Genomic DNA, 55842 nt, shown 5'->3' on the forward strand with positions numbered 1-55842 from the left:
CCCAGCGTCTCCTTGTTCTTGGCGGTGTCGTAGACGCAGTGACCCGCGGTCGCCACCAGGTTCTTGTAGTACCCCTGAACCGAGGTGGCCGAGCACCAGTGCGGCCTGCCGTCGCCACCGGTGAAGAACACCTTGCCCACGGTCCGGGGCAGGTTGACGTTCTTCGTCTTGGCGGTGGCCGCCTTCTGGTCGCCGCTGGACCCGACGGTGCCGGGCTTGTCGCTGGCGCTGGTCACCGCGCCGTGTTTGACGCCCCTGGTGGAGAGCGTCGTCTCCACGGCGTACGGCGTCGCGTTGATGAGGTTGGCCTTGGCCTCGGCGATCCAGTACTGCACAACCTGCTGGGCGGCGAAGTTGGTCTTCGCCAGGTTGACTGCCGGAGGCGCGTCGGCGGCGTGAGCCGGCGCCGCGATGGCGGCGGTGGCCAGCATGCCGGCCACAGCTCCGCCGAGAGCGAGAGTCCGCTTCATTACTTTCTCCCTGGTCTGTCGTGGAGCGTCACTTTCGCCCCATTCGTCAGTAAAGGAATGCTCAAAACGCTAACCCAAAGACCAAGGAGTGGGCGCATCTTTATCGATCGACTTTTAGGGTGACCGAAACTGACATACCCGGTGTTCCTTCTGCCGTTCGCGAGACCTCCTCGTGTCTTTCCTGATCACGGGGATGGCGGCGGACAGCACCTCACGCAGCGTGATGCGGCCCCCCCGCCCTCAATGTGAGCTAAATCACACAGAAAAGGCGGCACGGACAGACCCGGTCAGTACGTCCGATTAGGGACCCACTCCCTCAAGTCCCGCCTGTCGCCCGGAGGAGACCCCGAGGAAGCCCCGAGGGGAGCGTCAGGCGCGGCCCATGGGCGGGTGGTGGGCTCCCGCGTTCTCGGCGGAGGCGTCGAAGGGGACGAGCAGCGTACGCAGCAGCCCCGCGAGGGCCTGCCGCTCATGCTGTCCGAGACCGGCCAGGAGTTCGCGCTCCCGGCGCAGCAGGTCGGTGAAGGCGGCGTCGACCCGGGCGAGACCGGCCGCGGTCAGCCGCACCAGCACACCCCGCCGATCTTCCGGGTCGGGATTCCGGGTGACCAGACCGGCGGCGGCCAGTCGGTCGATGCGGTTCGTCATCGTCCCGGAGGTGACGAGCGTGGCCCGCAGCAGCGCCCCGGGGCTGAGCTCGTACGGCTTGCCCGCGCGGCGCAGCGCCGTCAGCACGTCGAACTCCCATGACTCCATGTCGTGCGCGGAGAAGGCGGCCCGGCGCTCGCGTTCGAGATGCCGGCTCAGCCGGGACACCCGGCTCAGCACTTCGAGCGGGGAGACGTCCAGATCGGGACGCTCCTGCCGCCATGCCGCGACCAGCCGGTCGACCTCGTCCTCGGCGGGCCTCGGAAAGCTCATGCGCCCGATTCTAGCTGTCTTGACATCGAGATATCCCGGGAAATACCTGATATCTTGACGTCAAGATATCAGGGAGGACATCCATGACGACCAGCGATATCTGGGACCCGGAGGTCTACGGGTGCTACGCGGACGAGCGGGCCCGGCCGTTCTTCGAACTCCTCAGTCGGGTGAACGCCGACAAACCCGCATGTGTAGTCGACCTCGGCTGCGGGACCGGCGAGCTCACCACTACTTTGTGCCGCCGCTGGCCCGAGGCCGAGATCCACGGCGTCGACTCGTCCCAGTCGATGATCGGCAAGGCGACGAGCGGCAAGGCGACGAGCGGCAAGGCGTCGACCGGACCGACGTTCGAGGTGGCGGACGTCCGTGACTGGTGGCCCGCCCGGCCGGTGGATGTGATCGTCTCGAACGCGGTCCTGCAGTGGATCCCCGAGCACCGTGACCTGCTGGCCCGCTGGGTCGGACAGCTGGCCGAGGACGGCACGCTCGCCTTCCAGGTGCCCGGCAACTTCGACGCGCCGAGCCACCGGGTCATCCGCGAGCTGTGCCGTACGGCCGCGTGGCGGGAGGAGCTGAGCGACATCTCGAGGACATCACCGGTGGGCGAGCCTGGCGAATACCTGGACCTGCTCGCCGGGCTCGGCTGCGAGGTGGACGCCTGGGAGACGACGTACGTCCACGTGCTGCCGGGGGATGACGCCGTGCTGAACTGGGTGAAGGGTACGGCGCTGCGGCCGATGCTCGATCGTCTGCCGCCCGGGCGTCACGCCGGCTTCCTCGCCGACTGCGCCCGCGTCCTGGGCGCCGCCTATCCGCGGCGGCCGTACGGCACGCCGTTTCCGTTCCGGCGGATCTTCGTCGTCGCGCGGGGTCCGGCAGGGTCTAGCGGGGTCTAGCGGGTTTCGCGCTCGCGCTGCCTGGCCAGCTCCCGCTGCTCGCGTTCACGCTGCTTCTCCTGCTCGCGCAGGGCCTTCTGCTGCCCCTTGAGCTCGCGCTCGCGCTGCTTCTCCTGCTCGCGGCGGAGCTTCTCCTGCTTCTTGAGCTTCCGCTCCCGGGCCTTCTCCAGCTCCTTGGATTCCCGTTCGTTCGGCCGGGCCGTACGCACCTCCGGCATGGGAGCGAGCACGAGGCCACGCGACCCGGGGGTGAGGGCGGGAGCGGGATCGAGACCGGTGAGGCCGTGCCAGGAGAGGTTGACCAGGTGGGCCGCGACATCCTCCCGGCGCGGCTTGCGCACGTCGAGCCACCACTGGCCCGTCAGCGCGGTCATGCCCACGAGCATCTGGGCATACATCGGAGCGAGATCGGGATCGTAGCCGCGCTCCTTGAACTCGTCGGCCAGCACGTCTTCGACCTGGCTCGCGATGTCACTGATCAGGCTCGCGAAGGTGCCGGTCCCGGAGGCGGCGTGCGAGTCGCGCACCAGGATGCGGAACCCCTCACTGCTCTCCTCGATGTACTGCAGCAGGGCGAGCGCGGCGCGCTCCAGCTTCACCAGCGCGTGCGACGCGGACAGGGCCTGGGTGACCAGGCTGAGCAGCCGCTGCATCTCGCGGTCGATGACCACCGCGTAGATGCCTTCCTTGCCGCCGAAGTGCTCGTAGACGACGGGCTTGGAGACCTTGGCGCTGGCCGCGATCTCCTCGACCGAGGTGCCGTCGAAACCCTTCTCCGCGAACAGGGTCCGGCCGATCTGGATCAACTGCTCGCGTCGCTCCGCGCCGGTCATGCGTTTTCGCGAGGACTGACTCACGGTTTCCATAATGGCGGGTCCTCCTGGCCCGGACCGGGCGGCGGGTCGCCGTAGGGGAGCCGCAGCCGCATTACGCTCCGCTCCCCCCTGCGATGCCGAGGTCGGCCGTTGGTCAGTTGAGCCGTTTCGCCGCCAGACGCTCCGGGCTCGGCCAGCGCACGTCGTGCACCCAGCCGGCCTTCTCGAACCAGCGGATCAGGCCGGCGCTCAGGTCGATCTGGCCCTTGAGCACGCCGTGGCGAGCGCAGGTCGGGTCGGAGTGGTGCAGGTTGTGCCAGGACTCGCCGAACGACGGGATCGCCAGCCACCACACGTTGCGCGACTTGTCGCGCACCTCGAACGTCTCCTCGCCGAAGACGTGGCAGATCGAGTTGATCGACCAGGTGACGTGGTGCAGCAGCCCGATCCGGATCACCGTGCCCCAGAAGAACGCGGTGACCATGCCCTGCCAGGACCAGGTCAACAGCCCGCCCAGCAGGGCGGGAAGCACGAGAGAGGTGATCGCCAGCTTCGGGAACCACCTGTGCAGCTTCATCACGTCCGGGTCCTTCATCAGGTCCGGCGCGTACTTCGCCCGGTTGGTGCGCTCGGACTCGAACAGCCAGCCGCAGTGCGCGTACAGCAGGCCCTTGCACAGCGATTTGAAGCCCGGGCCGAAGCGCCACGGGGAGTGCGGGTCGCCGTCCTTGTCGGAGAACTTGTGGTGCTTGCGGTGGGTGGCGACCCAGTCGAGCACGGACATCTCGAGCGAGAGGCTGCCGGCGATGCCCAGGACGAGCTTCATGGGCCGCTTCGCCTTGAACGAGCTGTGCGTGAAGTAGCGGTGGAATCCGACCGTGACGCCCAGCCCGGAGATGACGTAGAACGTGAGGGCGATCGCCACATCGGTCCAGCCCAGGCCCCAGCCCCAGGCGAACGGCACGGCGGCGATCACCGCGAGGATGGGGGCCCCGACGACGACGCCGAAAATGATCAGCTCGGCTTTCGTCTTCTTCTCCGGCTCGAATTCCGGCTTCGGCTGTGGTCCTGGGCGTTCGGTCAGAACGGTCATGGGCTACTACCTCACGGTTTGTCGCGACGCATGTCGTGGCTACGCAACCGTAACCTACGCCATCGTAAGTTACGGAGAGCCAAGGGCGAATGTCGGGAAGGTGACGCTCCCGCCTGGATCTGGTGGTGACTCCGTGTCTTGCATCACGGTCACCCCATCTGCTAAAGCGGCCCCTTATCCTCCCGGCGGCCTGTGCGGGGCCGCCCCGCCGCCTCCCGACCTCGGTAATCAGCCGGAAACTGTCAGTGACCCGAATTAGAGTTCGAGCATGTCCAGGACCTCCCAGCGGGCCGACAGGTTCGAAGCCCTCCGCGCGGAGGCGGCGGCCCTCCGCGCGGCCGGCAAGTCCCGCATGCAGATCAAAGAGACCCTCGGCATCCGCAGCAACGGAACCCTCGACGAACTCTTGAAGGGCACCGTCCCGCCGGAGTCGCTGCTCCGGCCGCGAGCCAAGGACGACTTGCGGCAGCGCGCTCGCGAGCTGCGTGCCCAGGGGTGGACCTATCGGGAGATCGGTGCGGAACTCGGAGTGTCCAAGTCCTCGATCTCCCTGTGGGTCAGGGATCTTCCTCGGGAGGGGCGGCTCAGCTATGAGGAGTTCCGTAAGCGGAACGACGAGGGGCGACGCCGTTACTGGGACCAGGAGCGCCGCACTCGCGAGGCCGCTCGCGGTGCCATAAGTGACGCCGCCGCGGATGAGATCGGCTTGTTGACCGACCGGGAGATCCTGATGCTCGGTGCGATCGCCTACTGGTGCGAGGGGGCGAAGAACAAGCCGCACCACCGTTACGATCGCTTGACATTCGTCAACAGCGACGCCGGCTTGATCAAGCTCTTTCTGCGGTTCCTCGACGTGGCCGGTGTCGATCGCGGGGATCTCATTTTTCGCCTCATGATCCATGAGAGTGCTGACGTGGTCGCCGCGCAGGAGTACTGGCGGGAGATCACGGGCGCGTCCGCCGAGCTGTTCAAAGAGCCGAGTCTGAAGCGCCACAACCCCAAGACCGTTCGGCGTAACGTGGGTGACGGCTACCGTGGCTGCCTGCGGATAGACGTGCGTCGATCGATGTGGCTGTATCGGAAGATCGAGGGATGGGTGAGGGGCGTGGTGCACGAAATCGAGGCTCCGGTCTCCGCACCTTCGTAGACTGGACGCCACGTGCACCGATCATCGCGAGACTGGAGCGTTTGCCGGTAAGGTGGAGGGGGTCAAGGCGACGATCATATAGGTGAGCTCGTAGTTTTGATCTTTCCGGCGTGGGGTAATTGGCAGCCCGCGGTCTTTTGGTGTCCGTTGTTCAGGTTCGAGTCCTGACGCCGGAGCTGCTCGTTTGGCGAAGTTTCAGGGGTAGGGTCTGGATCGGGTCCGGGAGGGCGGAAGGTAAGCTCTGACCTTGTCGGGCGGATGACCGTGTGACGCCCCGAACGGGTGCGCGGGAGGCGCTTCGACTCGTGTCAGCCGCGATGCCGAGGGAGCTCAGTCCGTGAGTGTGCCGGGTCCGGCCGCCGTCATCGTCCTCGCAGCGGGCGAGGGCACGCGGATGAAGTCGAAAACCCCCAAGGTCCTCCACGAGATCTGTGGTCGCGCGCTCGTGGACCACATGCTCGCAGCCTCACGCGGGCTCGCCCCGCAACGGCTGATCGTGGTCGTCGGCCATGCCAGGCAGCAGGTGACGGCCCATCTGGCGGCCACGTCGCCGGACGCGCTGCCGGTCGTCCAGGAGAAACAGAACGGCACCGGCCATGCCGTACGGACCGTCCTGGAAGCGGTGGGCCCGATCACCGGGACCGTCCTCGTGACGTACGGCGACACGCCGCTGCTGCGTACCGAGACGCTCGCCGCCCTGCTCGACCGGCATGGCAGTGAGGGCAACGCGGTCACGGTCCTCACCGCCGAGGTGCCCGATCCGACCGGATACGGCCGGATCATCCGCGACGCGGGCGGCGCCGTACTCGAGATCGTCGAGGACCGGGACGCCACTCCGGAGCAGCGGGTGATCCGGGAGATGAACTCCGGCGTCTACGCGTTCGACGGAGCGCTGCTGGCGGACGCCGTCCGCCGCGTCGGGGCCGCCAACGCCCAGGGCGAGGAGTACCTCACCGACGTGCTGTCCATCCTGAGGGAGGACGGGCACCGGGTCGGCGCCCACATCGCGGCGGACCACGTCGAGGTCGAGGGCGTCAACGACCGTGTGCAGCTCGCCTTCGCCCGTCGCGTGCTCGGCGAGCGCATCCTGCGAGCGCACATGCTGGCCGGGGTGACCATCGTCGACCCCGCCGCCACCTGGATCGACGCGGACGTGACGATCGAGCCCGACGCGGTGATCCATCCCGGCACGCACCTCAGGGGCGTGACGAGGGTCGCGTCCGGCGCCCAGGTCGGCCCGGACTGCACGCTCACCGACACCGTCGTCGGGGCCGACGCGGTGGTGCGCAACGCGGTCTGCGAGAGCGCCGAGATCGGGCCGGAGTCGTCCGTCGGACCCTTCGCCTACCTTCGCCCGGGCACCGTGCTCGGCCGCAAGGGCAAGATCGGCACATATGTCGAGACCAAGAACGCGACGATCGGCGACGGATCGAAGGTCCCGCACCTGACCTATGTCGGGGACGCCACCATCGGCACCGGTTCCAACATCGGGGCGGCCTGCGTCTTCGTGAACTACGACGGCATCGCCAAGCATCACACCGTGGTGGGCGATCACGTGCGGGTGGGCAGCGACAACATGCTCATCGCGCCCGTGACGATCGGCGACGGCGCCTACACCGCGGCCGGTTCGGTGATCACCGCGAATGTCCCGCCAGGGGCGATGGCGGTGGCACGCGGCCGGCAGCGCAATATTGAAGGGTGGGTGGCCAGCCGGCGGGCCGGCACCGCCTCCGCGGCGGCCGCCCAGCGTGCCATCGCCGCCGAAAACGCGGCCGCCGAAAGTGCGGCCGCCGAGAATGACGCGATCGCCGCCGAGGACGTGGAGGGCACGGCCGAGTAGGGGAAACACGCCCTGGCACAGGAGACCCGTACGGTGGCTCGGCCGGTCGGCCGCGGGTGCCGTACGTAAGCGGGAAAAGCGAAGAAGAGAACGAAAGATCGATGCGCGGACCCGAGCGCGCAGCCTCCGAACCCGGGGGCGGGAGGACACCGTGAACTACCAGCGGGACCGGGCATGTGACCAGGCATGCGGCCGGCCATGGAGGCAGGGTCGAAAGGTGAGGAGCACGGCATGAGCGGCAAGAAGACCACGGGAGAGCGGAACCTGATGTTCTTCTCCGGCCGTGCGTACCCGGAGTTGGCCGAGGAGATCGCGAACAATCTCGATATCGAGATCACGCCCACCGCGTTGCGGGATTTCGCCAACGGCGAGATCTACGTCCGCTATCTGGAGTCGGTTCGCGGATGCGACGCGTTCGTGTTGCAGAGCCACACGGCGCCGATCAACCAGTGGATCATGGAACAGTTGATCATGGTGGACGCCCTCAAACGGGCGTCGGCCAAGCGGATCACTGTGATCATGCCGTTCTACGGCTACGCGCGGCAGGACAAGAAGGGCCGCGGCCGTGAGCCGATCACGGCCCGCCTGATCGCGGACCTTTTCAAGGAGGCGGGCGCCGACCGGCTGATGTCGATCGACCTGCACACCTCCCAGATCCAGGGGTTCTTCGACGGTCCGGTCGACCACCTTTTCGCCCTTCCGGTGCTGCTCAAATATCTCCAGGGCAAGCTCGACCCGGCGACCACGACGATCGTCTCGCCCGACACCGGCCGCGTGCGGCTGGCCGAGCGCTGGTCCGACACGCTGGGCACCCCGGTGGCGTTCATCCACAAGCGACGCGACCTCGACGTGGCCAACCAGGTGAAGGTGCACGAGGTGGTCGGCAAGGTCCGGGGCCGGACCTGCGTGCTGATCGACGACATGATCGACACCGGTGGCTCGATCTGCAAGGCGGCGGACGCGCTCTATGAGCACGGCGCGACCGATGTGATCGCCGCGGCGACGCACGCGGTGTTCTCCGACCCCGCCGTGGACCGTCTGAAGAATTCGCGGATCTCCGAGGTGGTCGTCACCAACACGCTGCCGATCCCCGAGGAGAAGAGGTTCGACAGCCTCACGGTCCTGTCGATCGCACCGCTGATCGCCCGAGCCATCGAGCAGGTGTTCACCGACGGCTCGGTCACCAGCCTGTTCGAGGGCGACAGCTGACCGGCGCGGCCGCGGTAAGGTAGTGGGGTTGCGCTCGTAACGCCTTCCGCTAGGGCGGGTGAGGGGGAGCGCTCATCCATCCGTCGAGTTCATCCCTAGGAGATGTGCTGTGGCTGACGTCGTCATTTCCGTCGAACCGCGCAACGAGTTCGGCAAGGGCGCCGCGCGCAAGATCCGTCGCGCCCACAAGGTTCCCGCTGTGCTGTACGGCCACGGCACCGAGCCGCGGCACCTGACCCTGCCGGGTCACGAGCTGCTGCTCGCGCTGCGCACGCCGAACGTGCTGATCCACCTCCAGGGCGAGGGCGTCGACGAGATCGCGCTGCCCAAGGGCGTCCAGCGCGACCCGATCAAGGGCTTCCTCGAGCACATCGACCTGCTCCTGGTCAAGCGGGGCGAGAAGGTCACCGTCGAGATCCCGGTCACGGTCACGGGCGACCCGATCGGCAGTGCGATCGTCGACCAGCAGCTCGTCACGCTCGCCGTCGAGGCCGAGGCGACCGACATCCCGACCGGTGTCGAGGTGGACGTCGCCGGCAAGGACGTCGGCTTCGTCGTCAACGCGGGCGACATCACGCTGCCGCAGGGCGCCACGCTGGTCGACGACCCCGAGGCGCTGGTGCTGCACGTGATCGCCGCGCCGGCCGCCGCCCTGCCGGAGGCCGCCGAGGGCGAGGCCGCGGCCGCCGAGTAACGGCCGAGCAACGTACGAATCGACCGCCGCCATGACGGTCGAGTGAGAGAGTCCTCCACGGGATCGCCTGTGGAGGACTTCTCTGTTGTGATGACCACACCTGTCTGAGGAGACGGCGATGTTTTCCCGCGGCAATGGAGTCGCCGAACGGCGGTGGTTGATCGTCGGCCTGGGCAATCCGGGGCCGGAGTACGCCGGAAACCGGCACAACGTGGGTTTCATGGTGCTGGACGAGCTCGCCTCCCGGGTCGGCGGGCGGTTCAAGGCGCACCGGTCGCGAGCGGAGATCGTCGAGGGCAGGCTGGCGGGCACGCCGGTCGTCCTGGTGAAGCCGCTGTCGTTCATGAACCTCTCCGGCGGCCCGGTCAAGGCGCTCGCCGACTTCTTCAAGGTCGCGCCGGACAGCGTGATCGTGGTGCACGACGAGCTGGACATTCCGTACGGCGCGTTGCGCACGAAGGCGGGCGGCGGCGACAACGGCCACAACGGGCTGAAGTCGATCACCAAGACCCTGGGCACCCGCGACTACCTGCGGATCCGCTTCGGCATCGGACGGCCTCCCGGGCGGATGGACCCGGCGACCTTCGTGCTGCGGGACTTCGCCACGGTGGAGCGCAAGGATCTGCCGTTCCTGGTCGACCGCACGGCCGACATGGCGGAGTCGCTGCTCACCGCCGGTGTCGAGGCCACCCAGAACAAGTTCCACGCGGCGGACCTCAACCCGGCGAAGCCGCCGCGCTGAAGCCGCACCCGCCGGACAGAACCGTCCGCTGAATGAGCGGCTGAATACACGCCGGAGCTGTCATCCGCAATGACGACCTTGGGTGTTTCTATAATCACCCTTGGTAGTCGAGTTGCGATCAGCAGCCTGGAGGCACGCGTGCTGGACGGTGAGATGCCCCCGGCGAGCACCGGCAGTGAGTCGTTCACCGGCGGGCCGCCGCCCTCCATGCGGCCATCCGAGGTTCGACCGGCCGGGGCTTCACCATCCGGGCCGACGCGTGCGCGACGCCTCGGCAAGGCCTGCTTCGACCGGATGGTCGCCGCCGTCGCGCTGATCTTCCTGGGTCCGGTCATGGTCGCGATCGCCGTGGCCGTACGGCTCACCAGTCGCGGGCCGGCGCTGGTCGGCCGGCGGCGGATCGGCAGAGACGGCGCGGAGTTCACGCTCCTGAGATTCCGTACGACGCGGCAGGGCGCGCAGGACCGGAGGGTCGAGCTCCTCGGAGACCTCGTCAGCGACCGGCACGGCCCACTTCTCAAGATCGGGCGGGATCCGAGGGTGACGCCGCTCGGCGTCCGGCTGAGACGGCGTTCGCTCGACGAGCTCCCCCAACTGATCAACGTGCTGCGCGGTGACATGTCCCTGGTCGGCCCGCGCCCCATGCCGCCGGAGGAGGTCGAGCGGTACGGTGACCACGCGCGCGGGCGGCTGGTGGTCCGGCCGGGGATGACCGGGCCGTGGCAGGTTGACGGCGGCGCCGACCTGTCGTGGGAGGAATCGGTACGGTTGGACCTGCGTTATGTCGAGAACTGGTCTGTGATGTTGGATCTGCGGATCCTGTGGAAGACATGGTCCACGGTGGCCCGCCGGGCGGGAGCGTAGCTGATGACGATCCGGGACGACCATTCCCTCGCCGGTGACCTGGCCACCGAGGCGGGGGAGCGGCTCCTCGAGCTCCGCGCCCGTCACGGGTTCGAGGATCAGCGGGCCCTGCGGGACGCCGGCGATCGCGCCGCGCACGTCTTCCTCACCGAGGCCCTGGCGCGTCTGCGGCCCGGCGACGCGGTGCTGTCGGAGGAGGCGACCCGCGAGGAGCGGGCCGATCCCCGGCGGCTGTCCGCCCGGCGGGTGTGGATCGTCGATCCTCTCGACGGCACCCGCGAGTTCGGCGAGGCCGGCCGGTCCGACTGGGCCGTGCACGTCGCCCTGTGGGAGGACGGGAGGCTGGCAGCGGGCGCCGTCGCGCTCCCGGCTCAGGGCCGTACGCTCACGACGGCGAAACCACCCGTCCTGCCGGAGCCGGCGGGACGGTTCCGCATCGCGGTCAGCCGCAGCCGTCCTGCCGAGTTTCTCCCGGAGCTGGCCGATCAGGTGGGCGCGGAGCTCGTACCGATCGGATCCGCCGGAGGCAAGATCGCCGCAGTGCTGAGCGGCGAGGCCGAGGCGTACGTCCACGCCGGCGGGCAGTACGAGTGGGACTCGGCGGCTCCGGTGGCGGTGGCGCTCGCGGCGGGAGCCCACGCGAGCAGGATCGATGGCGCAACGCTGACCTACAACCGGGCAGACCCGTGGCTCCCGGATATCCTGGTCTCCCTACCGGATCTGGCGACAACCCTGCTCGCCGGAATCCGTGACCTGCAGTCTCCCCTAAGGAAGCCCAATGCTTCAGCGTGACTACACGACGTCGCAGCTCGACGTGCTCGAAGCCGAGGCGATCCACATCATGCGTGAGGTCGCGGCGGAGTTCGAACGGCCGTGTCTGCTCTTCTCGGGCGGCAAGGACTCGATCGTGATGCTGCGGGTCGCGGAGAAGGCGTTCTGGCCCGCCCCCATTCCGTTCCCCCTCATGCATGTGGACACCGGCCACAACTTCCCCGAAGTGATCGAGTTCAGGGACCGGCGGGTGGCCGAGCTGGGCGTGCGGCTCGTCGTCGCCTCGGTCCAGGCGTCCATCGACACGGGCCGGGTGGTCGAGCAGACCGGGCGGCGGGCCTCCCGCAACCGGCTGCAGACCACCACGCTGCTCGACGGGATCGAGGACAACCGGTTCGACGCGGTGTTCGGCGGCGGCAGGCGCGACGAGGAGAAGGCCCGGGCCAAGGAGCGGGTGTTCTCCTTCCGCGACGAGTTCGGCCAGTGGGACCCCAAGAACCAGCGGCCCGAGCTGTGGAACCTCTACAACACCCGGATCCGCACGGGTGAGCACATCAGGGTGTTCCCGCTGTCCAACTGGACCGAGCTGGACGTGTGGCACTACATCCGGCGGGAGGGCGTGGAGATCCCGTCGATCTACTACGCGCACACCCGGAAGGTCTTCGAGCGCGACGGCATGCTGCTCGCCGACGCGACCGTGGTCCAGCGGGGCGACGACGAGCCCGTCTTCGAGGCCATGGTCCGCTATCGCACGGTGGGCGACATGACCTGCACCGGAGCCGTGGAGTCCACCGCCACGACGGTGGACCAGATCATCGACGAGATCGCCGCCACCCGGATCACCGAGCGCGGCGCCACCCGGGCCGACGACCGGGCCTCCGAGGCCGCGATGGAAGACCGCAAGAAGGAAGGCTACTTCTGATGCGCCTTCCCATGGCCCGCGGCGCTTTCGCACGCGCGGGTGATCTTCCGGGTGCGAGCCGTACGACCTTCGCCAAAGCTGGAGTAGCGGGAGAGTAATGGACATCCTTCGTTTCGCGACGGCGGGAAGTGTCGACGACGGCAAGTCCACGCTGATCGGACGGCTGCTCTTCGACTCCAAGGCGATCTTCGAGGACCAGTTGGAGGCCGTGGAGCGCACCTCGCGCGACCGCGGCACCGAATACACCGATCTGTCCTTGCTGACCGACGGCCTGCGTGCCGAGCGGGAGCAGGGCATCACGATCGACGTCGCCTACCGCTACTTCGCCACCCCCAGGCGGAAGTTCATCATCGCCGACACCCCGGGTCATATCCAGTACACCCGGAACATGGTGACCGGCGCCTCGACGGCCGACCTGGCGATCATCCTGATCGACGCGCGCAAGGGCGTGCTGGAGCAGTCGCGGCGGCACGCGTTCCTCGCGACGCTGCTGCGGGTGCCGCACCTCGTGCTCGCGGTGAACAAGATGGACCTGGTCGACTACTCCGAGGAGCGGTTCGAGGAGATCCGTGAGGAGTTCACCGCGTTCGCGTCGAAGCTGAACGCGACGGACCTCACGTTCGTTCCGATCTCCGCGCTGCACGGCGACAACGTGGTCGCCCGTTCGGAGAACATGCCGTGGTACGGCGGCTCCTCGCTGCTCCACCACCTGGAGAACGTGCACATCGCCTCCGACCGCAACCTGGTCGACGTACGGTTCCCGGTGCAGTACGTCATCCGGCCGCACAGCGCCACCAGCCAGGAACTGCACGACTACCGCGGGTACGCCGGGCAGGTCGCCGGGGGGGTGCTCAAGGCCGGCGACGAGGTCATGCACCTGCCCTCGGGGCTCACCACCACGATCAAGGCGATCGACACGTTCGAGGGCCGGGTGGAGGAGGCGTTCTCCCCCATGTCGGTCACGCTCCGGCTGGACGACGACATCGACATCTCGCGCGGCGACATGATCTGCCGGCCGAACAACCAGCCGAAGGCCGCCCAGGAGATCGAGGCGATGATCTGCTGGATGGCCGACGGCCTCAAGCTGCAGCCCCGGACCAAGCTCGTGATCAAGCACACCACGCGTACGGCCCGGGCCCTGGTCAGGGACCTGCACTACCGGCTCGACGTCAACACCCTGCACCGGGACGAGACGGCGACCTCGCTCGGCCTCAACGAGATCGGCCGGGTGTCGCTGCGCACGACCCAGCCGCTTTTCGTGGACGAGTACGCGCGCAACCGCCTCACCGGCGGGTTCATCCTGATCGACGAGGCCACCAACGGCACGGTCGGCGCCGGAATGATCATCGACTCGCACTGAGGTTCTCGAAGGGGGACGGGCGGGAACGCCGGAGCACCCGCCCACCCCCATGTTCACGTCTCGAATGACAAACCTGAAATTACACGTGCGACGTCTGGGTACGGAGATCCCCAGAGCCGAGTAGATCATCGGAGCATCCCCGATCCGGCGGTAACACCCCGCGTTAGGTTCATCGCGTTTCGTATCGATAACGTGGAGGACCAGTGGCCGAGGCCGATCCGGTGATCTTCATAGGGGGGCTCGGGCGTAGCGGCAGCATGCTGCTGGAACGCCTGCTCGGTGAGCTGCCCGGGGTCGCGCCGCTCGGAGAGGTCGCCCACCTGTGGCGGCACGGCGTACAGGCGGGCGAACCCTGTGGTTGCGGGCAGCCGTTCGAGCATTGCCCGTTCTGGCGGAAGGTGGGCGCCCGAGGCTTCGGCCAGTGGCGGGAGAGCCAGATCGGATGGCTGAGGCGGCTGTGTGTGCGGGTCGACCGTACCCGCCGCATCCCGGCGTACGCCCTCGGGTTCGTGTCGCGAGAGGCGGAGTTGGTCGAGTACGTCCGCTCGTACACCCGGATCTACGCCGCGGCCGCCGAGATCGCCGACGCCCACACCGTCGTGGACTCGAGCAGGCACGCCTCCCTGGCGTACTGTCTATCCGCGATCATGGATCTGCGGATCGTCCATCTGGTGCGCGACCCGCGGGCGGTGGCTGCTTCCAGGCGCGGAAAGGCGCGGCACAGGAAGCCGCGCCTGCCGGAGGACGGTCGGCCGACGACCCGGCCGGAGGCCCGGTGGACGCCGGTCAGGACGGCCGTCGACTGGTTCGTGCAGAACCTCGCCTTCGAGTTCCTCCGGGGCAAGGGCGTGGACGTCGTCCGCGTCCGCTACGAGGACCTGCTGGCCCGGCCGGCGGAGACGCTGGACGCGTTGACCACCCGGCTCGGCCTGCCGCACGCGACGGAGTCCTTCGCGTTCCTCGGCGATCGGCAGGCGCGGATCGGCGTCGCGCACACCGTCGCAGGCAATCCGCTGCGGTTCGGCGTCGGCCGGATCGGGTTCCGTGACCGTCCGGTGAAGCTGCCGGCCACCCACCGGTGGCTGGTCACCGCGCTGACGTGGCCGTTGCTCCTCCTGTACGGCTACCGCCTCGGCGGCCTGACGCCACGGCGACGGGCGACCGCGTCGCGGGTCCGACGGCCGCATATCATCGACGGCGCATCGTCCTCCGAGCCTGCGAGAGTCCATGTTCCGCACACTGATGAAGTCGAAGATCCACCGTGCCACCGTCACCCAGGCCGACCTGCACTACGTCGGATCAGTCACCATCAGCGCTGACCTCATGGCCGCGGCCGATCTCGTGGCGGGCGAGAAGGTCGACATCGTCGACATAGACAACGGCAACCGCCTGTCGACGTACGTCATCGAGGGTCCGGCGGGTTCCGGGGTGATCGGGATCAACGGCGCCGCGGCCCGGCTCGTCGGCGTGGGCGACCTCGTGATCATCATCGCGTACGCGCTGGTGGCCGAGGAGGAGCTGGGCTCCCTCAAGCCGAGCGTGGTCTTCGTCGACCGGGACAACAAGATCGTCCAAGTCGGCGCCGACCCCGCCGACGCCCCCGACGGAACCGGCCTGACCCGCGGCGACACAGTCAACCCCACCGGTTGACGGCAGCGCTGGGCGCTCCACGCGACGGTGTATGTACTTCGGAATACGTTTCGAAGTGAAGGTGCTCAGGTCACTGGAGGGTCGAATCGCGGCGATCCGCATCGAGTACGTCCTGCCGGATTGTCGGTGGCGGTTGTGATGATGCGGTCATGACATCGACTCCTTCCATCGCCGAATACTGGGACGCCGAGGCCGGGCGCTTCGACGAGGAAACCGATCACGGGCTCAGGGACGCCTCGGTGCGGGCTGCCTGGGCAGAGCGGCTGCGGGCGTGGTTGCCCGACAGCCCGTCAAACGTGCTGGATCTGGGCTGCGGGACCGGATCGCTGAGCCTTCTTCTGGCCGAGCAGGGGCACCGGCCGGTGGGAGTCGATCTCTCGCGGAGGATGGTCGAGCAGGCCCGAACCAAGCTGACCGGAACCGGAGTCTGTGCCGAGGTGATGGTTGGTGATGCGGGAGATCCGCCGGTGGGAGAGCGACGGTTCGATGTGGTTCTGGCCCGGCACCTGCTGTGGACGCTGCCCGATCCGCAGGCCGCGCTGCGCCGCTGGATCGGGCTGCTGCGGCCGGGCGGCCGCCTCGTGCTGGTCGAGGGTCGGTGGAACACTCCGTCGGATGGCCTCTCGTACGCCCAGGGGGCCGAGTCCATGCCCTGGATGGGCGGCGTGAGCGCCGCCACGCTCGTGGACTCGCTCGAAGGGTTGGTGGCCGATCAGAGGGTCGAGCCGCTGACCGATCCGACGCTGTGGGGTCGTGAGATCGACGACGAACGGTACGCCCTCATCGCCATGACCTGACCGTGCTCCCCTGGGAACCGTGCCGTAATGCCACCTCCCGGCGTTTGGGGGCTCCAGCGCTCATAGAGCGTGTCTTTCGCAGGCCGTTGAGTTACAGTTATTTCAGATGTGGTTCCGTCTGTGGAGGTGGTCATGTCGCGCACCGGCATCCTGGCTCGTGCCACATGTGTTGAGCCGATCGACAGCGATCGTGAGTTGCTTGCTGAACTCCGGTCTGCCGATCCACCATGCGCGCGGTTGGTGCTGCGCGGATCCGACGGCCGAGACACCGTGCTGCCGGAGGGGCTCGTGCGCCTGGTACTAGCCGCAGCCCAGGATTTGGCGAAGGGTAACTCCATAGTGGCTCTGCCAGTAGAGACCCGACTGACTCCGAGTGAGGCCGCCCAACTGCTCGGCCTGTCACGGCCCTTCATTGTGCGCTTGCTCGACGAAGGTGAGATCCCGTCTCAGCACCTGCCTGGCAGCCGTCATCGTCTCGTCCGGCTCACAGACATCTTGGAGTTCCAGGCGAGACGGGAGCGGCGTGCAGAAGGCCGTAGCAGGATCATTGAAGCCGCAGAGGAGGCAGAGCTGCCCTACTGACATTTCTCTGGGGGTATCAACTGATGGCGAGGGTGTTCATCGACACCAACGTGTTGTTTCCGTTCTCGCTCATGGATCTGATGCTCGCCCTGACGGAAGACTCGGTTCACACGATGGTTTGGACCGATCATCTGCTGGAGGAATGGGAACGAGTCATCGTGCGGGAGCAGAGACGCTCGACGCCGTCGGCGTCCCGCATATGTGCGGCCATCCGGGAGTTTTTCGAAGATACCCGTATACCCGAAGAAGAGTACAAGTGTCTGATTGATCAGATGGAGGGCCCTGATCTCGATGATTGCCACCATATGGCCGCTGCCATAGTCGGGCGCGCTCAGGTGTTAGTCACGTGGAATCTTGGCGACTTCCCCGCTGGCTTTCTCGGCCGATATGGTGTGAACGTCGCGGATCCCGACGCTTACCTCTGCTCGCTGCTGGCCCAGTTTCCCAACGAAGTAGCTGCGGTCCTCATCAGGATGGCGGCAGGCAAGAGGCGACCACCTATGACAGCTTCGGACGTCGCCGATGCGCTTGATCGGGCGGGAGTTCGTACGTTTGCCCAGCGCGTCCGCTCGCTCTTGCCCGCTCAGTCGATATAGAAATCAGCGGATATCGCACGAATCGCTTGTCATGTTCCGCATGGCTTTAGGGGCAGGGCTGAGCACGAGTCGCGGGACTGGCCGTAAAGCTCCCGCTAGATCATTGGAGGGCGCGGGATGACCTTGGACTGGTTAGAGTCGTAGCCGACCGCGTCCCCCACCGTCGGAGAACGGATGTCTGCCCCACATCCCCCAGAGCCAGGTGATCCGACTCAACTCGGCCCCTACCGGATCAGGGGACGGATCGGGGAGGGCGGCCAGGGCGCCGTCTATCTGGGCGAGACGGAGGCCGGGAAGCCGGTGGCCGTCAAGCTCTTCCACGCCCGGTTCGACCTGGACTCGGCCGCCCGCGACGACTTCATCCGCGAACTGGAGGTGGCCAAGCGGGTCGCCCGCTTCTGTACGGCCCAGGTCCTGGACTTCGGCATCGCGGGCAACCGGCCGTACATCGTCAGTGAATATGTTCCCGGGCCCTCGCTGCACCAGGTGGTCAACGCGGAGGGACCGCGCTCGGGCAGCGCTCTCGAACGGCTCGCCGTCGCCACGGCCACGGCCCTGATCGCCCTGCACGACGCCGGGATCGTCCACCGGGACCTCAAGCCGCAGAACGTGCTGCTCGGCCCGGACGGCCCCAGGGTCATCGACTTCGGCATCGCCAGGGCTCTGGTCGGCGACAGCATGACGACCAGCCAGGTCGTCGGCACACCCGCCTACATGGCGCCCGAGCAGCTCACCGCGGGGCCGCTCGGCCTCGCCGTGGACGTGTTCGCCTGGGCGTCCACGATCGCTTTCGCGGCGTCGGGCCGCCCACCGTTCGGCAACGACGCGATCCCCGCCGTCATCACCAGGATCCTGAACGAGGAGCCGCGGCTTGACGGCATCGAGCAGCCGCTTCGCGACCTGCTCGCCGGCTGCCTCGCCAAGGATCCCCAGCGTCGCCCGTCGGCCCGGGAGATCCTCGACCGGCTGGTGGGCAGCGCCGCTTCGCCTTCAGTTCCGACTTCGGTCCCGTTCCCCGTTTCGACTTCCGGCCCGCCTACGGGTCCTATGACCGAACCGGGGACCGCGGTGGGCCAGGTGCCACGCCGGGCCAGGTGGATCGCCGCCATGTCCGCCACGGGGGCCGTGGTCGTCACGGGTGTCGCCCTGGCCGTCGCCCTGCTGCCCGGCGGCGACGTGACGCCGTCTCAGCCGGTCGGCGCGGAGGTCCCGGTGCGGACGCCGGTGGTGAGTGCGGCCGTCCCGGAGACCGCGGTCCCGGTGGCCCTGGAGACCGGTATGCCTGCCGACCTGGTCACGCCGAGTCCCCGCGTCAGGGTCACACGTCGCCCCACCACGAAACCGACGGCGGCGCCGAGGCCGACGACCCCCGCCACGGCCACGCAACGCCCCACGGCGAAGCCGACACCCCGGGCAACGGCTACACATCGGCCCCCAGCGAAGCCGACAACCGAGCCCAAGCCGACAACCTCGTCGCGCCCCCCGGCGCAGACGGAGCCCCCTCGACCGTCACCGGCGCCGACACGGCTGGTCGAGCTCGGTCCGGGGCACTTCACCGAATACTGCGTGTCGATCGGCTGGGAGTGGGTGGAGTATCGGGAGACGCCCCAGCCGGGCGCCTACTGTGTGAAGAACAAGGACAAGGCCGCCACGTACCTGACGCAGAGCCAACGTGACGCGGGCTGCCGTTGGCGCTTCAACGACCCGCACGCCTTCCACCGGTTCAAGGGCAAGTCCAACTACTGCTACGCCTATCGTTGATCGTCGGAGTCCGCGGAACTGTAGTTCACGGAACTATACTTCTGTAATTCGCCGGACGAGTGGGGCAGGTAAAGCAGATGGTGACCAAGCCGGAGCGGATCTTCGATCGGGTGCGCGAGTGGCAAGGGCTGGTCGCTTTCGCCACGGGTGTGCGGCAGGGACCGGGAGGCGCCGGCCTCGGAGTCGTCAGCGGGCGACGCCGTCAGGGGAAGAGCTTCCTGTTGCAGGCATTGACGGAGGCGACCGGCGGGCTGTACTTCGCGGCGACCGAGGCGACGGAGGCGGAGTCCCTCCGGCTCTTCACCGAGGCACTCACCCGATACAGCCGGGAGATCGTGAGCATCCCCTTCCGGGACTGGAACGACGCCATCGCCTACCTCTTCCGGGCCTTCCGCGGTCGGCCGGTTCCCGTGGTCATCGATGAGTTTCCCTTCCTGTCCAAGGTGTCGCCGTCTCTACCGTCGATCATCCAGCGGGAGCTCGGTCCCGGCGGCAGCGGAGGGGAGAGCGACGCGCGCCTGGTGCTCTGCGGATCGGCCATGTCCGTGATGGGAGGGCTCCTGTCGGGGAACGCCCCGCTGCGGGGCCGAGCCGGTCTCGAACTCGTGGTCCAGCCGTTCCGCTATCGGGACGCCGCGCAGTTCTGGGGGATCGACGACCCCCGGCTGGCGGTCCTCGTCCATGCGATCGTCGGTGGAACCCCGGCATACCGCTATGAGTTCACCCAGGGTGACGCGCCGGAGGGGATCGCCGACTTCGATCCCTGGGTGATCAGGACGGTGCTGAATCCGCAGAAGCCGCTCTTCCGGGAGGCGCGTTATCTCCTGGCGGAGGAGACGGACATCCGCGACCCGGCGCTCTATCATTCGGTGCTCGCCGCCATCGCGAGCGGCAACACCACCAACGGCGGCATCGCCAATTACATCGGTCGTAAGTCCGACCAGATCACTCATCCGCTCAACGTTCTGGAAGACAGCGCTCTGATCGCTCGGGAGCCTGACCTTTTCCGGGCGGGCCGCGTCCGGTACCGCATCGTGGAGCCGCTGATCACCTTCTATCAGGCCGTAATGCGGCGGCGCTGGGCGGAGCTTGAGATCCACCGGGCGGAGAGAGCCTGGTCCTCGTTGCGGCAGACGTTCCTCGCCCAGGTGGTGGGGCCGCATTTCGAGGCGCTGTGCCGGAGCTTCGCCGTTGAGTCCGGGGAGGCGCTGTACGGCGATTTTCCCGCAGAGGTCGGCTCAGGAGTGGTGAACGATCCGGCGGGCCGCTGCCAGATCGAGATCGACGTGGCCGTTCTCGACGCGGAAGATCATGGAAGGCCGCGCCGGATCCTCTCGTTGGGTGAGGTCAAGTGGGGCGAGACGATGGGTCATCACCACGTGGAGCGCCTGGCGAGAGCACGTGATCTTCTCGCGCTGAAGGGGTATGACACCCGGGAGACGGTCCTTGCCTGTTATGGCGGGTCCGGTTTCACCGAAGAGCTTCGGGCTTCCGCGGCCGACGACCGCCGCATCCTCCTGGTCGATCCGGAACGCCTCTATCGGCCCGACTGACGGCCGCCCTGCGAGGTCAGCGCGTCCGGCAGCTCTCATCGGCGAGAACCTGACGCGCAGGGCCCGAACCGGGTGATGGGGACCGTCCGACGGCGGTGGGTTTCGCCGGTGTCTGGCCGAGCAGGGTGCCGCCGAGGGCGATGGCCATGCCCAGCAGTTGGAGCGGGGTGAGGGCCTGGCCGAGGGCCGCCCAGCCGATGGCCGCCGCGGACAGCGGACTGATCAGGGTGAGGAACGCGACCGAGGTCGCGGGGAGGCGGGAGAGGCCGCGGAACCAGAGCCAGTACGCGATGGCGGTGCCGACGATGCCGAGATAGGCGTAGCCGAGAACGTTCTCGCCGGTGAGGGCGGGCGGTGGGCCCTCGATGAGCAGTGCGACGGGGACGAGCAGCAGCCCGCCGGCGGTGAGCTGCCAGCCGGTGAGGGTGAGCGCGCTGACACCGTCGGGGCGGCCCCAGCGCTTGGTGAGCACCGTACCGGCCGCCATGGACGCCGCCCCGGCCAGGCCGGCGAGCACCCCGACGGTGTCCAGCCCCGCGTTGGCGCGCAGGACGACCAGGCCGACCCCCAGCACTCCGGCGAGGCCGGCCAGCAGCCTGCGCGGCGTCGGCCGTTCGGCGAGCAGCGCGGCGGCGAAGCCGAGCGTGAACAGCGGACCCACCGCGCCCAGTACGGCCGCGACGCCGCCGGGCAGCCGGTACGCCGCCAGGAACAGCATCGGGAAGAACGCGCCGATGTTCAGCGCGCCGAGCACGGCCGCCCGCCAGATCCACTGCCCGCGCGGCGGCGTCCGGGTGATGGCGAGCAGCACCAGCCCGGCCGGCAGCGCCCTCGTCAACGCGGTGAAAAGCGGACGGTCGGGCGGCAGGAACTCCGTGGTGACGGCGTAGGTCGAGCCCCACACCAGCGGCGTGAACGTGGTGAGAGCGAGAGTCCCCGCGTGCGGCAGGGCCCCGGCAATGCGCGTGCCGGCGATGACGCCCATCCTGATCGCTCCTCATTGATAAACTCAACGTTGAGATAACAGCATGGCACTCGTCTCTACGTCAAGTAGATCAACGTTCATAATCTCTCCGGTGAGAGGAGTTCGATGGGCGACGCGGTGGATGTGGTGCTGGCCCAGTGGCGACGGGAGCGTCCCGACCTGGACGCGTGGCCGATGGGCGTCATCGGGCGGATCTCCCGGCTTTCGCGGCTGCTCGACCGCGAGCTGAAGGACTTCTTCGCCGGGCACGGGCTGGAGATCTGGGAGTTCGACGTGCTGGCCACGCTGCGCCGATCCGGCCCGCCGTACGAACTCACGGCGAGCGACCTGTACCGGGCGGCGATGGTGACCTCCGGGGCGATCACCAACCGGGTCGACCGGATGGCGGTCAAGGGGCTCGTCGAGCGGATCCCGGACGAGGAGGACCGGCGGTCGGTGCGCGTCCGCCTGACTGAGCAGGGGCTGGCCAAGGTCGAGGAGCTCGTCGGGCTGCACGTGGCGAACGAGGTCCGCCTCCTGGCGGCGCTGGCCCCGGAACAGCGTGATCAGCTGTCGGGTGCGCTGCGCACCCTGCTGGAGTCGTTGGGCGACACACCGCCGGAGTGAGGCGTTCCCCGCACGCGCACTCAGCCGGGCCGGCTCACCGCTGGTCGGGTCGGCCGCGTCTGCGGGTGCTCTGATGCCAGTTCGACCGGGCCTGCTTGGAGACCCGGTTGGGGTCCGCCTGCGCCGTGTCGATGTACTCGTCGAACTCCTTGGCCTGCAGGGCCAGCTCGTCGGCGTTCGGGGCCCAGGACAGCGCGTCCTCGATCTGGGCTCTGCCGCTGCTCAGCAGCGTCATCGCCCGGGTGACGTCGCCTTCGAGGAGAGCGTCGGAGGCCTGTCGCTTGGTGTCCTGTACGTCCTGGAAGAGGCGTTCGGCGCGCACGACGGGGTTGGGCAGCCGCTTGGCGGCCTCGTCACCCGGGACCACATTCACGCTGATCGGCACCGTCGTCGTGTACGAGGTCAGCGTCTCGGTGTCGACATAGGTGAGAGCGAGCTCGGCCACGGTGGCGGGGCCCAGGGCGGCGATCCCCGGTACGGCCAGCTTTATCAGGACCTTCCGCTGCTCCGCGGCGTAGAAGTCACCCAGTTCGACGAGTACCGCACTGTCCGCGAGCGGAGACGCGGGCAGCCCGCCGTACAGAAGCACCGACGTCACCGATGATCGCGGGGTGATGGTGAGCGAGGTGGCCTGGGTGACCTTCGACAGCAGGCCCTCGGCCTCGGCGGCGATCAGCCGGCCCGCGGCGTCGGGGTCCTCGGCGTGCAGCGCGCTCCCGGCGCCGCCGTCCGCGATGGCGGTCATCAACCGCTCGTCGTAGACGAGGCCATAACCGAGGGTGGTGGTGGAAACGCCGTGATGACGTGCGTCCGCCGCGATGCGGGCGAGCTTGTCGTGATCGACGATCCCGGTGTTGGTATGGCCGTCGGAGATCACAAGCAGGGTGGCGCCGGAGTCGCCGCCGGCCCGCCGGGCCTCCTGCACACCGCGGAGCAGACCGCTGGACAGGTCGGTCATGCCGCCCGCTGTGAGTGCGGCGATCGCACGCTTGGCCGCGGTCTTGTCGGTCAGCGGCGCGGCGGGGATCTCCACCCGGGCCACGTCGTCGAACGTGACCAGGCCGAAGTTGTCGGCGGGGTCGAGCCTGTCGACCAGGGCGAGCAGCGCCCGCTGGGCGCCGGGCAACCGGTCGCGCCCCATCGAACCGCTGCGGTCGAGGACGATCTGGAGGGTCGCGGGCGGCCGGTCTCGCGGGCCGTCGGGGGTCGGAGCGGCGATCTCCAGCAGGATGGTGATCTCATCGTCGGTGTCGAGCGGGACCACCGTCAGGTCGAGATGAGCGTCTATATGCATATGAGGCTCTCTGAGGGAGTGTGGTGGAGGGGGTGGCGTCGCTCTTCTCAGCGCAAATGAAGACGCCGGAGCGCATGCCCCGCCATCGTAGTCCAAATCCCAGCATTATGCTAGTGAAGTCAATACACATCCATTGTGTGCTCGATTGCGTGGTTCTTTCAGGGCGGGGACGGCTGCGGGTCCTGGCCGGCCGGACCGCGCACGTCTGGGCTCGCGGCCAAACGCCCCCCAAGGACGGCCGGCTCAAGAGTGTTCGGCGTCGAACGACGCCGTCCCGCTGCCGTCAGGCGCAGGCCTTGCCGTGCAGTTCGTTCATCTCCTCGGAGAACTTGAGCAGGGCGTCCGGGCCGTCCATCGGCGTGCCTTGAGCGAACTCCTTCAGAGCCTTCGCCAGTTCGGTGTCACCGGCCTGATCGGCGAGATCGCTGAACTTGGTCCGCATGCCGTCGACCGCTGCCTGCAGGGCCTTCGCGTCGGGCGTGCCCTTCGTCAGGGTCTTGGTGACCCCGTCGAGGGCCTTGGTGACTTCGCTGCAGATCGGTGACTTCTCCGCCGTGTTCCCGGCGGCCGCCGTGCCCTCGTCGGCTGCCGCGCAGCCCGCAAGCGGGAGTGCCGCGACGAAGGCGACGGCGATCAGCCGGGTAAGTGAAATGGACATTTCTTCCCATTCTGTTGGTGAAACGAGCGCCAGGAGCCTAGCGCCGGATCTCATGCTGTTACTGCTGTTTCATCAAAAAATCACCACTTCAGCGCCCCAAGTGGTGTATGGACCGATTGAAGCGGACTTCTCGCCGGGTGACTATCGGGGAGACGGCAGAGCCCGTCGTCGCCGTCCTCCCGCGATGCCCGCTTGCCACGGGGTCGTCCTCAGGCGTCCAGCACCGCCTGCAGGAATTCTCGGGTGCGCTGGTGCGCCGGCTCGCTGAAGATCTGCTCGGGTGGGCCGTCCTCCACGATCCGTCCCTGGTCGAACATGAGGACCCGGTGGGAGATGTCCTTGGCGAATCGCATCTCGTGGGTGACGCAGAGGAGTGTCAGGTCGCCCCGGTGCGCGATGTCGCGCAGCAGGTCCTGTACGCCCGAGACGAGTTCCGGGTCGAGCGCGGAGGTGACCTCGTCGAGCAGCAGCACCTCGGGTTCCATCGCGAGTGCCCGCGCGATGGCGACCCGCTGCTGCTGACCGCCGGACAGCCGTGAGGGGTGTTCGAGCGCCTTGTCGGCCAGGCCGACCATCTCCAGTAGTTCGCGGGCCTTCTCCTCGGCCTGCTCACGGGGGACGCCGAGCGACCGCACCGGCGCCTCGGTGATGTTGCGCAGCACGTTCATGTTCGGGAACAGGTTGAACTGCTGGAACACCATGCCGATCTTCTTGCGGATCCTGCGCAGGTGCCGCTCGTCGGCGGGTACGAGTCTGTCGCCGCGCTTCATATGGGACAGGCACTGCCCGTCGACGTCGATCGTGCCGGAGGTGACGCGTTCGAGGGTCATCAGCAGGCGCAGGATGGTGGTCTTTCCGGACCCGCTCGGCCCGATCAGCGTTACCCGCTCGCCGGGCCGTACGTGGAAGTCCAGCTCACGCAGGACCGTGAGGTCGCCGAACCGCTTGACGACCTTGTCGAACCGGATCATCCACGGCTGCTCGGTCCCGACGGGCGAATCGTGATGGGATGGGACTTCAGTTGCCAAGGCGGCGCTCCAGACGACGGACGAAGATCGATGCCGGGATCGCCACGAGAAGGAAGAACAGCCCGGCGACGGTCATCGGCTCGAGATAGCGGAACCGCTCCGAGCCGAGCTCCCGGGCGAGGCCCACCACGTCGACGACGGTGATGATGGACAGCTGGGGCGACTCTTTGAAGATCGCGATGAGGTAGTTGCCCAGGGCGGGCAGCGATCGGCGTACGGCCTGCGGCAGGACGACGCTGATCCAGATCCAGTGGCGGGGGAGGTTGAGGGCGATCGCCGCTTCCCACTGCCCCTTCGGCACCCCGTCGATGCCGGCCCGGTACACCTCGGAGGTGTAGGAGGCGTAATGCAGGCCGAGCCCGATGATCCCCGTCATCAGCGCGGTCATCTTGACGCCGAAGTCGGGCAGCACGTAGTAGACGACGAACAGTTGCACCAGCAGCGGCGTGCTGCGGATGAACTCCATGACGGCGCCCACCGGGCGGCTCACGAACGGGTTGCGTGAGCGGCGCAGCAGTGCCACGAAGAGGCCCAGGACGAACGCGAGCACCGCGCCGCCCAGCGTCGCCTGGACGGTGACGAGCAACCCCTGGGTGAGCAGCTCGGGGAGAATCTCACGTGTCCAGTCCCAGTCCCAGATCATCGGGCTCCCTCCACGGACGGGGTCTCCGCCGATGGGATCTCCACTGACGGGATCTCCACCGAGGGAACGGGCCGGCGCGGCCGCGGGGAGCGCCACGCTCTGCGCGGCCTGCCCTGAGGTCCGTCACGGCCGACCATGCGTGCGGCCCGTCCCTCGACGAACCGCATGATCAGCGTGATCAGGTAGGAGAACAGGAAGTAGATCAGCAGCAGGAGCGCGAAGACGATCAGCTGGTCACTGCCGGAGTTCACCAGCAGCCTGCCCTGGTACGTCAGGTCCGCCACGGTGATGACCGACAGCAGCGACGTGGCCTTGAGCAGTTCGATGAGCAGGTTGTTCATCGGCGGGATCATTCCGATGAACGCCTGCGGCAGGATGACGTACCGCATCCGGTGGTATGGCGAGAAGTTCAACGCGATCGCCGCCTCTCGCTGACCCCGGGACACGGACCGCACCGCGCCGCGCACCACCTCCGAGCCGTACGCGCCGAGGTTGAGGCCGAGCGCCAGGATGCCGGCGAAGCTCTTGTCCAGTTGGAAGCCGGTGAGGATGGGCATCGCGTAGTAGAGCCAGAACAGCTGCACCAGGACCGAGGTGCCGCGGAAGAACTCCATGTAGACGCGGGCGACCGCCCGTACGGCGCCGCGGTGCGACATCGCCATCAGCCCCACGGGCAGGGCGATGGCGATGGCGAGCACGGAGCCGCCCAGGGTGGCCTGCAGAGTGATCACCGCTCCCTTGCACAGGAACGGCATCGCCTCGCCGAAGGTCCCGGGCAGCTCCGCGCTGCATGGACTGATCGTCATCAGGTTCGTCCGGATCGTCAGGTGGCGCTGCAGAGCTGTTGGGCGGTGAGCTCCGCCGCCTTCTCGACATCGGTCGCGCTGAATCCGAACTTCTCGATGATCGGCAGCACGCCCCCCGCCTCCTGCAGTTTCTTCAGCTCCGCGTTGAAGGCGTCGAGCAGGGCGGTGTCCTCCTTGCGGAAACCGAACCCGCCGGCGCCCACCACCTCCTTGCCGTCGACGACCGGGATGAAGGACTCGGTCACCTCCAACGGCTTGTCCGCGTACTGCTGCTCCAGCGTCCAGCGCAGCGAGGTCGAGGTCAGCGCGACCGCGTCGACCCGCTCGGCGAGGATGCCCTTGAAGGCCGCGTTCTGGTTGGGGAAGACCTTGATCTGGTCGCCCGTCACCCCGTTGCTCGTCGCGAAGCCCTTCTCGACGGCGCCTTCGAGCACCCCGACCTTCACCTCGCCCTTGGCGATGTCCTCGAAGCTCCTGATGCTCTTCGGGTTGCCCTTGGCGACCAGGAACGCGGTGGTCGAGGCGTAGTCGGGGTTGGAGAACGCGATCTGCTGACACCGCTCCGGGGTGATGGACATCCCCGCGGCGATGACGTCGTACTGCTTGGACTGCAGCCCGGGGATCAGCGAACCGAAGGAGTCGACGATCTCTGCCTCGAGTTCGTCGATGCCGAGCGCCTTGAAGATCACCCGGGCGATCTCCGGGGCCTCGCCGGTCAGATTCCCAGACTTGTCGCGATATCCGTACGGCTGCTCGTTGGCGACGCCCACCTTGATCTTGCCCGCCTCCCGGAACCGGGCGAGCGGGTCGGCGCCGGTCTCCGCGGTGGCGGAGGCGGTGGCGCCGCCACCGTCGTCGACGCGGCTGCAGGCGGCGAGCAGGGCGGGGCCGCCGACCAGTGCCGCCGCCGTCAGGCCCGAACTCTTGAAGAAATCACGACGCGTCCACCTCTGGGCCGTCACATTCCGCTCCCGTTCGTGTCGCTGCGGTCACTGCTCTCCCGAACGGATCTTTATGGGACGATGTCCCGCCGCTCGGTGGAGCCTCGAACCTAGCGAACGGCTTTCCGCGGCCGCCCCGGCCGACTTCGGGCCCCGATGTTTGGACTTGGGGCGTCACCGGGTAGGGCGAGACAGTTGGGCCGGTCCACGTCGCCGCATGGTTCGTGCGGGATCACGTGGGCACCGCCCGCGGAGCCGATATCCGCGAACCGACCAGGGGTTTTCGCTGAGGGACGAGCAGTCGGCCCGCCGTGTGGCCGGCCCCCGGCGCCGGTCGTGACGACATCCGTGATCCCCTCGGTCGAGGACTCGGAAATGGTAAATTTTTGTGAGAGAGATCACATCATTTTGATGTCAACCTGTGACCTGGGTAAAGCGACGCCACTCATCTCACGAGACCTGTGCAGGGAGGGCCGTACCGCCGGGCCCGGGGTCGGGCCCGGACTGTACGGCCCCCGCGAAGAGCCGGGACCGGTCAGCCGACCGGGGTGAAATCCCGGGAGGCGATGAAGGACGGGCGCGGTGTTTTCGCGGCGAACGGCTCACCGCAGACGTTGTCCACGCTGTTGTAGACGAAGAACACGTTCGACCGGGGGAACGGGGTGATGTTGCCGTTCGAGCCGTGCATGCAGTTGCAGTCGAACATCGTGGCCGAGCCGGCCGGCCCGGTGAGCAGCTCGATCCCGTGCTTCTCCGCCAGCAACCTGAGGCTGTCCGGGTCCGGAGTCCCGATCTCCTGGCTCTTCAGCGACTCCTTGTAGTGGTCGGCAGGCGTCTGTCCGGTGCAGCAGACGAGGGTGCGGTGCGAGCCCGGGATGATCATCAAACCGCCGTTGTGCACGAAGTTCTCCGTGAGCGCGATCGAGATGCTCACCGCGCGCATGCGGGGCATGCCGTCCTCCGCATGCCAGGTCTCGAAGTCGGAGTGCCAGTAGAAGTCCTTCCCTTCGAAACCCGGCTTGTAGTTCACCCGGCTCTGATGGATGTACACGTCGGAGCCGAGGATCTGCCTGGCGCGGCCCACGATGCGCGGGTCGGCCGCGAGCTCCGCGAACACCTCGCTGATGCGGTGCACCTCGAAAATCGAACGTACTTCCTGCGACTGTCGTTCGGTGATGACCCGCTCGTCACCCCTGAGCCCCTCGTCCGTGAGGAGACGGCGCAACTCGGCGCGGTACCGGTCGACCTCCACCGGGTCGATCAGCTGCTCGACGGTGAGGAACCCCTTCTCTCCGAATTCCTTGAGGGTCTTCTCGTCGATCGGGCCGTCCTCCGGTCCGCCGTACACAACCGGATCCCGCCGGAAGACAAGGGTCGGTTCGATCGTCTTACGCGTCGGATAGATGTCCATGGGCATGCCGATCTTTCCTCCGAATTCCGTCGTTTCAGGAGCCGGTCTCGATGATCAGGGGATAGACGCCGTTCTCGTCATGCACTTCGCGTCCCGTGCAGGGCGGGTTGAACACGCACACCGTGCGCACGTCGGTGTGGGCCCGCAGGGTGTGGCGCTCGTGCCCGTCGAGCAGATACATGGTTCCGGGCGCGATCTGGTGCGTCTCGCCGGTCTCGTGGTTGACGAGCTCGCCGGTTCCGGCGATGCAGTACACAGCCTCGATGTGGTTCGCGTACCACATTTCGGTCTCGGTCCCCGCGTAGAGGACCGTGTCGTGCAGCGAGAAGCCGACCCGCTCCTTGGCCAGCACGAGACGCCGGCTGGACCAGGTCGGCGCCTGAACATCGCGTTCGGTGCCGATGATGTCGTTCAGCGAGCGAACGATCACGGGAAACTCCTTCCAGAGGGTTGGACACGGGATTTCAGTGGGTCGGGCACAGAGGTGTTCCCGGTCAGGCGGGTTGTTTCTCGCAGACGGCCTGGACGGACTCGGCGAGCAGTTCGAGCCCTTCCGTGAGTTCCTCGTCGGAGGTGGTGAGCGGCGGAAGCAGCTTGGCCACCTCGCCCTCCGGGCCGGACGTCTCCATCAGCAGGCCACGCTCGAACGCGGCTTCGCACACCCTCGGCGCGAGCTCGGGCCGGTTGAAGACGAGCCCCCAGGCGAGGCCGCGTCCGCGCACACCGGTGATGACGTCGGAGTGTTCGGCCGTGATCAGATTCAGGGCCTGCCGGACCTGAAGGCCCTTCTCGAGGGTCTCCTTCTGCAGCCTTTCGTCGGTCCAGAAGTCCAGGGCGGCGGCGGCCGTGACGAAGGCGGGATTGAAGCCGCGGAACGTCCCGTTGTGCTCGCCGGGCTCCCATACGTCCAGGTCCGGGCGAATGAGCGTGAGCGCGAGCGGAAGCCCGTACCCGCTGAGGGACTTCGACAGGCAGACGATGTCGGGTGTTATCCCGGCCGGCTCGAAGCTGAAGAACGGGCCGGTCCGCCCGCAGCCCATCTGCACGTCGTCGACGATGAGCAGGATGTCGTGCCGCCGGCACAGGTCGGCCAGGCCGCGCAGCCACTGGGCGCTCGCGGGGTTGAGACCGCCCTCTCCCTGTACGGTTTCCACGATCACCGCGGCGGGTCTGTCGATGCCGCTGCCGCTGTCCTCCAGCAAGCGCTCGAAGAGCAGGAAGTCGGGGGTCCGGCCGTCGAGGTAGTTGTCGTAGGGCATCGTGACGGTGTGGTTCAGCGGGACACCCGCCCCGTTGCGCTTCATGGAGTTGCCGGTGACCGCGAGGGAGCCGAGGGTCATGCCGTGGAAGGCGTTGGTGAAGTTGACGATCGTCTGGCGGCCGGTGACCTTGCGGGCCAACTTCAGCGCCGCCTCGACCGCGTTGGTGCCGGTGGGACCGGGGAACTGGATCTTGTAGTCGAGCCCTCTCGGGGAGAGGACGACCTCCTGGAATTTCTCCAGGAAATGGCGTTTGGCCACCGTGTGCTTGTCGAGGCTGTGCACGATGTTGTCGTCGGCGAGATAGAGCAGGAGGCTCGACTTCAGCTGCGGATGGTTATGCCCGTAGTTCAGGGCGCCCGCACCCGCGAAGAAATCGAGGTAACTCCGCCCGTTCTCGTCGTGGACGCGGCTTCCCAGCGCGGTGCGGAACACCGTGGGCCAACTCCTGCAGTAACCTCTTACTTCTGATTCGAGTCGTTCGAAGATTTCCATGATTCATCGTGTCCTTGGTTGATATCGCGAATTCCAGAACGACCTAGCTCCGGGGCTCCAGCGCGCCGATGCGGAAGAGCACCTCGGGCTCGTGGGAGGCCGGGAAGTGCTCGCTTCCGAAGACCGGACGCCGCTCAAGCGGGCTCCCCCAGTCCCTGGCGAAGGACTCGAACAGACGCTCCGAGGCCGTGTTGTCCGGGGTCACGGTGGCTTCGAGGTAGCGATGCCCCCGGGCCACCATCCGTTCGGCGAGCCAGTCGAGCATGCGCCTGGCCAACCCCTGGCCGCGCCATGAGCGATCGACGGCGACCTGCCAGACGAAGAACGTGTCCGCTGCCCTCGGGCGAGTGAAGCCCGTCACGAAACCACATGCATCACTACCGTCCCGCGCGACCACCGAAGTATCGGAAAAGTCGCGGCACCACAGTAGGTAACTGTAGGGAGAATTCACGTCCAAGGTTTCGGAGTCGCGGGCGATGCGCCACAGCCGCGACCCATCGTCAATCTTCGGCTCCTCCATGTAGGCGTTTCTTGGATCTCCTGAACTTTGTGTCCGCATCGGGGCGTGTTCGCCTGACATGGAACACGAACCTAGCGAACTGGCTTCAAGGCTCCGGAGTCATGAACCACGGCCCGATGTTTAGGCTCAGTTGGCCGGGGTAGGGTCAAAGGCTTTCCGATTTTCGGGTTCTCGGGTGATCGCAGGCAACGTCGGCGAAAATGAGCAAACCCGGGTCTGGGCAGGGAGAACCGCGAGCATCGCGGGCCCGTCGCCGGCCCGTGTGGCCGCCTCCGTCGAGGACGGTTCACGGCCACCGGGAGGCATTGGTTTACCTGAAGATTGTGTGATTTAGATCACAGCATACCGTTACTCAGCTGTGACCCTGGCGAACTGCGGCGACCGGGCGCGGGCCCGGGGCCGACGCCGTCACTCGACGGGCGAGCGCAGAGCGCGCAGCATCGGGATCCGCGCTGCCCGGGATCCCGGCCCCAGCGAGGCGAGTACGCCGATCGCGACGGCGGCGGCGAAGAAGAATGCCAGCCGCGTCCAGGGGATGACGAGGGCGGCTCCCTCCTGGCTCAACACGGCCGCTGCGCCGATCAGACTGCCGACGACGACCCCGAGTCCGGCGCCGAGCACCGAGATCACTGCCGACTCGAGCCACAGGACGACGCCGACCCGCCGCCGGTCCATGCCGAGCGCGCGCAGCACGCCGATCTCGCGGACACGCTCATAGACGGCCATGCTCATGGTGTTGACCACGCCCAGGGCGCCGATCAGGACGGTGATGCTGAGCAGCGCGTACATGATGTTCATCAATGGAACGAATGGGCGGCCGGCCTCCTGCCTGACCTCCGCGCGGCTTTGGACGAGGAGCGCGGGATTGTCCAGCGCGCGCTGGATGTCGCGGCGGAGCGCCCCTTCCCGGCCGGGGGCGGCCTTGACGAAGACCGCACTGATGAACGGCCGGTCCGCCGCGGTGCGGGCGGTCGGCAACCTCCGGGTGGAAAGCAGGGCGGGGGTGAACGTGTCCGGCCCGTCGTAGATCGCGACGATCGGAAGGTCGATCTTCCGCTCATCGCGGGCGAACGTGCCGGAGACGCGGGAGCCGAGCTTCCAACCGTGGGCCGTTGCCGCGTCTTCGGTGACGGCCACGCCGTCGTCGAGGTGCTCAAGGGAGCCCTGCAGCACGGTGAGGGCGCCGAGGCGGGCCACACCGGCGGGATTGACGGCGGACGCCTGGAGGAATCTGTCATCGGCGAGGCGGATGGGCGCGTCGATCACCGGCGTGACCGCCTCGGCGCCGGGAAGCCGCGCGATCCGGCCGGCGGTGTCCGCGCTGATGTCGGCGAAGTCGACGGCGGTGACCCGCAGGTCACCGGCCATCCTGTTCTCAGCTTCCTGCTCCGCGTGGTGGCTCAGGGAGGAGATGCCCACAGTGATCGTGCAGACCAGGGCGAAACCGATCATGAGGGCGGTGGCGGTTGCGCCGCTGCGCCGAGGATTACGGCGGGCGTTCTCAGCGGCCAGCGTGCCACGCATGCCGGCCAGCCGAGTCAGGGGTGCGCGGGCCGCTTTGGCCAGTCCCATGGCCAGCAGCGGGGTCAGGATGATCAGGCCGACCATGAGGACGGGCGGACCGATGTAGAGGAGATCCTGCGTGCCGATCGCGGCGAGGGTGAGCAGCGCGCCGAGCGCGGTGACGGCCAGACCTGCGGCGTTGCGGCGACGCAGCGACGCGGGGGTCGCCGGACTTCCGGTACGCAGTGCCGCCACCGGTGCCACGGCCGATGCCCGCCGGGCCGGAAGGTAGGCCGACAGCGCGGACACGCCGATGCCCACGGCGAAAGCCGCGAGCAGTGGCCCGGCCGTGAAGAACCGCAGCGGCGGGGCCGCGTCCACTGTGGTGCCGAACAGCGTGTTCAGCACGGCCGCCACGCCGATCCCAAGGAGATAACCGGCGAACGAGGCGATCGCCCCGACCAACAGGGCCTCGGCCAGGACAAGACGCATGACGTAGCTCCTGGTCGCGCCGATCGCACGCAGGAGCGCGTGTTCGCGGGCACGGGCCGCGCTCAACATGGTGAAGGTGTTGGCGATCAGGAAGGTCGAGACGAACAACGCGATGCCGGCGAAGCCGAGCAGCAGCATGCTCAGTTTGTCGTCGGCGGGGGCGGCCTCGGCGTCCAACGCCGACCTGGTGACGGCCTCAAGCCCCGGAGGAAGCAGCTTTGCCGCCCGCTCGGCGAGGATCTCCTCGGATGTTCCGGAAGCCGCTGTCAGGGTGATCGCCGTGTAGCCGTCCGGCGTGGGGCTGAACTGCCGCCGCGCGGTGGCGGTGTCGAAAGCGGTGAGGCTTCCTCCCGCGGTCAGCCGAGGGTCGTGGGCGGTGAAGACCCCGACGAGCCGGGCATCTCGGGCCGTTCCGTTGACGACGATCCGTACCTGCTCGCCCACCCGATAGCCGGCACGCTCGGCCGATCGCCGGTCGACGGCGATCTCACCTCTGTCATGGGGTCCGCGTCCCGCCGTGATCGGATAGCGGTGGTCTCGGCCGTCGGCGGAGGCGACGTAGTTGACTCCGCCGGCCCAGCCGAGCGAGCCCACCAGGGCGCCGTCGGAGCCGACGAGGAAGGACCGGCCTTCGGCGGTGCCACGCGCGGCCGCGGCGCCCGGCAGCGCCCGGAGCCGGTCAAGCAGCCTGTCATCGAGAGGCCCGTCGGGAGAGCCGGGGGACGCATCCGGGCGAACGATGACGGAGACATCCGGCTGGGAGGTGATCGTCGCCAGTGTCATGGCCTCGTCGAGGGACTGGGTGTAGATCAATGAGCCCGTGGCGAACCCCACGCCGAGCACGACGGCGATGGCAGGCATCACGAAATGGAGAAACTGGGAGCGCAAAGTGCGGAAAGCCGCGCGGAACATCGATGTCCTTCAGAGGGATGCGGAGGGCTGGTGGGCGTCGAGATGCTTCATCTGCTCCAGCACCGCGGAGGTGGTCGGCCGCGGCATCTCATGAACGATGCGGCCGTCGGCCAGGAACAGCGCGCGGTCCGCGTGGGCGGCGGCCACCGGGTCATGGGTGACCATCACGATCGTCTGGCCCATGTCCCGGGAGGCGGACCGCAGCAGGGCGAGGACCTCGGCTCCTGAGCGGGAGTCGAGGTTGCCGGTGGGCTCGTCGGCGAAGACGATCGCGGGTCTGGATGCGAGGGCGCGGGCACAGGCGACCCGCTGCTGCTGACCGCCGGACAGCTGGGCGGGGCGATGGTCCAGACGGTCGGCGATCCCCATCGTGGCCAGCAGGTGATCCAACCATTTCCGATCGATGTTCTGCCCGGCCAAGGCCGCCGGCAGCGTGATGTTCTCCAAAGCGGTGAGGGTGGGCAGCAGGTTGAACGCCTGGAAGATGAACCCGATGCGCTCGCGCCGCACCTTGGTCAGCCGCGCGTCGTCGAGCTGCGCCAGATCGATCTCGCCGATCCTCGCGCTGCCGGAGGTCGGGGTGTCCAGGCCGGCCAGGCAGTGCATGAACGTGGACTTGCCTGACCCCGACGGTCCCATGATCGCGGTGAATTCGCCCTGGCGGAACCTGGCCGACACCCCCGCCAGCGCGATGACTCTGGCCTCACCCTCGCCGTAGACCTTCGTCAGATCGTCGGCCGCTGCGACGACCGCCCCTGACGGCACGGGGTCGATTCGCTGGTTCATCACACACACTGCTCTCCGGGGTGCCCGGTGGCTTCCGGGCACGGTCCCTCTTGGTTGTTGTCTCTTGGTCGCGCCGGCACCTGTCCGGGTCCCAATCCTGGGATGTGAAGTGGGGGCGGCGGATCCACCGGAAAGCCGACCGGCTCGGCCGGCTACTCGGCCGAAAGGTTGAGGTGGCCGGACCGGGGCGGCGATAGCGTCACCTGCTGTGATAGACGAATGGCGAACACGTCCCCTCTACCAGCAGGTTCTCGCCGCACTGGCAGTCGCAGGGGTGGCCGTGCTGCTGGTGCTGGAGGGGCTCGACACCAGGTTTCTTCCGACAACCGTGGGCGTCGTCGCCTGCGGTGCGCTCTGCGTGGTGGCACTGGTCGTTCCGCCGGCGCGGCTTCCCCGCTACACGGGCATGGCCGTGGCGGCGTCCTGCGTGTTGTCCCTGGTGCAGTTCCAGTTGTCCGTGCGGCCTGAGCACACGCCGGGCATGACCGAGCTGGGCGTGTTGCTGCTCCTCATCACCCGGGCCGTCCGCCGCTGCTCGCCGCTCTGGGCGGTGGCCATGACGGCGGGACTCTCCGTGGCCGCCCTCCTGGTGCCGGTACGGATCCCCGAAGACCAGAGAGACGCCACATCGTTGGTCATGGTGGCGATCTTTTGCTGCCTGCCGCTCATGGTGATGTCGGGCCTTGTGCTGCGGCTGCGCGACAGACTGCGGGCCCGGGAGTTGGATGCCGCCCTGCAGGCCCAGCGACTGGAGTACGCCAGGGATCTGCACGACTTCGTCGCCCACCATGTCACCGGGATCGTCATGCAGGCCAAGGCCGTGCGGTTCGCCACGGAGACCGGCCTGCCCCAGGGCCCGGAAGAGCTGGAGCGGATGCTCGCCGGCATCGAGGACGCCGGGGGCAAAGCGCTGGACGCCATGCGGAGCATGGTGCGGACGCTGCGTGACCAGACGCCGGCTCCCCTTGGGCCGGTGCCTGGCTTGCCGGAGCTGCTGATGGAGCTGTCCGAGGACTTCGCCGGGACGGGTCCGCCCATGGAGGTGACCGTGGATCCCCGGCTGACTGGCCGGTATCTCCATCCCCAGATAGTGGATGTGGTCGGCAGGGTTGTCCGAGAGGCGCTGATCAACGTGCGTAAGCACGCCGTCGCTGCGACCCGTGTCACGGTGTCCGCCGGGCTCGGGAACGATGACTGGTTGGAGGTGTCGGTAACCGATGACGGCGGGAACCCCGGCTCGCCCAGCCTCTTGGCTCGCTCTGGTTTGGCTCGCTCCGGTCTGGCTCGCTCCGGCGGCGGGTTCGGCCTCACCGGTCTGGCCGAGCGTGCCGAGAAGGTCGGCGGCCAGATCACGGCCGGCTGGGACGATGGCTGCTCCGGTTGGCGGGTGGCGGTCCGGTTGCCGATGCGACTCAACAGCGATCAATAGCAGAACGGCCGCTTTCCGCAGGTCTGAGACCATGGACGACATGACGATCCGGCTGCTGATCGCTGATGACCAGGAGATGGTCCGTTCCGCCTTCCGCATGATCTTGGGCTCTCAGCCGGACATGGACGTCGTCGCCGAGGCCGCCGACGGCGCCACGGCAGTCGAGGAGGCACGCAGGCTACGACCAGACGTGTGCATCCTCGACATCCGGATGCCCAGAATGGACGGCCTGGAGGCGACCAGACTGCTGGCGGGACCGGACGTCCGAGATCCCCTCAACGTCCTGATCGCCACGACGTTCGACCTCGATGAGTACGTCTACGGCGCCCTGCATGGCGGCGCCTGCGGTTTCCTGCTCAAGGACGCTTCACCCGCCCTGCTGGTCGAGGCGGTGCGCGCGGCGGCGGCGGGGAACGCGCTGATCTCTCCCTCGATCACTGTCCGTCTGCTCGCCCACATGGCTTCCCAGCGCGGCGGATTTTCCCCTTCGCCTGCTGTCAGAAAGCAGACAGGCAGGCCCATCGAGCCGCTGACCCAGCGCGAGCTCGATGTCGTACGCCTCCTCGCCCGTGGCCGTACCAACGAGGAGCTGGCCCTGGAGCTCTACGTGACCCCGGCCACGATCAAGACCCACCTGGCGAACGTGCAGCGCAAACTCGGCGTACGCAATCGAGTCGAGATAGCTGCCTGGGCGTGGGAGAACGGGATCTGCGGCCCAGGACAGCCGTGAACTCAGAGTAGCGACTCCAGGTGATCCACCACGGGGTTGAGCCACTCACTCGGCGGGCCGAGCGGTTCGTGGCCGTCGCGGCGGTGCCGGTCGGCCAAAGTGATCAGGTAGTGGGCGGCGACTCCGCGAGCGTCCGCCGTCGAGGTCCCGATGATGCGGCCGGACCGCGCCAGACAGGCCGCGGCGGCCTCCCGCGGCCGCATCCGGCGCAGGCAGCGGTGGAAGAAGTAGTGCAGGGCGTCGAATCCGTACGGCACGCCGGTGGCGAACCGTTCCCAGTTCCAGACCAGCAGCCGACCGTCGGCCGCGGCCGCCACGTTCCACGGCGTGAAATCACCATGCCAGGCGCAGCCGTCATCGGAGCCGAGGGTGGCGATCTCCGCCACGGCCGCCTCGAGCAGGTCCGCCGGCACCCGGGACCTGACGGAGAAGCGGGACGGGACGGGCAGGGGGGACAGCAGCAACACGTCGAGATCACCCGACGCGCCGTGATGCAGCACGGTCGGTGGCACCACGGTCTTCAGCGGCCGGTCGGCGAGCATCCGGAGGACTTCGCTCTCGTGCCTGACCGCCTCGCGGGCTTGCTCCGTGCCACCGATCTTCACGATGCCGGCCAGACCGGCAGGGCCGTACGCCTCCAGGGCGGACTCGGCGTGAGACCGGCGGGCCGGCGGCCGTACGACGATCCGGATCGGCTGGCCGAGGGCTTCACTGAGGTGGGACTCGATGGCACGTGGGCCGTCGGCCGCCGCCAGGCCGAGCGCGTGATGCCGCCAGACGTGTGAGACCAATCGCCACGGGGCGAGCCGGTGAGACAGCACGCGAAGGACCTCCTCCAGTTGACGTGATCTCCGGTGTGAATTCCAGCGGTTTGTCCGGCGGCATGCTGTCGTGTTTTCGCAATTCTTCGGAATCGCGATTTATCGACATGTCGGTGGCGATGCCGTTGATGTTGGTGGAATGCGCGATCTGCGATTTTCTGTCGAGATTGAGAGGTTCGTGCTGTCGGAAACTCGGTGGATTGTCCTGGTCTGGAATGCTCGTCGGAAGCACCCGGAGTTGGGGGACAAGGGGGTGTTCGGGTGGGGTCACGGCGAGCAGTACCAGACCGCCGGCCACCCCTCCGACCAGCCAGATAGCGAGCAGCGGCCACCGCCGGTGCGGCGGCGGGCCGTGGTCGGCGAGCCCCCGGCCGTCCGGTGGCAGACTCATGAACATCTCCTACTCGGTTCCGTGTCCCGAACTATAGGGCGAGACGGTCTTTTGCCTGCCGGTTATTCATGATTTTCTGCCAACTTTTCCTCGGCGAGATAACGGAAACCGGTCCCGGGACTTCACCGGTTGGGCAATGGTGAATCCTGACCAATCGCAGGGGGCTGCGGAGAAGAGGGGACACGATGCGGGGAGTCGTCGGCTTGGCCGTACTGGTGGCGGGGGGGTGCCTCGCGATGTGCACCGCGTGCGCGGTGGCGTCCGGCACGTCTGAGGGCGCCTTGGGGGGAACAGCGAGTAGGCCGGAGGACATGCCGGCGGGCCCGTTAGGCGGTGTGCGGAGAGACAGGACATGGGAATCGCCGGGAGGCGCGTCGCCGGGCGTGGGTGTGCCCGGGGGGCGTGCGACGCCGGGCGCCTGTGCGGTGACGGACAAGCTCATCCCGACCTGCGGGGCGTGGTGGGGGATCGCGCCCGACGTCTTCTCCGGGCGGGGACCGCTGCGCGCGACCGAGATGGCCGAGCGCCGGATGGGCCGCCACGCCGACATCGTGCACGTCTACCACCGCGGTGACGAACTGTTCCCGACGCGGCAGGAGCGCGCGGTCGCCAAGGGGCCCCGGCTGCTGTTGATCAACTGGAGGCCGGCGCCCGACCGCACCTGGGCACAGATCGCGCGAGGAGAGGCGGACGCGCGCATCGACCGACTGGCCGGCCACATCGTCCGGACCTTTCCCGGCCGGTTCTTCCTGACCATCCAGCACGAGCCCGAGACGGATGTACGGCGCGGCGCCGGCTACTCGGCCGCCGACTATGTGGCCATGTATCGCCATGTCGTCACCCGGCTGCGAAATCGGGGCGTACGTAATGCGGTGACCGTGATGACCTACAGGGGAGGGCCCGTCTGGGTGTCCAAGCCCTGGTTCGACCGCCTCTACCCGGGCGATGACGTGGTCGACTGGGTGGCCTTCGATTCCTACGCTGACGGCAGGGTGAGCGACTTCGCGGGCCTGGTGAGCCAGACCCGGTCCGATCGCCCGAATTGGCCGGGCTTCTACCGCTGGATGCAGGGGCGCTTCCCGGCGAAACCGATCATGCTCGCCGAGTGGGGAGCCTTCGAACGCCCCGGCCTGCCCCGCTACAAGCGGGACTTCTTCGCCTCGGTCGAGCGGCAGATCGGCGACTACCCGCAGATCAAGGCGCTCGTCTACTTCGACTCGCCGGTGGCGTCCAGGGGAGACACCCGTTTCGACACCACGCCGGGCGCGAGCAGGGCGTTCTCCCGGCTGGCCCGCAACCCGAAGTTCACCGCCCCCTCCGTCCCGCCCGCCTGAGCAACGGTCTGCAACACATCGGGAAGCGCCGGACACTGACCTGGGTGTCCGGCACCTTTCGATGAGGAGACCCCGTGTCACAGCGAGATCGCTTCGAAGCGATCTATGACGCCTGCTACCCGGCGATACATCAGTACGCCGCCCGCCGTACCGGCTCGCCTGATGACACCGCCGACGTCATCGCCGAGACGTTCCTCACCGCCTGGCGGCGCGTCGACGACGTGCCCGAGGGCGAGAAGGCGCTGCTCTGGCTGTACGGCGTGGCCCGCCGCGTGCTGGCCAATCAGCGGCGCGGCGCCGTACGCAGGGCGGCGCTCGCCGAGCGGCTGCGCGCGGAGCTGGCGGCCGAGCGCCCGGTGACGCCGGTGGAACTTGAGCATGTGCGCGCGGCCTTCGACGAACTGCCCGAGCGTGATCGCGAGGTGCTGGCCCTGGCCTGCTGGGAGGGCCTGACCAGTGAGCAGATCGCGGAGGTCGTGGGAGGTACGGCGATCGCCGCCCGAACCCGGCTGCACCGTGCGCGCAGACGCCTGGCGGCGACGTTGGAGCGGCGGCATTTCCCGGAAATCGCGATGGGGGAAGCATGAACGGCGGCATGAACGACATCGACAACCTGGTGCGGGCCATCGACCTAGCGCCAAACGCGCCGGCGCAGGGGCCCGGCGCGCGCGAGCTCCGCGACGCGATCATGGCGACCCCGGTCCAGAGCGGTCGGCTGTCCCGGCTGTCCAGGAGGCCGGGGCGTGTCCGTCGGCCCGTGCTGATCTCGGCGGTCACCGCCGCCGTGGCGGCGGCGGCCGCGATCGGCATCGGTGTCCTGCCGGGCGGTCCGGCCACCCAGTACGCCAACGCGGCTGTGTCGATCAAGAAGACCGAAGACCATTTCAGCGTCACCATCACCGATCCCGCCGCCGACCACCGGCGCTTCGAGGAGGCGTTCCGCGCGGTCGGGCTGGACGTCGTCGTGAAGGTCGTCCCGGTGGCGCCGGCCGAGGTGGGCAGCCTGATCGGCCCGATCGCGCCAAAGGGCTTCAAATGGCACGGCAGCATCGGGGTGCAGCGGGTGACCCCGTGCGCCTCGGCGTTCTGCGGCAAGGTCTGGATGCCCGCCGATTTCCCCGGCCAGGTCGTGTTCGGGGTCGGCCGCCCCGCCGAGCCGGGCGAACCGTACGCACAGGATCCCGCCTTCGACCCTTCCGGAGCGGAGGCGCTGGACGGCTACACGGCGCATGGCAAGCGGGTCGCGACCGTACGCGCCGAGGCGGGGCGGCGCGGGCTGAAGGTCGGCTACCGCCTGCTCTGGACCCGCCCCGACGGAAGCTTCTTCGACGAGCCCGTCCCGGGCAGCCGCGTCAAGGACGACTGGATCGTCGAATGGTCCCGCCATCGCAGCTCCGACACCGTCGATCTCTTCGTGGTCCCCGGCCCCGGCTCCGGTCCGGCACCCGACCCGCAGGAGATCGCCACTCCTCAGTGGTACGACCTCCCCGACTGAGCGGGTTCCTGGGATGATGCCACTCAGGGCTCGGGCAAGAGCCTCACCATGACCTTCCTGGTGCGCAAGCTGCGCGCCACGCCCGCCCTGGCCGACACGAAGGTCGTGGTGGTCACCGACCGGACCAGCTCCAGGGGCAGCTCAGCGAGACCATGGAGCTCAGCGGCGAGCACGTGGAGGTGGCCGAGCAGTTGATCGCCGCCAAGGCCAAGAACATCCTGCGGCACTACGTCGAGAAGATCCTGCCCGAGGGCTTCAAGGCCCAGGTGGTCGCCGCCGACCGGAAGGCGACCGTACGCGGCGTCACGATCACGGCGCGGAGTTCTGGCGGCTGGTCGAGCGGGTGATGCCAGGCTACCCGGACTCCCGGGAACGGCTGCGGCGGCTCGGCCCCGACCTCTGGCTCCCCTGAACTCGGACAGGGCGGCCCACAAAGGTGAGGCCGAAGGCTCCGAAAGCCGCGGATGGCTGCTAGCTCTTCAGCCAGCCGAGTTGATCGTAGTCTGGCAGAGCGCGGCGCGTTCCGGCAGCCGCCAAGCTTGTCAGAGAAGATCGCTGGGCCGAAGCATGGGCAATTGATACGCGTCCGCGCCCAGACGGGACAGGATCGCCGTTACCCCCTCACGCACGAATGGGTAGGCAGCGGGCCATGCGAAGGAGTCCCCGAAGGCCTTCAACCGTTCGTGATCACCACCGACCCAGTTCTCCGCGTTGGCATTGCGCGGGACATACGTCACGACAAGCGACAGAGACAGTTGGACCAAGGGGTCGTTCTCGTCAACGTCGACGAGGCTGCCGTCAAGGTCGAACTTGTAGGAGAGCGCTTGTTCGGTGAGCGCGAAACCGGCTGCCACCGAGAGCTGGAGGTTGCTGCCTCGCCCAGGTTTGAGTCGTTGGCCGGAAAACGCGACCGCGCTGACATCTTGGAGCTCCACCAGCTCGGCGAGGGCAAGCGAATCCCGGGTGGACATGCTGTCGTTCACGTCGTGAACATCCTTTTGCCCAAAGGTGTGAAGCTGTTGGCAGCCGGCAGCGTGGTTACCTCAGCCTCGACGCGGAAGGATTCAGTTCGGCCGGTGGCGGCCCAACGGACCAGGACGGGACGGTCATCGCCCTCGTTCGTGACGAACACTCCAGACGTGGTCGGTTGAGGACGCCGGATCCGCCAATCTTCGAAGGCAGGCCGTACTGCTCGCTGTTCGAGCGCCGCCTGCCGGGGTTCACCGGCGCGGACAAGACGAAGATCGGCTTCGAAACCCATCGCGTGCAGGTACTCGGCAAGGGTGTTGGTGCGAATGTTGCCGTCCCCACGAAAGACCTGGTTCGCGGCTGAACGACGAACACCCAACTCTCGGGCCACGTCGCTCTGTGTCATTCGGGATGCGAGTTGTGCCTGGTGGAGGAGGGCGAGGACTTCGTGACGCAGACGAGCCGCCGCCACCGCCCGGGCCCCCTTCAGCGTGGCGGTGACGCGTTCGTAGAGACTTCTCATGGCGACAGATCCTCCTTCCGCACCCAGATCGCTTCCCGTATGTACTTGGGTGGCGTCTTCCAACTCTTCTTTAAAAACCCGCTGGTGAGCCGTACCGCTCCCGTGGGGGACCGGGGAACATCGAAGAAGGGGAGCCGTACGTCTCCCGCCTTGATTTCCTTGATGCCGTCCTCAAGATCGTTGAGTTCCCTCGGAACCGGCAGGCTTCCCGTCAGGGCAAAGCGTTCGAAGCGGACGACAATGTCTGCGAGCCGGGTGAGGTTCTTACGGCTGCGAGTGCTTTCAAGCTCGGTGATGAAAGCATCCGCCCTGCACTCGCCTGCGGTGGTTCTTGCTGCCTCGATCATCTTGGCCGGACCCCGCTCGTAGTAGATGCGACCGCAGTCCGGGCACGATCGCCGGTGTACAGTCAAAACTGTACCTCCCCAGGTAGCGATCGCCTCACACTCTCGAAGGCCGCCATCCTGACACGACATGCTGCTCCGAAGCAGGGAAATCCAGAAACGATTGGATCATTCCATTACGGGCAGGCGTTCCAGATGAAAGACGACACCCAGGCCGGCGGGCAGACGGTCAGCGGATCCAGCCGCCGGAGGTGAGGGTGCCGAGCACGGTGCTCACGGCGTGCTCGACGCTCATGCCGGTGGTGTCGATGACGAGGTCGGCGTCGTCGGGCTCCTCGTACGGGTCGCTGATCCCGGTGAACTCCGGGATCAGCCCGGCCCGGGCCTTGGCGTACAGGCCCTTCCGGTCGCGGCGCTCGCACTCCTCCAGCGGGGTGGCCACGTGGACGAGCAGGAAGTCGGCGCCCACCTCCTCGGCCATGGCGCGGACCTCCTGCCTGGTCGCGGCGTACGGGGCGATCGGGGCGCAGACGGCCAGGCCGCCGTGCCGCGCGACCTCGGCCGCCACGAAGCCGATCCGCCGGATGTTGCGGTCGCGGTCCTCGCGGGAGAACGTCAGCCCGGCCGACAGCATCCGCCGGACCACGTCGCCGTCCAGGTAGGTGACGGTCCGCCCGCCGCGCTCCAGCAGCACGTCGCGCAGGCCCCTGGCGATGGTCGACTTGCCCGAGCCGGACAGTCCGGTGAAGAACACCACGAGCCCGCGGCGGTGCGGCGGGCCGGGGATCGCGACCGGCGCCGGCCCCGCGTAGTGCTCGGTCGCGCCGTAGTTGCGCGCCACGTGCTCGCGCAGCTCCAGGTCGATCTCGGCGTCCTCGCGCGGCGCGAGCGGTACGGCGACCACCGTCGAGCCGGGCAGCCGCTCGGCCGCCTTGAGCGCGGCGCGCACCACCGCCGGGCCGCCCTCACCGAAGACGAGGGGCAGCAACACGATCGCGGCTTCCAGCTCCTCGGCGGTGGCCGCCACGTCCTCCAGCGCCGTGCCGTCCAGCGGCCCGCGCATGGTCACCGCCAGGATCTCCCCCTCGGGCAGTTCCTTGCGGACCTCCTCGGGGGTACGGCGCAGCCGGGCGAACGGGCCGTACGCCGGCGTGTCCAGCGCCTCCACCGGACCTGCCACGTGATATCCGTGCCCGTGCCCGTCCCCGTCTCCGGACAGTTCCCGGACGGTCAGTACGGCCACCGCGGCGCCCTCGGGGTCCCGTAGCGTGATCCGGTCGCCGAGCCGGATGGCTTCGGGCTGGATCTCCCGCGGGAGGGCGAGCGCGATGGGATCGGGCCAGGCGCCGCCGTCGGGCAACTGGCCGTGCTCGGTGACCTCGGACGCCTCGGCGGCGGTAAGAAACCCCGTCAGCGGAGCGAAGGCGCCGGAGAGCAGCAGCTCCAGGTCGGCCAGCTCCCGGGCGTCGGGAATCCACTCAATCATGCTGTTCTTCCTGGCCGCGTCGTTCCGGTAGATAGATTGGTAACGCACTTTACCTGGAACGAGGTCAGCGGCTAGATGAGCCGGGCGAAGTGGTTCTGGGGGCGGCGGATCACCATGGTGATCTCGTCCTCGGTCCCGTTGAGCCGGCCGCGCGACAACGCGGCCACCGCCCGGCAGACCGCGCCGACCAGCCCGGGGTGCGGCCCCTGCCGCGCCGGGCCGCTCACCGCCGAGTAATCCTCTGCGATCATGAGTCCCCGGGTCAGGCAGAACGCCTGCACGCCCTCGCGCGATGTCAGCGGCTCGTACACCGCCGGGAGCGGCCCCACGGATTCGGCCGGGGACAGCCCGCGCCACAGCATCCGCCGCAGCCATCGCGGGGCGGCACGGTCACACAGCCGGGCGCAGAAGCCGTACGCCGACCGCCGGTCCCGCATCTTGAGCAGCAGCAGGCCGCCGGGCCGCAGTGCGGCGACCAGCCGGTCGAGGACCACCTCCGCGTTGCGGACGCGCTCCAGCAGGAAGGACACGTAGACCACGTCGAACGTGCGGGGCCGGAGCGGCACCAGGCGCAGGTCGCCCAGGTGCACCTCGTCCAGGTCCTTGCGATCGACGGCATGGGCCCGCAGCGGGGGCAGATCCTCGTCCACCCCGCAGATCCGGGGCTCGTGCCGCCCGACGTCCAGGACGCCGTCCCGGCCGCATCCCGCGATGAGGATGTCGAGCCGCCGGCCCAGCTGGTCGGTCCACTGCTCGCGGATCCGCTGGCTGAACACGTCGTCCTGATCCACGAACGGGTCCACGGACGACCATCGAACCTGAGAAGACATGACACCGAGAGTAATCATGCTTGTACGATCAGCGGTGGATTCGCCTCGTCAAGATTTGGACGGCACGCGCGGGCGGTGCCCGTACAGGCGTAGCCTGGATAACCTGATAATCCCCCGGTCCGATCTCGGCTCGGGGTTGTTTCGCTTGCCGTCGTGGGGCTGCAGAAGGCATAGATGTCTCTTTCCGGACTGCTCGACCTTGTCTCCGCCGAACCGAAGCTCGCCGCCGCGCTGGAGGACTCCGGAGGGCCGGGGGATGCCGGCGCCGAACTGGTCGCGCCGCCCGCGCTGCGGCCGTTCGCCGTCGCCGCGCTCGCTCGCGTACGGCCCGTGCTGGCCGTCACCGCCACCGGGCGCGAGGCCGAAGACCTGGCCGCCGCGCTGACCAGCCTCATCGACGAGGCATCCGTGGCGATCTTCCCGGCGTGGGAGACGCTGCCGCATGAACGACTCTCCCCGCGCAGCGACACCGTGGGCCAGCGCCTCGCCGTACTACGTCGTCTGGCGCACCCGGTGCAGGGGGATCCGAACGCCGGCCCGCTGCGGGTCGTCGTGGCGCCGGTCCGCTCGCTGCTGCAGCCGATCGTGTCGGGCCTGGGGGAGTTGGAGCCGGTACGGCTGCGCGCCGGTGACGACGCCGACCTGGACGACGTGGTCACGAGGCTGGTCGAGAACGGCTACCACCGCGTGGACATGGTGGAGAAGCGCGGCGAGGTCGCCGTACGCGGCGGCCTGCTCGACGTGTTCCCGCCCACCGAGGAGCACCCGCTGCGGCTGGAGTTCTGGGGGGACTCGGTCGAGGAGATCCGCTGGTTCAAGGTGGCCGACCAGCGTTCGCTGGAGATCGCCCAGGATGGCCTCTTCGCCGCTCCCTGCCGTGAGCTCCTGCTCACCGACGACGTACGGCGGCGCGCCCGTGACCTGGGGGACGAGCACCCGGCGTTGAAGGACGTCCTGGACCAGCTCGCCGACGGCGTGCCGGTCGAGGGCATGGAGGCGCTGGCGCCGGTGCTGGCCGGGTCGATGGACCTGCTCGTCGATCATCTGCCGGTGCGGTCGGCGGTCTTCGTCTGCGACCCCGAGCGCATCCGGACCCGGGCCGTGGAGCTCGTGCGGACCAGCCAGGAGTTCATGGAGGCGTCCTGGGTCACCGCGGCGGCCGGCGGCGAGGCGCCGATCGACCTGCGGGCGGCCGCCTTCCGGACGCTGGAGGAGGTCCGCGACCACGCCCGTGAGATCGGCCGGCCGTGGTGGACGATCGCGCCGTTCGGTGAGGGCGCCGAGATGGACGCCCACGACGTGGAGGCCTACCGCGGCGACACGCAGCGGGCGCTGGCCGACATCAAGGGCTGGCTGGGCACGGGCAAGGCCGTCGTCCTGCTCAGTGAGGGCCATGGCCCGGCCGAGCGCATGGTCGAGCTGCTCAGGGGCGTGGACGTGCCGGCCACGCTCGTGCCCGCGCTCGACGGACGGCCGGACCGTGACGTGGTGCGGGTCACCACGGGCCGCATCGACCACGGCTTCGTCACCCCGGACGTGGCGGTGATCACGCACCTCGACCTCGTCGGACAGAAGGCGTCGACCAAGGACATGCGGCGACTGCCGTCGCGGCGGCGCAACATGGTCGACCCGCTCCAGCTCAAGATCGGCGACCATGTCGTACACGAGCAGCACGGGGTCGGCCGGTACGTCGAGATGGTGCAGCGCACGATCCATGGCGCGACCCGCGAGTACCTCGTGATCGAGTACGCCAGGGGCGACCGCCTCTACGTGCCGACCGACCAGCTCGACGAGGTCACCCGGTACGTCGGGGGAGAGGCGCCGACCCTCAACCGGATGGGCGGCGCCGACTGGGCCAAGGCCAAGACCAAGGCCAGGAAGGCGGTCAGGGAGATCGCCGGTGAGCTGATCAGGCTCTACTCGGCCAGGATGGCCTCGCCGGGTCACCCGTTCGGCGTGGACACGCCCTGGCAGCGGGAGATGGAGGACGCCTTCCCCTACGCCGAGACGAACGACCAGCTCGAGGCCATCGAGGAGGTCAAGCGCGACATGGAGCGGCCGACTCCGATGGACCGGCTGATCTGCGGCGACGTCGGGTACGGCAAGACCGAGATCGCGGTGCGCGCCGCCTTCAAGGCGGTGCAGGACGGCAAGCAGGTCGCGGTGCTGGTGCCGACGACGCTGCTCGTGCAGCAGCACCTGTCCACGTTCGGCGAGCGGTTCGCGAGCTTCCCCGTCACGGTCAAGCCGATCTCCCGGTTCCAGAGCGACAGAGAGGTGAAGCAGACGCTCGAGGGCCTCAGGGCGGGCGGCGTCGACGTCGTGGTCGGCACCCACCGGCTGCTGTCGCCGGAGGTCGCGTTCAAGGACCTCGGCCTGATCATCGTGGACGAGGAGCAGCGGTTCGGCGTCGAGCACAAGGAGGCCATGAAGCACCTGCGCACGCAGGTGGACGTGCTCGCCATGTCGGCCACGCCGATCCCGCGCACGCTGGAGATGGGCCTCACCGGCATCCGGGAGATGTCCACGATCCTCACCCCGCCCGAGGAGCGGCATCCGATCCTCACGTTCGTCGGACCGTACGACGAGAAGCAGATCGCGGCGGCGATCCGGCGCGAGCTGATGCGCGACGGGCAGACGTTCTTCGTCCACAACCGGGTGCGCAGCATCGACAGGGTCGCGGCGCGGCTGCACGAGCTGGTTCCCGAGGCGCGGATCGCGGTCGCGCACGGCCAGATGAACGAGACCCAACTCGAAAAGATCATGGTGGACTTCTGGGAGCGCGACTTCGACGTGCTCGTCTGCACCACGATCGTGGAGTCCGGTCTCGACGTGCCGAACGCCAACACGCTGATCGTCGACCGGGCCGACAACTACGGCCTGTCGCAGCTGCACCAGCTGCGCGGCCGGGTCGGCCGGGGCCGCGAGCGCGGGTACGCGTACTTCCTCTACCCGCCGGAGGCGCCGCTGACCGAGACCGCGCACGAGCGGCTCGCGACGATCGCCCAGCACACCGAGATGGGCGCGGGCATGTACGTCGCGATGAAGGACCTGGAGATCCGCGGCGCCGGCAACATCCTCGGGGCCGAGCAGTCCGGTCACATCGCGGGTGTCGGCTTCGACCTGTACGTCCGGATGATGGCGGAAGCCGTACAGGAGCAGAAGTCCAAGCTCGCCGGTGTGGAGCAGGTGGAGGAGCGGCCGGAGGTCAGGGCCGAGCTGCCGATCAACGCGCACGTGCCGCACGGGTACGTGACGTCGGAGCGGCTGCGGCTGGAGGCCTACAAGCGGATCGCCGCGATCGGCACCGAGGCCGACCTGACCGCGGTGCGCGACGAGCTGACCGACCGGTACGGCAGGCCGCCGCAGGAGGTGGAGAACCTGCTGGAGGTGGCGCGCTTCCGGATGAAGGCCCGGGAGGCCGGGCTGACGGACGTCACCATCCAGGGGCAGCAGATCAGGTTCGCCCCGGTGTCGCTGAAAGATTCACAGCAGGTGCGGTTGCAGCGGCTTTATCCCAAGTCGCTCCTGAAACAGGCGACCGGCATCCTGCTGGTGCCGGTGCCGCGTACCAAGCCGATCGGCGGACAGCCGCTGCGCGACCTCGACCTGCTCAAATGGTGCGAGGACCTGGTCGAGGCCATGTTCCTGGAGCCGATGCGGGTACAGTGACCGCGGTCGTTCGCAATCTCCGCGATGTCCCAGAAATCGGCATCAGCCGGGTGTTATCGGAAGGATCAGAACGTGAAGTCGTACCGTGTGCGCGTCGCGGCCGCGGTCGTGGTCGCGGCGGTCGCCGCCGGCCCGCTGAGCGCTTGCGCCCCCGTGCAGGCCGGTGCCGCGGCGATCGTCGGCAAGGAACGTGTCAGCTCCAGCGAGCTTGACGCCGCGGTCCGGTCCATTCATGAGGATGCGGCCGCAAACGGCCTGGACGGAGCGGACAAGCAGCGCGCCACTCCGCCGCTGCCCGGGCCGCGTCAGGTCCTGACCACGATGGCCACCACCAGGCAGTTGATCGAGTTCGGCCGTCAGAAGGGCATCAACGTCACCGATCGGGAGATCGACGACATGCTGATCGGCGTCGAGACCCAGGCCAAGCAGCAGGGCATGACGGTCAACCAGATGCTGCTGCTGAACGGCATCCCGCTGTCGGAGGGCCGGACGGTCGTCCGCGCTCTGCTCACCCAGCAGAAGCTGGGGTCGCGGATGGCCGGTGCCGCGGCCGACCCGCAGACCGCGGCGGAGAAGCTCGGCAAGGAGGTCGAGGCGGCGGTGCCGATCAAGTTCAGCCCGCGTTACGGCAAGTTCGACCCCCAGCAGGGGATCTTCCTCGCCGACGACCGCTTCGGCGCCGTCCAGTCCGCCGCCCCCGCCGCGGCCGTCCCCCAGGACTGACCTGCTGGTTAGGGTGGGGACATGCCGTTGATCGTGGTGACGACCTCGCCCCGGGTGCCGCCGGGGCTGCTCACGCCCGCGGCCTGGAAGGCGCTCAGCGACGGGCGGGTGCTGACCGGCTGCGCCGATCACCCCTATCTGCCCTACCTCGCCGAGGCGGGCACAAAGGTCGAGGTGATCGCCCTGGCCTCGGATTCGGCTGCGGATTCGGCTGCGGATTCGGCTGTGGTTTCGGCTCCGGCGGACATCGCGCGCCGGAGCCGTACGGAGAAGCTCGTCTGGCTGGCCGCGCAGGACGGCGACGAGGCGTTCATGCGCGCCGTCGGCCACGCCGCCCTCGCTCTGGACGACCCGCCGGTCATCGAGGTCGTACCCGGCTCCTACGACCTGCCGGGGGCGAGACTGCTCGATCTCGTCCAGGTCATGGACCGCCTCAGAAGTGAGTGTCCCTGGGACCGTGGACAGACCCACGAGTCGCTGGTGCCGTACCTCGTGGAGGAGGCCTACGAGGTGCTCGACACCATCGACCAGGGTGATTACGGGGCACTCCAGGAGGAACTCGGCGACCTGCTGCTCCAGATCGTCTTCCACGCCCGGATCGCCCAGGAGAGAACGGGCACAGAAAGGTCGGTGCAGGATGGCGACGGGTTCGACATCGACGACGTCGCCACCGGGATCGTGGACAAGCTGATCCGCCGCCATCCCCACGTGTTCGCCGACGTAAGGGTGTCCGGCGCCGCCGAGGTCAGTGACAACTGGGAGGCGATCAAGGCGGCCGAGCGTGCCGCCAAGGGCGAGACGGAGTCGGCGCTCAGCGGCGTGCCGATGGCCCAGCCCGCGCTCTCCCTCGCCGCCCAGCTGCTGCGCCGGGCCGGCCGCGCCGGAGCGCCCGACGAGCTCGCCGACGAGCTTGGCGACGAGCTTGGCGACGAGCATGGCGACGGCCTGCCCACGAACACCGGCGCGCGGCTCTTCCAGCTGGTACGGCAGGCGCAGGCGGCGGGGGTCGACCCGGAGGCCGAGCTGAGGGCGGCCGCCAGGGAATACCGCCGCCGGGTGGAGGAATGGGAGCGCGAACGAAGCCCGCAGTGATCGGGGTGCCTTCGCCGTACTGAGTAGTAGAGACCGATAGGCTCGGTGGGCAAACCGTCCGCGATATTGCTAGGAGCGTTCGTGGCTGCCATCGAGGCCGTTACCGCCCGCGAGATCCTCGACTCCCGGGGCAACCCCACGGTCGAGGTCGAGGTCCTGCTGGACGACTACAGCACGGGCCGCGCCGCCGTTCCGAGCGGCGCCTCCACCGGCCAGTTCGAGGCTGTGGAACTTCGCGACGGGGACAAGAGGCGTTACCTCGGCAAGGGCGTCGAGAAGGCCGTCCTCGGCGTCACCGACGAGATCGCCGAAGAGATCATCGGCCTCGACGCCGAGGAGCAGCGCCTCATCGACCAGACGATGATCGACCTGGACGGCACGCCCAACAAGGCCCGCATCGGCGCGAACGCGATCCTCGGGGTCTCCCTCGCCGTCGCCAAGGCCGCCGCCGACAGCGCCGACCTGCCGCTGTTCCGCTACGTCGGCGGGGCGAACGCGCACCTGCTGCCGGTTCCGATGATGAACATCCTGAACGGCGGCGCGCACGCCGACACCAACGTGGACATCCAGGAGTTCATGATCGCCCCGATCGGCGCCGAGACGTTCGCCGAGGCGCTGCGGATGGGCACCGAGACCTACCACACGCTGAAGGGCGTGCTCAAGGAGAAGGGGTACGCCACCGGCCTGGGCGACGAGGGCGGCTTCGCGCCGAACCTGCCGTCCAACCGCGACGCGCTCGACCTGATCATGGTGGCGATCGAGAAGGCCGGTTTCACCCCGGGCGAGGACATCGCGCTCGCGCTCGACGTCGCGGCCAGCGAGTTCCACTCCGAGGGCGTCTACACGATCGACGGCAAGGGGCTGTCGGCCGCCGAGCTGATCGCGTTCTACGAGGACCTGGTCCGCTCCTACCCGCTGGTCTCCATCGAGGACCCGCTGAACGAGGAGGACTGGGAGGGCTGGAAGGCCATCACCGCCGCACTCGGCGCCAGGGTCCAGCTCGTGGGCGACGACCTGTTCGTCACCAACCCCGAGCGGCTGGAGCGCGGCATCCGCGACGGCGCCGCCAACGCGCTGCTGGTCAAGGTGAACCAGATCGGCACGCTGTCGGAGACCCTCGACGCGGTCGACCTGGCGCACCGCAGCGGCTACCGCTGCATGATGAGCCACCGCTCCGGCGAGACCGAGGACACCACGATCGCCGACCTCGCCGTCGCGACCAACTGCGGGCAGATCAAGACGGGCGCTCCGGCCCGGTCCGACCGGGTGGCCAAGTACAACCAGCTCCTGCGCATCGAGGAGCTGCTCGACGACGCCGCCCGCTTCGCCGGCCGTTCCGCGTTCCCCCGCTTCCAGGGATAACGAGCCGGAAGGTGGCTGATCGGCGTTGGCGAAACGACCACAGCTGAAACGGCCGCAGCTGACCGGGCGGGCGGCGATCCTCGCGGTCGTCGTCTGCGCCAACGCCATGAGCCTCGCCTACCCGGCGCGGGAGGTCATCGCCCAGCGGCGGGAGATCGCCCGGCTAGAGGAGGAGCAGACGCAGGCCCTCCACAGGCTGCGCACGCTGGAGGAACGGCGCAAGCAGCGCGAGGACCCGGAGTACGTCAAGCAGATGCTCAAGGAGCGGCTGCACTACTGTGAGCCGGGCGCGAAGTGCTACGTCGTGCTCGACCAGAAGCCGGCCGGGTCCGCTCCCCGGGGCGGCGGCAAGAAGCCGGAGCCGCCCGCGTGGTACGTCACGCTGTGGCAGTCCGTCGAGGCCGCGGACCAGGGCCGCGACAGCGTTCCGGCGAGCCGGAACTAGAAACCAGGGAGTTCGACGGTGGTGGATCGGGCCGACCTGGCGGCGGTGCGGGCGCAGCTCGGGCGGCCGCCGCGCGGGGTGCGGGCGGTGGCGCACCGGTGCCCCTGCGGGCTTCCCGACGTGCTGGAGACCGCGCCCCGGCTGCCCGACGGCACGCCGTTTCCGACGCTGTTCTATCTGACCTGTCCGAAGGCGGCGTCGGCCATCGGCACGCTGGAGGCCTCGGGGCTGATGCGGCGGATGCAGGACCGGCTCGCCGAGGAGCCCGAGCTGGCCGCCGCCTACCTTGCGGCGCATGAGGACTACCTCGCCCGCCGGGACGGCGCCGCCGAAGAGGAGGGCGTGGAGCCGCTGCCCCGGGGCACGCAGACCGCCGGGGGCATGCCGGACCGCGTCAAGTGCCTCCACGCGCTGGTCGCGCACGAGCTCGCGGTGCCCGGCGCCAACCCGTTCGGTCGGGAGGCGCTCGACGCCCTGCCCGAGTGGTGGGCCGACGGTCCGTGCGTCGCCCCGGACCCGGGCAGCGAAGAGGAGGACTCATGACGCGGGTCGCGGCCATCGACTGCGGGACGAACTCGGTCCGGCTTCTCATCGCGGATATTTCGGGTGAGCGGCTCACCGATGTCGAACGGCGGATGGAGATCGTACGGCTCGGCCAGGATGTGGACCGGACCGGACGGCTCGCGCCGGAGGCGCTGGAGCGCACGTTCGCCGCGATGCGCGGCTACGCCAAGCTGATCAGGGAGCACGCCGTGCCGGGCGATGAGCCTGCTCGAACGCCGGTGGGGATGCCCGTACGCGTGGTCGCCACCTCGGCGACCCGTGACGCCGCGAACCGGGCCGACTTCGTGTCGGGGGTCCGCGAGATCTTCGGCGTCGAACCCGAAGTCGTCACCGGGGCGGAGGAGGCCGGGCTGTCGTTCACCGGCGCCACCCGCGGTCTGGCCGCCGAGGGAGCCGGAGAGGCCGCGGAGGGGCCGTACCTGGTGGTGGACATCGGCGGCGGTTCGACGGAGTTCGTCGTCGGCACAGTCGCAGGGACGGCCGAGGGCGTCGTCACGGGCGCCATGTCCGTCGACATCGGTTGCGTCCGGCTGACCGAACGGCATCTCACGTCGGCGGGCGACCCGCCGAGCCGCGAGGCCGTACAGGCCGCGATCACGGACATCGAGGCGGCCATGGACCGGGTGGAGGCCGCGGTCCCGGTACGGAACGCCCGTACGCTGGTCGGCCTGGCCGGCTCGGTCACCACGGTCGCGGGCATCGCGCTCGGCCTGCCCGCGTACGACCCGGCGCGGATCCACCACTCCCGCATTCCCGCCGAGCGGGTCCACGAGGTGAGCGGTCGGCTGCTGCGGATGACCCATGAGGAGCGGGCGGCCATCCCGGTCATGCACCCCGGCCGGGTCGACGTCATCGGCGCCGGTGCGCTCATCCTGGGCCGCATCGTCGGCCGGTACGGCTTCCGCGAGGTGGTCGTCAGCGAGCACGACATCCTCGACGGCATCGCCTGGTCCCTCGTCTGACCTCACCGTCTTCTCCTCTCAGGGGGGAGATCTTGCCACTATTGCGCATTGCGCAGTAGTGTGCGATGCGTGGACAGCACTCAGCTCCTCAAAGGCGTCCTCGACCTCGCCGTGCTCGCGGTGCTCGCCGAGCGTGACGGTTACGGCTACGACGTCGTGCGCCGCCTGCGTGAGGCCGGGCTGGAGGACGTCGGCGACGCCTCCGTGTACGGAACGCTCCGCAGGCTCTTCCGGGCCGGTGCGCTCACCTCCTACGTGGTCGCCTCCGACGAGGGACCGCACCGCAAGTACTACGGCCTCAACGACGTGGGCCGGTCGCTCCTCGACTCCTCGGCCAAGACATGGCGGTCGTTCTCCAACATCATGAACGACCTGCTCAAGGAGGTCCCTTCGTGATGAATTCCCCGATGACCCCCAAGGCGTACGCCGATGCCGTGCGCGAGGCCCTCGCCGACCTGCCGGCGAAGGACCGGGAGGCTCTGCTGGAAGACCTCGACGATCACCTCGCGGAGGTCGCGGCCGAGCACGGGCTGCCCCTGGAAGAACGTCTGGGCTCTCCCGAGGCGTACGCCGCGGAGCTGCGGGCGGCCTACGGGGGGCGGGCCCGGGATGAGAGCCCGTCCATCGCCCGTCGGGTAGGCAGGCGGGTGACCGCTAAAGCGAGCGGGGTCCACGGCCGAATGCTCCGGCTGCCGCCCTATCGGCAGGCGGCGGCGTTCGCACCGGAGCTGCGCCCGGCCTGGTGGGTGCTGCGCGGTTACGCGATCGCCATAGGCGTGCTGGCCCAGTTTCCCACCCCTGGATATCTGCCCGACGATCTGGCGGAGTGGGTGTTCACACTCGCCGTCATCTGGGCTTCGGTGTGGTTGGGCCGGTCCACTCGTACGGCGGCGGCGCCGACCTGGGGCCGGCTGCTGCTGCTCGGGGGGAACGCGCTGGCCGTGTTCCTGGTGCTCATCGCGCTGGCGGACGCCCGGCGGCCGTCGTATGTCGCCATCGACAGCGGCCCGCGTCCAGCCGGGAACGTGTGGGTGGAGAACACCGCCACGTTCGGCGACGGCGACGTGTACAACATCTTCCCGTATGCCGAGGACGGCACGCCGCTGCGGAACGTGCGGCTCTACGACCAGGACGGCCGACCGATCACCACGCTCGACCCGGAGATGTACGACCAGCGGCTCGCGATCCCCTGTGGCGGCGAACCGCCGATCCGCAATGCCTATCCTCTGCCGCTCACACCGATCACGGAGGACGACAGAGGCATGCCGGAGTCCGCCGATTGCGTCCCGTCTGCCGAGATGCCCACGCCGACGCCCGTACCGTCGCCCGCCGCCACCGCGGAGGGGGCACCCAGCGCGTCCCCCTCACCGACTCCCGAGCCGACTCCTGAGCCTACTGCCGAGCCGACGCCGTCGCCGAGCCCCGGCAAGAGCCGTCGCTGACGACCGGCCCGGTGGACGACGTTCGGTCGTGGCCGAAGTGGGTGTGACGCATGCTGGGAGCATGGCTCGTACAGAAGGTCCAGTCGGCGGGGCTCGTGCGCAGCGCGTGGGGGCCCGTCTCGCCGCGATGGCCGCCCTGCTCGCCGACGAAACCCGGGCGGCGTTCTGCCTCGCGCTTCTCGACGGCCGCGCGTGGACGGCGA

56 protein-coding genes, 1 tRNA gene and 2 pseudogenes (1 of these 59 only partly in view) are annotated in these 55842 nt (G+C 68.5%); 36 read left to right on the forward strand and 23 right to left on the reverse strand.

What is annotated here, in order from left to right; genetic code table 11:
* Both Mth01_RS20495 and Mth01_RS20500 read right to left on the reverse strand, forming a co-directional pair.
* Window positions 1-470, reverse strand: a pseudogene (locus Mth01_RS20495) (trypsin-like serine peptidase); the annotation flags it as partial.
* A 369-nt stretch (window positions 471-839) separates the two neighbouring features.
* On the reverse strand, window positions 840-1391 hold the full coding sequence (locus Mth01_RS20500) for a MarR family winged helix-turn-helix transcriptional regulator (protein WP_204017526.1): 552 nt from the start codon (window positions 1389-1391) through the stop codon (window positions 840-842).
* An 83-nt stretch (window positions 1392-1474) separates the two neighbouring features.
* Between Mth01_RS20500 and Mth01_RS20505 the strand changes: the two genes are divergently transcribed.
* The gene (locus tag Mth01_RS20505) at window positions 1475-2290 is read left to right on the forward strand and encodes a trans-aconitate 2-methyltransferase (protein WP_239089852.1); all 816 of its coding nucleotides are present in this window, start codon (window positions 1475-1477) and stop codon (window positions 2288-2290) included.
* Here Mth01_RS20505 and Mth01_RS20510 read toward each other — a convergent pair.
* Both Mth01_RS20510 and Mth01_RS20515 read right to left on the reverse strand, forming a co-directional pair.
* Entirely contained in the window at window positions 2287-3156 is an 870-nt protein-coding gene (locus tag Mth01_RS20510; RefSeq protein WP_239089853.1) for a TetR/AcrR family transcriptional regulator, read from the reverse strand. The two genes, Mth01_RS20505 and Mth01_RS20510, sit on opposite strands and share 4 nt — an antisense overlap.
* Before the next feature lie 103 nt (window positions 3157-3259).
* Window positions 3260-4198, reverse strand: coding sequence for an acyl-CoA desaturase (locus Mth01_RS20515; protein ID WP_204017527.1), 939 nt, complete (start codon window positions 4196-4198; stop codon window positions 3260-3262).
* Between the two features lie 268 nt (window positions 4199-4466).
* Between Mth01_RS20515 and Mth01_RS20520 the strand changes: the two genes are divergently transcribed.
* From Mth01_RS20520 to Mth01_RS20600, 17 genes are all read left to right on the forward strand, one after another.
* Window positions 4467-5345 carry a helix-turn-helix domain-containing protein gene (locus Mth01_RS20520; RefSeq protein WP_204017528.1) on the forward strand — a complete coding sequence of 293 codons (879 nt, stop codon included), beginning with the start codon at window positions 4467-4469 and terminating at the stop codon, window positions 5343-5345.
* Between the two features lie 104 nt (window positions 5346-5449).
* A tRNA-Gln gene (locus Mth01_RS20525) sits at window positions 5450-5521 on the forward strand.
* A 161-nt stretch (window positions 5522-5682) separates the two neighbouring features.
* Window positions 5683-7185, forward strand: coding sequence for a bifunctional UDP-N-acetylglucosamine diphosphorylase/glucosamine-1-phosphate N-acetyltransferase GlmU (gene glmU / locus Mth01_RS20530; protein ID WP_204017529.1), 1503 nt, complete (start codon window positions 5683-5685; stop codon window positions 7183-7185).
* A 231-nt stretch (window positions 7186-7416) separates the two neighbouring features.
* Window positions 7417-8394, forward strand: a complete 978-nt coding sequence (locus Mth01_RS20535) for a ribose-phosphate diphosphokinase (RefSeq protein ID WP_204017530.1) — start codon at window positions 7417-7419, stop codon at window positions 8392-8394.
* Between the two features lie 109 nt (window positions 8395-8503).
* Window positions 8504-9088, forward strand: a complete 585-nt coding sequence (locus tag Mth01_RS20540) for a 50S ribosomal protein L25/general stress protein Ctc (RefSeq protein WP_204017531.1) — start codon at window positions 8504-8506, stop codon at window positions 9086-9088.
* A 118-nt stretch (window positions 9089-9206) separates the two neighbouring features.
* The gene (pth, locus tag Mth01_RS20545; protein ID WP_204017532.1) at window positions 9207-9830 is read left to right on the forward strand and encodes an aminoacyl-tRNA hydrolase; all 624 of its coding nucleotides are present in this window, start codon (window positions 9207-9209) and stop codon (window positions 9828-9830) included.
* 138 nt (window positions 9831-9968) lie between these two features.
* On the forward strand, window positions 9969-10694 hold the full coding sequence (locus Mth01_RS20550; RefSeq protein WP_407695962.1) for a sugar transferase: 726 nt from the start codon (window positions 9969-9971) through the stop codon (window positions 10692-10694).
* 3 nt (window positions 10695-10697) lie between these two features.
* A complete protein-coding gene (locus Mth01_RS20555; RefSeq protein WP_204017534.1) occupies window positions 10698-11486 on the forward strand; it encodes a 3'(2'),5'-bisphosphate nucleotidase CysQ in 789 nt (262 codons plus the stop codon).
* A complete protein-coding gene (cysD, locus tag Mth01_RS20560) occupies window positions 11473-12387 on the forward strand; it encodes a sulfate adenylyltransferase subunit CysD (RefSeq protein WP_204017535.1) in 915 nt (304 codons plus the stop codon). The genes Mth01_RS20555 and cysD overlap by 14 nt, the downstream gene beginning before the upstream one ends.
* Window positions 12388-12484: 97 nt before the next feature.
* Window positions 12485-13747, forward strand: coding sequence for a sulfate adenylyltransferase subunit CysN (gene cysN, locus Mth01_RS20565; RefSeq protein WP_204017536.1), 1263 nt, complete (start codon window positions 12485-12487; stop codon window positions 13745-13747).
* A 203-nt stretch (window positions 13748-13950) separates the two neighbouring features.
* Window positions 13951-15066: a sulfotransferase gene (locus tag Mth01_RS20570; RefSeq protein WP_239089854.1), complete on the forward strand. Its 1116-nt coding sequence runs from the start codon at window positions 13951-13953 to the stop codon at window positions 15064-15066.
* A complete protein-coding gene (panD, locus tag Mth01_RS20575) occupies window positions 14975-15397 on the forward strand; it encodes an aspartate 1-decarboxylase (protein WP_204017537.1) in 423 nt (140 codons plus the stop codon). Before Mth01_RS20570 ends, panD begins: the two co-directional genes overlap by 92 nt.
* 149 nt (window positions 15398-15546) lie before the next feature.
* The gene (locus Mth01_RS20580) at window positions 15547-16194 is read left to right on the forward strand and encodes a class I SAM-dependent methyltransferase (RefSeq protein ID WP_204017538.1); all 648 of its coding nucleotides are present in this window, start codon (window positions 15547-15549) and stop codon (window positions 16192-16194) included.
* Window positions 16195-16326: 132 nt separating this feature from the next.
* A complete protein-coding gene (locus tag Mth01_RS20585; protein WP_204017539.1) occupies window positions 16327-16776 on the forward strand; it encodes an excisionase family DNA-binding protein in 450 nt (149 codons plus the stop codon).
* A 23-nt stretch (window positions 16777-16799) separates the two neighbouring features.
* On the forward strand, window positions 16800-17372 hold the full coding sequence (locus Mth01_RS20590; protein ID WP_204017540.1) for a PIN domain-containing protein: 573 nt from the start codon (window positions 16800-16802) through the stop codon (window positions 17370-17372).
* A gap of 174 nt (window positions 17373-17546) precedes the next feature.
* Window positions 17547-19133, forward strand: a complete 1587-nt coding sequence (locus Mth01_RS20595; protein ID WP_204017541.1) for a serine/threonine protein kinase — start codon at window positions 17547-17549, stop codon at window positions 19131-19133.
* 77 nt (window positions 19134-19210) lie between these two features.
* Window positions 19211-20686: an AAA family ATPase gene (locus Mth01_RS20600; RefSeq protein ID WP_239089855.1), complete on the forward strand. Its 1476-nt coding sequence runs from the start codon at window positions 19211-19213 to the stop codon at window positions 20684-20686.
* Between the two features lie 16 nt (window positions 20687-20702).
* Here Mth01_RS20600 and Mth01_RS20605 read toward each other — a convergent pair whose 3' ends face one another.
* Window positions 20703-21671: an EamA family transporter gene (locus tag Mth01_RS20605; RefSeq protein WP_204017542.1), complete on the reverse strand. Its 969-nt coding sequence runs from the start codon at window positions 21669-21671 to the stop codon at window positions 20703-20705.
* A 105-nt stretch (window positions 21672-21776) separates the two neighbouring features.
* Here Mth01_RS20605 and Mth01_RS20610 point away from each other — a divergent pair, with 105 nt between their 5' ends.
* A complete protein-coding gene (locus tag Mth01_RS20610; protein WP_204017543.1) occupies window positions 21777-22277 on the forward strand; it encodes a MarR family winged helix-turn-helix transcriptional regulator in 501 nt (166 codons plus the stop codon).
* 34 nt (window positions 22278-22311) lie between these two features.
* Here Mth01_RS20610 and Mth01_RS20615 read toward each other — a convergent pair whose 3' ends face one another.
* The 12 genes from Mth01_RS20615 to Mth01_RS20670 all read right to left on the reverse strand — a co-directional run bounded on the left by Mth01_RS20615 (window position 22312) and on the right by Mth01_RS20670 (window position 35025).
* Complete coding sequence (locus tag Mth01_RS20615; RefSeq protein WP_204017544.1) at window positions 22312-23571, reverse strand: vWA domain-containing protein; 1260 nt, start codon at window positions 23569-23571, stop codon at window positions 22312-22314.
* Window positions 23572-23854: 283 nt separating this feature from the next.
* Entirely contained in the window at window positions 23855-24229 is a 375-nt protein-coding gene (locus Mth01_RS20620) for a hypothetical protein (RefSeq protein WP_204017545.1), read from the reverse strand.
* Window positions 24230-24438: 209 nt separating this feature from the next.
* Complete coding sequence (gene ehuA, locus Mth01_RS20625) at window positions 24439-25200, reverse strand: ectoine/hydroxyectoine ABC transporter ATP-binding protein EhuA (protein ID WP_204017546.1); 762 nt, start codon at window positions 25198-25200, stop codon at window positions 24439-24441.
* Window positions 25201-25246: 46 nt separating this feature from the next.
* Window positions 25247-25900, reverse strand: coding sequence for an ectoine/hydroxyectoine ABC transporter permease subunit EhuD (gene ehuD, locus Mth01_RS20630; protein WP_204017547.1), 654 nt, complete (start codon window positions 25898-25900; stop codon window positions 25247-25249).
* Complete coding sequence (gene ehuC, locus Mth01_RS20635) at window positions 25897-26706, reverse strand: ectoine/hydroxyectoine ABC transporter permease subunit EhuC (RefSeq protein WP_204017548.1); 810 nt, start codon at window positions 26704-26706, stop codon at window positions 25897-25899. Before ehuC ends, ehuD begins: the two co-directional genes overlap by 4 nt.
* A 17-nt stretch (window positions 26707-26723) precedes the next feature.
* Window positions 26724-27668, reverse strand: a complete 945-nt coding sequence (gene ehuB / locus Mth01_RS20640; RefSeq protein ID WP_204017549.1) for an ectoine/hydroxyectoine ABC transporter substrate-binding protein EhuB — start codon at window positions 27666-27668, stop codon at window positions 26724-26726.
* A gap of 514 nt (window positions 27669-28182) precedes the next feature.
* A complete protein-coding gene (gene thpD, locus Mth01_RS20645; protein ID WP_239089856.1) occupies window positions 28183-29064 on the reverse strand; it encodes an ectoine hydroxylase in 882 nt (293 codons plus the stop codon).
* Window positions 29065-29092: 28 nt separating this feature from the next.
* Entirely contained in the window at window positions 29093-29488 is a 396-nt protein-coding gene (locus Mth01_RS20650; protein ID WP_204017550.1) for an ectoine synthase, read from the reverse strand.
* A gap of 64 nt (window positions 29489-29552) precedes the next feature.
* On the reverse strand, window positions 29553-30812 hold the full coding sequence (ectB, locus tag Mth01_RS20655) for a diaminobutyrate--2-oxoglutarate transaminase (protein ID WP_204017551.1): 1260 nt from the start codon (window positions 30810-30812) through the stop codon (window positions 29553-29555).
* A gap of 43 nt (window positions 30813-30855) precedes the next feature.
* On the reverse strand, window positions 30856-31392 hold the full coding sequence (ectA, locus tag Mth01_RS20660) for a diaminobutyrate acetyltransferase (protein WP_204017552.1): 537 nt from the start codon (window positions 31390-31392) through the stop codon (window positions 30856-30858).
* Window positions 31393-31740: 348 nt separating this feature from the next.
* Entirely contained in the window at window positions 31741-34188 is a 2448-nt protein-coding gene (locus Mth01_RS20665) for an ABC transporter permease (RefSeq protein WP_204017553.1), read from the reverse strand.
* A 60-nt stretch (window positions 34189-34248) separates the two neighbouring features.
* Window positions 34249-35025 carry an ABC transporter ATP-binding protein gene (locus Mth01_RS20670; protein ID WP_204017554.1) on the reverse strand — a complete coding sequence of 259 codons (777 nt, stop codon included), beginning with the start codon at window positions 35023-35025 and terminating at the stop codon, window positions 34249-34251.
* 208 nt (window positions 35026-35233) lie between these two features.
* Here Mth01_RS20670 and Mth01_RS20675 point away from each other — a divergent pair, with 208 nt between their 5' ends.
* Both Mth01_RS20675 and Mth01_RS20680 read left to right on the forward strand, forming a co-directional pair.
* Window positions 35234-36454: a sensor histidine kinase gene (locus Mth01_RS20675; protein ID WP_204017555.1), complete on the forward strand. Its 1221-nt coding sequence runs from the start codon at window positions 35234-35236 to the stop codon at window positions 36452-36454.
* A 40-nt stretch (window positions 36455-36494) separates the two neighbouring features.
* On the forward strand, window positions 36495-37184 hold the full coding sequence (locus tag Mth01_RS20680) for a response regulator (RefSeq protein ID WP_204017556.1): 690 nt from the start codon (window positions 36495-36497) through the stop codon (window positions 37182-37184).
* A gap of 2 nt (window positions 37185-37186) precedes the next feature.
* Here Mth01_RS20680 and Mth01_RS20685 read toward each other — a convergent pair whose 3' ends face one another.
* A complete protein-coding gene (locus Mth01_RS20685; RefSeq protein WP_204017557.1) occupies window positions 37187-38005 on the reverse strand; it encodes a hypothetical protein in 819 nt (272 codons plus the stop codon).
* 816 nt (window positions 38006-38821) lie between these two features.
* Between Mth01_RS20685 and Mth01_RS20690 the strand changes: the two genes are divergently transcribed.
* The 5 genes and pseudogenes from Mth01_RS20690 (at window position 38822) to Mth01_RS20710 (ending at window position 41572) form a co-directional block, all read left to right on the forward strand.
* Window positions 38822-39730 (forward strand): glycoside hydrolase family 26 protein, encoded by a 909-nt coding sequence (locus Mth01_RS20690; protein ID WP_239089858.1) that lies wholly within the window; start codon window positions 38822-38824, stop codon window positions 39728-39730.
* 74 nt (window positions 39731-39804) lie between these two features.
* A complete protein-coding gene (locus Mth01_RS20695) occupies window positions 39805-40317 on the forward strand; it encodes an RNA polymerase sigma factor (protein ID WP_204017558.1) in 513 nt (170 codons plus the stop codon).
* Window positions 40314-41225 carry a hypothetical protein gene (locus tag Mth01_RS20700; RefSeq protein ID WP_204017559.1) on the forward strand — a complete coding sequence of 304 codons (912 nt, stop codon included), beginning with the start codon at window positions 40314-40316 and terminating at the stop codon, window positions 41223-41225. Before Mth01_RS20695 ends, Mth01_RS20700 begins: the two co-directional genes overlap by 4 nt.
* Before the next feature lie 33 nt (window positions 41226-41258).
* A pseudogene (locus tag Mth01_RS30445) lies at window positions 41259-41420 on the forward strand (hypothetical protein); the annotation flags it as partial.
* Entirely contained in the window at window positions 41378-41572 is a 195-nt protein-coding gene (locus Mth01_RS20710) for a hypothetical protein (RefSeq protein ID WP_204017561.1), read from the forward strand. The pseudogene Mth01_RS30445 and the gene Mth01_RS20710, both read left to right, overlap by 43 nt.
* Before the next feature lie 195 nt (window positions 41573-41767).
* Here Mth01_RS20710 and Mth01_RS20720 read toward each other — a convergent pair whose 3' ends face one another.
* The 5 genes from Mth01_RS20720 to Mth01_RS20740 all read right to left on the reverse strand — a co-directional run bounded on the left by Mth01_RS20720 (window position 41768) and on the right by Mth01_RS20740 (window position 45377).
* Window positions 41768-42208 (reverse strand): hypothetical protein, encoded by a 441-nt coding sequence (locus Mth01_RS20720; protein ID WP_204017562.1) that lies wholly within the window; start codon window positions 42206-42208, stop codon window positions 41768-41770.
* Window positions 42205-42717: a helix-turn-helix domain-containing protein gene (locus Mth01_RS20725; RefSeq protein ID WP_204017563.1), complete on the reverse strand. Its 513-nt coding sequence runs from the start codon at window positions 42715-42717 to the stop codon at window positions 42205-42207. Before Mth01_RS20725 ends, Mth01_RS20720 begins: the two co-directional genes overlap by 4 nt.
* Entirely contained in the window at window positions 42714-43064 is a 351-nt protein-coding gene (locus Mth01_RS20730; RefSeq protein ID WP_204017564.1) for a hypothetical protein, read from the reverse strand. The genes Mth01_RS20725 and Mth01_RS20730 overlap by 4 nt, the downstream gene beginning before the upstream one ends.
* A 226-nt stretch (window positions 43065-43290) precedes the next feature.
* The gene (gene cysC / locus Mth01_RS20735; protein WP_204017565.1) at window positions 43291-44547 is read right to left on the reverse strand and encodes an adenylyl-sulfate kinase; all 1257 of its coding nucleotides are present in this window, start codon (window positions 44545-44547) and stop codon (window positions 43291-43293) included.
* Between the two features lie 71 nt (window positions 44548-44618).
* On the reverse strand, window positions 44619-45377 hold the full coding sequence (locus tag Mth01_RS20740; RefSeq protein ID WP_204017566.1) for a class I SAM-dependent methyltransferase: 759 nt from the start codon (window positions 45375-45377) through the stop codon (window positions 44619-44621).
* Window positions 45378-45551: 174 nt separating this feature from the next.
* Between Mth01_RS20740 and mfd the strand changes: the two genes are divergently transcribed.
* The 10 genes from mfd to Mth01_RS20790 form a co-directional block, all read left to right on the forward strand.
* Window positions 45552-49049 (forward strand): transcription-repair coupling factor, encoded by a 3498-nt coding sequence (gene mfd / locus Mth01_RS20745; protein WP_204017567.1) that lies wholly within the window; start codon window positions 45552-45554, stop codon window positions 49047-49049.
* A 72-nt stretch (window positions 49050-49121) separates the two neighbouring features.
* Window positions 49122-49772 (forward strand): SurA N-terminal domain-containing protein, encoded by a 651-nt coding sequence (locus tag Mth01_RS20750; protein ID WP_204017568.1) that lies wholly within the window; start codon window positions 49122-49124, stop codon window positions 49770-49772.
* A gap of 21 nt (window positions 49773-49793) precedes the next feature.
* Window positions 49794-50864: a nucleoside triphosphate pyrophosphohydrolase gene (gene mazG, locus Mth01_RS20755; RefSeq protein WP_204017569.1), complete on the forward strand. Its 1071-nt coding sequence runs from the start codon at window positions 49794-49796 to the stop codon at window positions 50862-50864.
* Window positions 50865-50945: 81 nt separating this feature from the next.
* Entirely contained in the window at window positions 50946-52226 is a 1281-nt protein-coding gene (eno, locus tag Mth01_RS20760) for a phosphopyruvate hydratase (protein WP_204017570.1), read from the forward strand.
* A gap of 25 nt (window positions 52227-52251) precedes the next feature.
* Window positions 52252-52671: an FtsB family cell division protein gene (locus Mth01_RS20765; protein ID WP_239089859.1), complete on the forward strand. Its 420-nt coding sequence runs from the start codon at window positions 52252-52254 to the stop codon at window positions 52669-52671.
* Between the two features lie 18 nt (window positions 52672-52689).
* Complete coding sequence (locus Mth01_RS20770; protein ID WP_204017571.1) at window positions 52690-53214, forward strand: DUF501 domain-containing protein; 525 nt, start codon at window positions 52690-52692, stop codon at window positions 53212-53214.
* Window positions 53211-54197, forward strand: coding sequence for a Ppx/GppA phosphatase family protein (locus Mth01_RS20775; RefSeq protein ID WP_204017572.1), 987 nt, complete (start codon window positions 53211-53213; stop codon window positions 54195-54197). The genes Mth01_RS20770 and Mth01_RS20775 overlap by 4 nt, the downstream gene beginning before the upstream one ends.
* A 69-nt stretch (window positions 54198-54266) precedes the next feature.
* Window positions 54267-54593, forward strand: a complete 327-nt coding sequence (locus Mth01_RS20780; protein ID WP_204017573.1) for a PadR family transcriptional regulator — start codon at window positions 54267-54269, stop codon at window positions 54591-54593.
* The gene (locus Mth01_RS20785) at window positions 54593-55639 is read left to right on the forward strand and encodes an HAAS signaling domain-containing protein (protein ID WP_407695964.1); all 1047 of its coding nucleotides are present in this window, start codon (window positions 54593-54595) and stop codon (window positions 55637-55639) included. Before Mth01_RS20780 ends, Mth01_RS20785 begins: the two co-directional genes overlap by 1 nt.
* A 61-nt stretch (window positions 55640-55700) precedes the next feature.
* On the forward strand, window positions 55701-55842 hold the start of the coding sequence (locus tag Mth01_RS20790) for an ArsR/SmtB family transcription factor (RefSeq protein ID WP_204017575.1). Its footprint extends 611 nt past the window's final position; 142 of the gene's 753 nt are visible here — the first part of the coding sequence; it begins with the start codon at window positions 55701-55703; its stop codon lies beyond the right edge, outside the window.

The organism is Sphaerimonospora thailandensis, assembly GCF_016863115.1.
Classification (GTDB): Bacteria; Actinomycetota; Actinomycetes; order Streptosporangiales; family Streptosporangiaceae; genus Sphaerimonospora; species Sphaerimonospora cavernae.

Coding starts and splice junctions, on each gene's coding strand:
- Mth01_RS20510 (WP_239089853.1), bottom strand. CDS start 3,156: ATGGAAACCGTGAGTCAGTCCTCGCGAAAACGCATGACCGGCGCGGAG.
- cysC (WP_204017565.1), bottom strand. CDS start 44,547: ATGATTGAGTGGATTCCCGACGCCCGGGAGCTGGCCGACCTGGAGCTG.
- mazG (WP_204017569.1), top strand. CDS start 49,794: ATGCCGTTGATCGTGGTGACGACCTCGCCCCGGGTGCCGCCGGGGCTG.
- Mth01_RS20700 (WP_204017559.1), top strand. CDS start 40,314: ATGAACGGCGGCATGAACGACATCGACAACCTGGTGCGGGCCATCGAC.
- Mth01_RS20670 (WP_204017554.1), bottom strand. CDS start 35,025: ATGAACCAGCGAATCGACCCCGTGCCGTCAGGGGCGGTCGTCGCAGCG.
- ectB (WP_204017551.1), bottom strand. CDS start 30,812: ATGGAAATCTTCGAACGACTCGAATCAGAAGTAAGAGGTTACTGCAGG.
- Mth01_RS20615 (WP_204017544.1), bottom strand. CDS start 23,571: ATGCATATAGACGCTCATCTCGACCTGACGGTGGTCCCGCTCGACACC.
- pth (WP_204017532.1), top strand. CDS start 9,207: ATGTTTTCCCGCGGCAATGGAGTCGCCGAACGGCGGTGGTTGATCGTC.
- ehuD (WP_204017547.1), bottom strand. CDS start 25,900: ATGATCTGGGACTGGGACTGGACACGTGAGATTCTCCCCGAGCTGCTC.
- cysD (WP_204017535.1), top strand. CDS start 11,473: ATGCTTCAGCGTGACTACACGACGTCGCAGCTCGACGTGCTCGAAGCC.
- Mth01_RS20710 (WP_204017561.1), top strand. CDS start 41,378: ATGGAGCTCAGCGGCGAGCACGTGGAGGTGGCCGAGCAGTTGATCGCC.
- ehuA (WP_204017546.1), bottom strand. CDS start 25,200: ATGATCCGGTTCGACAAGGTCGTCAAGCGGTTCGGCGACCTCACGGTC.
- Mth01_RS20535 (WP_204017530.1), top strand. CDS start 7,417: ATGAGCGGCAAGAAGACCACGGGAGAGCGGAACCTGATGTTCTTCTCC.
- ectA (WP_204017552.1), bottom strand. CDS start 31,392: ATGTCAGGCGAACACGCCCCGATGCGGACACAAAGTTCAGGAGATCCA.
- Mth01_RS20500 (WP_204017526.1), bottom strand. CDS start 1,391: ATGAGCTTTCCGAGGCCCGCCGAGGACGAGGTCGACCGGCTGGTCGCG.
- thpD (WP_239089856.1), bottom strand. CDS start 29,064: ATGCCCATGGACATCTATCCGACGCGTAAGACGATCGAACCGACCCTT.
- Mth01_RS20590 (WP_204017540.1), top strand. CDS start 16,800: ATGGCGAGGGTGTTCATCGACACCAACGTGTTGTTTCCGTTCTCGCTC.
- Mth01_RS20730 (WP_204017564.1), bottom strand. CDS start 43,064: ATGATCGAGGCAGCAAGAACCACCGCAGGCGAGTGCAGGGCGGATGCT.
- Mth01_RS20725 (WP_204017563.1), bottom strand. CDS start 42,717: ATGAGAAGTCTCTACGAACGCGTCACCGCCACGCTGAAGGGGGCCCGG.
- Mth01_RS20785 (WP_407695964.1), top strand. CDS start 54,593: ATGAATTCCCCGATGACCCCCAAGGCGTACGCCGATGCCGTGCGCGAG.
- cysN (WP_204017536.1), top strand. CDS start 12,485: ATGGACATCCTTCGTTTCGCGACGGCGGGAAGTGTCGACGACGGCAAG.
- ehuC (WP_204017548.1), bottom strand. CDS start 26,706: ATGACGATCAGTCCATGCAGCGCGGAGCTGCCCGGGACCTTCGGCGAG.
- Mth01_RS20680 (WP_204017556.1), top strand. CDS start 36,495: ATGACGATCCGGCTGCTGATCGCTGATGACCAGGAGATGGTCCGTTCC.
- Mth01_RS20520 (WP_204017528.1), top strand. CDS start 4,467: ATGTCCAGGACCTCCCAGCGGGCCGACAGGTTCGAAGCCCTCCGCGCG.
- Mth01_RS20580 (WP_204017538.1), top strand. CDS start 15,547: ATGACATCGACTCCTTCCATCGCCGAATACTGGGACGCCGAGGCCGGG.
- Mth01_RS20605 (WP_204017542.1), bottom strand. CDS start 21,671: ATGGGCGTCATCGCCGGCACGCGCATTGCCGGGGCCCTGCCGCACGCG.
- panD (WP_204017537.1), top strand. CDS start 14,975: ATGTTCCGCACACTGATGAAGTCGAAGATCCACCGTGCCACCGTCACC.
- Mth01_RS20595 (WP_204017541.1), top strand. CDS start 17,547: ATGTCTGCCCCACATCCCCCAGAGCCAGGTGATCCGACTCAACTCGGC.
- Mth01_RS20610 (WP_204017543.1), top strand. CDS start 21,777: ATGGGCGACGCGGTGGATGTGGTGCTGGCCCAGTGGCGACGGGAGCGT.
- mfd (WP_204017567.1), top strand. CDS start 45,552: ATGTCTCTTTCCGGACTGCTCGACCTTGTCTCCGCCGAACCGAAGCTC.
- Mth01_RS20620 (WP_204017545.1), bottom strand. CDS start 24,229: ATGTCCATTTCACTTACCCGGCTGATCGCCGTCGCCTTCGTCGCGGCA.
- Mth01_RS20555 (WP_204017534.1), top strand. CDS start 10,698: ATGACGATCCGGGACGACCATTCCCTCGCCGGTGACCTGGCCACCGAG.
- Mth01_RS20515 (WP_204017527.1), bottom strand. CDS start 4,198: ATGACCGTTCTGACCGAACGCCCAGGACCACAGCCGAAGCCGGAATTC.
- Mth01_RS20505 (WP_239089852.1), top strand. CDS start 1,475: ATGACGACCAGCGATATCTGGGACCCGGAGGTCTACGGGTGCTACGCG.
- Mth01_RS20665 (WP_204017553.1), bottom strand. CDS start 34,188: ATGCCTGCCATCGCCGTCGTGCTCGGCGTGGGGTTCGCCACGGGCTCA.
- Mth01_RS20740 (WP_204017566.1), bottom strand. CDS start 45,377: ATGTCTTCTCAGGTTCGATGGTCGTCCGTGGACCCGTTCGTGGATCAG.
- Mth01_RS20600 (WP_239089855.1), top strand. CDS start 19,211: ATGGTGACCAAGCCGGAGCGGATCTTCGATCGGGTGCGCGAGTGGCAA.
- Mth01_RS20585 (WP_204017539.1), top strand. CDS start 16,327: ATGTCGCGCACCGGCATCCTGGCTCGTGCCACATGTGTTGAGCCGATC.
- Mth01_RS20775 (WP_204017572.1), top strand. CDS start 53,211: ATGACGCGGGTCGCGGCCATCGACTGCGGGACGAACTCGGTCCGGCTT.